Here is a 56,687-nt window from a genome sequence, read left to right on the forward strand (position 1 = left end):
TATACGCTTGCCAATTGGTGGTCTTGCAGGTCGGCTTCGGAGGTCTGCTCATGCAGCCCGGCTAGCATGCTGGGTTCACAAGATGAATCCCACCAGTTTTGCGCAACAACGCCGTCCCGCGACATCGGAGCAGCGACCGTGGCCCCAGTGGGGCCGCGAAAGCGCTGCGGAGCATCCCGCTCCACCACCAGCTGGCCGATCTTGGCGTGCGGCCTTTCCACCTCGGCGAGCGATTTCAGCGGCTCGGATGACGCCTGAGCGCCGAAGGCCGGTGCGTTCGGCAGGAAACGATCCCCCGGATCGTTTCCAGACTGCCTCACACTCGATCGCGGTGCGTTTCCTGCCGCTGATGATGGCGGGGGGGATATCGTGCTTCCTGCCTGGTCCAGCCGTCGTCAGGCCCCCCGGATCGCTTCGAGGGCCACCTTCTCCTTGAACTCCGCTGAATGGCGTTTCCGTTTCTTCGTCCCAGGTCAGTCTCCGTCAGCCGCTACAGCTTAACACCTGGTCCGAAATCCTGCGACCACCTCTGCCCGCCCCGGCCGGCCCGAGCGCGCCGCCGCCGGGGCGGCGTGCTGGCCCGATCCGGCTGCCCGCGGGACTTTCGCGCCGCGGGCAGCCGAGTCGGGCCCTGCTGTGCCCCTCCCGTCGCGCAGGACCCCGCGTCAGAGCGCCGTCCAGGCCGCGTCCTCTTCCGAGGAGCGCAGGCAGGCGGCGATGAAGCGCATCCCCGCGAGCCCTTCGCCGATCCCCGGCAGCGCCTCCGCCGCACCGCCCCGGATCAGCGCAGCCGCCTCGGCATAGAGCGTCGCGAAAGCTTCCAGATAGCCCTCGGGATGGCCGCCCGGCGTGCGCAGATGCGCCAGCCCCGCCGCCGTCGCCCCGGCCCCGCCGCGGGTCAGGATCTGCGTGGGCTCGCCGAAGCGGGCAAAGCGCATCTGGTTCGGATCCTCCTGCGCCCAGTCGAGCCCGGCCCTTGTGCCGTGGATCCGCAGCCTCAGCGCATTGCCGTTGCCGACCGCGACCTGGCTGGCCCAGAGCATGCCCTTGGCCCCGCCCTTGTAGCGCAGCATCACATGGACATTGTCATCCACCCGCCGCCCCGGCACGAAAGCGTCGAGATCGGCCGAGAGCCGGTCGATCTCCAGCCCGCTGACAAAGGCCGCCAGGTTGTGGGCATGGGTGCCGATATCGCCGATGCAGCCGCCCGCGCCCGAGCGCGCCGGATCGGTGCGCCAGTCGGCCTGCTTGCCGCTGGTCTCTTCGGCCAGCCAGTCCTGCACGTATTCGACATGCACCAGCCGGATCTCGCCCAAATCGCCCGCGGCCACCATCTCGCGCGCCTGGCGGATCAGCGGATAGGCGGAATAGTTGTGGGTCAGGATGAAGCGCTTGCCCGAGGCCGCCGCGGCGGCGGCGATCGCCTCGGCCTGCGCCATCGTCGCCGCCAGCGGCTTGTCGCAGATCACGTGGATCCCCGCCTCGAGGAAGGCGATCGCCGCCGGGGCATGCATGTGGTTCGGCGTGACGATGGCCACCGCGTCGATCCCGTCGGGCCGCGCCGCTTCGGCCTTCGCCATCTCGGCGAAATCCGCATAGCTGCGCGCCGGGTCGAGCCCCAGCTCGGCGGCGGAGGCATGCGCCCGCGCCGGATCCGAGCTCAGCGCGCCGGCGACCAGCTCCCACTGGCCGTCGATCCGCGCCGCGATGCGGTGCACGCCGCCGATCAGCGCGCCCTGCCCGCCGCCGACCATGCCCAGTTTCAGCTTCTGCATCACGCGACACCCAGCATCTTGCGGATCGCCTCGCGGTCGACGCCCGAGCCCGCGAAATCGTCGAAGGCCTTGCCGGTCACCTCGATGATCTTCGAGGCGATGAAGGGCGCGCCCTCGCGGGCGCCCTGCTCGGGCGATTTCAGGCAGCATTCCCATTCCATCACCGCCCAGCTGTCGAAGCCCGCGGCCGAGAGCCTGGCGAAGATCGCGCCGAAATCGACCTGGCCGTCGCCCAGGCTGCGGAAGCGCCCGGCGCGCTCCACCCAAGGCTGGTAGCCGGAATAGACGCCCTGCCGCCCGTCGGGATTGAACTCGGCATCCTTGACGTGGAAGGCCGCGATCCGGTCCTTGTAGAGGTCGATGAAGGCCAGGTAGTCGAGGCATTGCAGCACGTAATGCGACGGATCGTAGAGGATCTTCGCGCGGGCATGCCCGCCGACCGCGTCGAGGAACATCTCCCAGGTGGCGCCGTCGAAGATGTCCTCTCCGGGATGGATCTCGTAGGCGAGATCGACGCCCTCCTCCTCGTAATGGTCGAGGATCGGGCGCCAGCGGCGCCCGAGCTCGGCGAAGGCCTCCTCGATCAGGCCCGCGGGGCGCTGCGGCCAGGGATAGAGATAGGGGAAGGCGAGGCTCCCCGAGAAGGTGACGGCCGTCTTCAGCCCGAGCCGCCGCGAGGCGGTGGCGGCCTTCTTCACCTGGTCCACCGCCCAGGCGGTGCGCGCCTTCGGATCGCCATGGACCGCGGCCGGGGCGAAGCCGTCGAAGAGCGTGTCATAGGCCGGGTTCACCGCGACGAGCTGGCCCTGGATATGGGTCGAGAGCTCGGTGATCTCGACCCCCGCCTCGGCGCAGGTGCCCTTGATCTCGTCGCAGTAGTCCTGGCTCTGGGCGGCGGTGTCGAGATCGAAGAGCCGCGCGTCATTTGCCGGGATCTGCACGCCGCGATAGCCCAGATCCGCCGCCCAGCGGGTGATGCCGGGCAGCGTGTCGAAGGGTGCCGCATCGCCCGCGAACTGGGCGAGGAAGATGGCTGGACCCTTTATCGTGGTAGGCATGTCATTCCTTTCGTGATCATGCTGGGGGAGGGGCATAGCGGCAGAAGGCAAAGCGCCTTCCGCCCGGTGCCCAGCAGGGGGTGTTGATCGTGCCCTGGCCGCCGAAGAGCCCGAAGAGCTCTCGGTCGCGGCCGGTGCCGAGGTCGATCAGGCGCAGCGCGACATCGAGGTCGCGCGGATGCCCGTCCGTGCCTTCGGGATAGGCGAGATAGAGCAGGTGCCGCCCGTCGGGCGAGGGGTGCGGGAACCAGGCGTCGCGGGGGCCGCGGGTCATCTCCTCGGGATCGCCGCCCGCGGCGGGCACGCGCCAGAGCTGCATCGAGCCGCCGCGGTCGGAGTTGAACCAGATCCACTGGCCGTCCGGCGTGTAGTCCGGTCCGTCGTAATGGCCGGGCCCCCGGACCAGCAGCCGCTCGCCGCTGCCGTCGGCGGCGCAGGCGGCGATGGCGAACTGCCCGCCGCGGATCGCGGCATAGGCCAGCTCGGTGCCGTCGGGCGACCAGCCATGCCACCAGCTCGGCCCCAGCGCCGTCACACGGCGGGACGCGCCGCCCGCGGCCGGGACGGTGTAGATGATCGACTTGCCGGTCTCGGTCTTGTCGCAATAGGCGTAGACCCGGCCGTCGGGCGAGATGCCGTGGTCGTTGTTCAGCCCGTCATGCGGCCCGAGATCGACCGCCAGCAGTGCCGGCCGCTCGAAGGGCACGCGGTAGAGCCCGCCATCGGCATTGACCAGCAGATAGCCGCCGCCGGGCGCCCAGTTGGGCGCCTCGACCAGCCGGTCGGTGGCCAGCAGCACCCGGGTCTCGCCGCTGGCGATGTCATGGAGGCAGAGCTCGGTCCTCATGCGGCCTCCAGGCGGTCTTCGAACCATGCTGGCGGCCGCGCGATGCGGGGCTGTCCCGCCCCCGAGAGGGGCGGGACGGACGGGGCGGGAAGGCGGGCCATCGCGCCGCTCAGGCCAGCAGCGCCGCAGCCGCGGCCGGGCCGAGCGCCTCGGGACGGGTGCAGGAGGTCGCCAGGTCGAGCACCCTGCCCTCCTCGCCCGCGCGCAGGATCGTCGTCATCACGTCGACGACATGCAGCGAGAAATCCAGCGAGCAGCGATGCTCCCGCCCTTCGAGGATCGCCAGCGCCATGTCGGCGAGCCCGGCGGTGCGGTAGTTCGCCCGGCCCTGCGCGTCATTGGCGACGGAGAAAGGATGTTCCCAGGCGCGGGCGATATTGACGAAATTCGCCCCCGCGGTCATCCGCAGCTCGCCGCCGAAGAAGTTCGGGTCGGGCACATGCAGGGTGCCCTTGCGGCCGTAGAGCTCCATCGGCTCGTGGCCGTGCTGCCAGACATCCCAGGAGGCGACCATGGTCACCTGCGCGCCGGAGGCGAATTGCAGGATCGCGTGGATCGTCGTCGGGGTCTCCACCGGGATCTTCTCGCCATGGCGCGGCTGGCTGGTGATCGTGCGGAACTCCGAGGCCGAGGAGGAGATCGCCGCGACCTTGGCCACCGGGCCGAGCAGCTGGACCAGGTTCGAGATGTAGTAGGGCCCGACATCGAGCACCGGCCCCGCGCCGGGCTTGAAGAAGAAATCCGGGTTCGGATGCCACATCTCCATCCCCGGGCTCTGCACGAAGCAGGTGCCCGAGGTGACGTCGCCGATCGCGCCGCTATCGACCAGGTCGCGGGCCAGCTGGTGCGCCCCGCCGAGGAAGGTGTCGGGAGCCGAGCCGATGCGCAGCCCCTTCGCCTCGGCGATGTCGGCCAGCGCGCGGCCCTCCTCCAGGCTGAGGACGAAGGGCTTCTCCGACCAGACATGCTTGCCCGCCTCGAGCACCGCGCGCGACACGTCGTAATGCGCCGCCGGGATGGTCAGGTTGACGACCACGTCGACGTCCCCGGCGGCCAGCAGGTCCGGGACGGAGAGCGCGCGCAGGCCGAATTCCGCAGCCCGCGCCTCGGCGAGCTCCATGTTCAGGTCGGCGCAGGCGCGCATCTCGATGCCCTTGAAGAGCGGGGCGAGGCGCATGTAGGCGGCCGAGATGTTGCCGCAGCCGATGACGCCGATGCCAAGTGATTTGCTCATGGGGAACCTCAGTAGGTCTTGAAGGCTTCGATGGAGCGGGTGGCGAAGCGGGTCGCGTCCGAGGGCTTGTCATGCTCCATGACGAAGAGCTCGACGCCGATGGCGCGCAGCTTGGCCATGATCGCGGGCCAGTCCATCACCCCCTGGCCGACATCCGCCCAGCCATCCTCGTCGAGGCACTCGCCCTCGGGCGCGATGTCCTTCACATGGGCGGCGGCGATGCGGTCGCGGTAGCGCTCGATCCAGGCCAGCGGATCGGCGCCGCCGCGGGTGATCCAGGCGATATCCGCCTCCCAGGCGATCTCCGGCGCTTCGGCCAGGATGATCTCCATCGCGCAGGTGCCGCCGAGATCGGCGAATTCCCAGTTGTGGTTGTGCCAGCCGAAGCGGAAGCCCGCATCCTGCACGCGCTTGCCGGCCTCGGCCAGGCGCTTGGCGAAGACGGTCCAGGCGGCGGCGTCCATGCTGCGCATCTCGGGCGGCACGGCCGGGCAGTAGAGCTGCGACATGCCGAGCGCCTTCGCCGCGGCCAGCGTGGTGGCGAGCCCGCTCTCGAAGCTTTCCACCGGGAAGAAATGGCCCGAGGGCATGGCAAGCCCGCGCGCGTCGAGCAGGGCGCGGAAGGCGGCCGGGTCCTCGTAGACCCCGCCGAAGCCCTCGACCTGGGTATAGCCCAGATCGGCAAGCGTGCTCAGCACCTGGTCCCAGGGACCGGCATCGCGGGCGGAGTAGAGCTGGAAGGAAACGTTCATCGTATTGATCCTGAAACTTGGGACAGCGGTCAGAGGCGGATGTCGCCCTGGCGGTCGAAAAGATGGCCGCGGGCCGGGTCGAAGCCGATCCGCAGCGGCTGGCGCGGGCTGAGGTCGGGCTGGCCGTTGGCCCGCGCCCAGAGAAGCTGGCCGCCCGCGCGGACGCGCACCAGCGTGTCGGAGCCCAGCGGCTCGACCAGGTCGATCACCGTGTCGAGCTGCACCGGCATGGCCTCGGCGGCCTCGCCCGACTCCACATGCTCGGGGCGGATGCCGAACCAGGCCGGCCCCGAGACTGTGCCCGGGGCGAAGCCGTATTCGCCGAGCGCGAAGGTCGCGATATCGCAGGAGAAGCTGGGCGCGATCTCCATGTCGAGCGTCCCGTCGAGCATGTTCATGGTCGGCGAGCCGATGAATTCGGCGACATAGCGGTTGGCCGGGCGGTTGTAGATCTCCTTCGGCGTGCCGAGCTGCATGATCTTGCCGCCCTTCATGATCGCGATGCGGTCGGCGAGCGTCATCGCCTCCACCTGGTCATGGGTGACGTAGATCATCGTGTTCTCGAGCTGCTGGTGCAGCTGCTTGATCTCCACCCTGAGGTCGGCGCGCAGCTTGGCGTCGAGATTGGAGAGCGGCTCGTCGAAGAGGAAGACGTCGACATCCCTGACCAGCGCCCGGCCGATGGCGACGCGCTGCCGCTGCCCGCCCGAAAGCGCGGCCGGCTTCCGCTTCAGCAGCGGCTCGATCTGCAGCACCCTGGCCGCGCGGGCGACCCGCTCGGCGATCTCCGCCTTCGGCAGGCCCGCATTCTTCAGCCCGAAGGAGAGGTTCCCCTCGACGGTCATCTGCGGATAGAGCGCGTAGCTCTGGAACACCATGCCGATGCCGCGGTCCGAGGGCTCCTCCCAGGTGACGTTGCGGCCCTGGATGAAGATCTGCCCGTCGGTGATGTCGAGCAGCCCGGCGATGCAGTTGAGCAGGGTGGACTTGCCGCAGCCCGACGAGCCCAGGAGAACCAGGAACTCCCCCTGCCCCACATCGAGATTCAGGTCGTGGAGCACCTCGACGGCGCCGAAGGCCAGTTTCAGATCCTTGATGGCGATGCTTGGTTGCATGAGGTTACCCTTTCACCGCTCCGGCGGCGATGCCGCGCACGAAGAGCTTGCCGGAGGCGAAGTAGATGGCCAGCGGCACCAGCCCGGTCAGCAGCGTGGCGGCCATGTTGACGTTGTATTCCTTCACCCCCTGGACCGAGTTGACGATGTTGTTGAGCTGCACCGTCATCGGATAGAGGTTCGGCCGCGTGAACACGGTGCCGAAGAGGAAGTCGTTCCAGATGCCGGTGATCTGGATGATCATCGCCACCGTGAAGATCGGCAGCGACATGGGCAGCATGACGCGGAAGTAGATCCCCCAGAACCCGGCCCCGTCGACCCTTGCGGCCTTGAAGAGCTCCTCGGGCAGCGAGGTGAAGTAGTTCCGGAAGAGCAGCGTCACGATCGGCATGCCGAAGACCGTGTGGACCAGCACCAGCCCCGCAAGCGAGCCGTAGAGCCCGATTTCGCGCAGCAGGATCACCATCGGATAGAGCATCACCTGGTAGGGGACGAAGGCGCCGAAGATCAGGATGGTGAAGAAGGCCTCGCCGCCCTTGAAGCGCCAGTTGGCCAGCGCGTAGCCGTTCACCGAGGCGATGAAGATCGAGAACAGCGCCGAGGGCACCGTGATCCGCACCGAGTTCCAGAACCCGCGGCTGAGCCCGTCGCAGTTCAGCCCGGTGCAGGCCTCGGACCAGGCCTTGACCCAGGGCTCGAAGGTGATCTCCACCGGCGGGGCGAAGATGTTGCCCAGCCGGATCTCCGGCATCCCCTTCAGCGAGGTCACCACCATCACCCAGAGCGGCAGCAGGTAGTAGACCGAGACGACGAAGAGCGTCCCGTAGATCATGATGTTGCGCCCCGAGAGCCGCTTCTTCGGCTTGCGGCCGCGCGGTCCCGTCCCGTCGCGCGACTGCGCGGCATAGTCGGTCAGCACGGTCTCGGCCTGCGCGCGCAGGGGGGCGTGTTCGATGTCGCGGCATTTACCCACGGCGCTTCCCCCCGAATTCGAGCATCGCCCAGGGGATGACGACGATGGCGACAGCCAGCAGCATCATGGTCGAGGCGGCGAAGCCCTGGCCCAGGTTCTGCCCGCCGAACATGTAGTCGTAGACGTATTTCGCGGGCACCTCGGTCGCGATGCCCGGACCGCCCCCGGTCTGCGCCACGACGAGGTCGTAGAGCTTGACGATGCCCGAGGTGATCAGCACCAGCGCGGTGATGAAGACCGGCCGCATCATCGGCACGATGATGAAGATGTAGGTCTTCCAGGCCGGGATGCCGTCGACGCGCGACGCCTTCCAGATCTCGCCGTCTATGCCGCGCAGCCCCGCCAGCATCAGCACCATGATCAGCCCCGTCCCCTGCCAGAGCCCGGCGATCAGGATGCCGAAGATGGCGATGTCGGGATTGTAGAGCGGGTCGAAGGCGAAGCCCTCGAAGCCCATCGCCCGGATGATCGACTGGACGCCGAATTCGGGGTTGAGGATCCACTGCCAGACGAGGCCGGTGACGATGAAGCTCAGCGCGAAAGGATAGAGCAGGATCGTGCGGAAGGCGCTCTCGTAGCGGATCTTCTGGTCGAGGAGCGCGGCGAGGACGAAGCCGATCACCAGGCTGAAGACCAGCGAGCAGAGCCCGTAGATCGCCAGGTTCTCGATCGAGACCACCCAGCGGCGGGTCGCCCAGAGGCGTTCGTACTGGGCGAGCCCGACGAACTCCGCCCGCGGCAGGAGCTTCGAGTTGGTGAAGCTGTAGGTGACGGTCCAGACCGTGCCGCCGAGGAAGACGACCATGGCGGTCAGCACCATCGGGATGGCCGCGATCTTGGCGGTCAGGTTGCGCAGCAGCCGCCGCGGCCGCCGGGCGGCGGAGGGCGGCGCGGTGCCGCCCTGGCGGGCATGGACGGGGTCAGAGGGCATTGCCGATGATCCCGGCAAAGCGCTTCTGCGCGTCCTCGGGGGCATAGGACGGGTCGGCGAAGAACTCGACAAGCAGGTCCTCGATCTGCGTCCGCGTGTCGGAGTCGATCAGCTGGTTGGTGTCGGGCAGCGCCTCGCCGCTGGCGAGGATGGCAAGCCCCTTGCGCATGCAGGCATTGGCCGCGTCCAGGTCGACATCGCCGCGCACCGGCAGCGAGCCCTTCTTCAGCGAGAAGGCGACCTGCGCCTCGGGCGAGATGATGACCTCGGCCAGATCCGCCTGGGCGTCGGCCATGTCGTCGTCGCGCAGCTTGGGGAAGTAGAAGGCGTCGCCGCCGGTGGTCAGGATGTCCTTGTCGCCGAGCCCGGGCAGGCAGTGGTAGTCCTCGCCCGCGACCTGGCCCGCCATGGCGAATTCGCCCTGCGCCCAGTCGCCCATCACCTGGCCGCCGGCCTCGCCGGTGATGACCATGTTGGTCGCCTGGTTCCAGTCCTGCACGGTCGATTTCGCCGCCATCTTCCGCGCGGTGTCGAGCGCGGCGAAGATCCCCGCGACATCGGCCCCGGCGGCGATCTCCTCGTCCTTGTCGCGGTAGACGCCCAGGTAGATGTCGTCGGGCAGGAGCGAGATCATCAGCGTGGCGAAGAGCCCGCTCATCTGCCAGGCCTGCTGGCCGAGCGCCAGCGGCACCTTGCCCGCCGCTTCCAGCGCGGGTGCGGCGGCGACGAATTCCTCCCAGGTCGTCGGCACCGGCACGCCGGCATCGGCATAGGCCTTCTCCGACAGCCACAGCCACTGCCAGGAATGGATGTTCACCGGCACGCAGTAGATCCGCCCGTCCAGCGTGCAGCTGTCGAGCAGCGAGGGCGGGTTGACCACGTCGCGCCAGTGCCCGGCCTCGGCAATGTCGGTCAGGTCGCGCATCAGCCCGGCCTCGACCAGCTCCTCGGCCTGGCGGCCGTGGTTGAACTGCGTCGCCCCCATCGGATCGCCGCCGGTGATGCGCGAGATCATGATCGGCCGCGCGGTGTTGCCCGACCCGGCGATGGCGCCGTCGACCCAGGTATGCTCGGTCTTTTCCTCGAAGATGCGCGCGAATTCGGCGACGGCCGCCGCCTCGCCGCCCGAGGTCCACCAATGCGTGACTTCAAGATCGGCCGCCGCCGCGGGCAGCGCCGCGAGCGCGCCCAGGGCGGACGTCGCCGCGAGGATTCGCCGGATGTGATTCATGATGTTCTCCCTCCGGCCCTCCCCGGCCGGTCCATGTTGCTGTAATCGTTTACATTCCGCGTCATTTCTGCTTTGATCGCTTTGTAAACGATTACATGCATCATTAACGAAGATGGATTCGAGTCAAGACCGGGCTTAGACTCCGTTACGCAAACCGGCCGGGACAGGGTGATGACACAGCAGAAGCCAGTGAGGATCGTGGATGTGGCGCGGGCGGCCGGGGTGTCGGTCGCGACCGTCAGCCGGACGCTGAGCAATCCCGACGTGGTGACGGAAACCACCCGCGAGGCGGTGTTCGAGGCGATCCGCGTGACCGGCTACCGCGTCAACCGCGCGGCGCGGAACCTTCGTATGCAGCGGGCCGGCGCGGTGCTGGTCCTGGTGCCGAGCCTCGGCAATCCGTTCTTCTCGCAGATCCTCGCCGGGATCAGCGCGGGATTCGAGGGCAGCGACTATTCGGTGCTGATCGCCGACACCGCCAAGCATGACTGCAACGCCATCCTGGAGCGCTATTTCCTCGACGGCCGCATCGACGGGATGATCTCGCTCGATTCGCGCTGCGGCGGCGAGGAGCTGGCCAAGCTCAGCGCCCAGGGCGTCGGCGACCGCATCGTCTTCGCCTGCGAATGGATCGAGGACGCGGATTTCGCCTCGGTGCGCTGCGACAACGAGGGCGGCGCGCGGCTGGCGATCGACTATCTCCACGGGCTCGGCCACCGCGCCATCGCCCATCTGACCGGCCCCGCGGGCAATGTGCTGACCCATGCACGGCGCGAGGCTATGCAGGCGGAGCGGCGGCGGCTCGACCTGCCCGCGCGGCCCGAATGGATCATCCGCGGCGACTTTTCGCTGGCCTCCGGCCATGAGGCCGCGCGGCAGATCCTGGCGATGGAGCACCGGCCAACGGCGGTGTTCTGCGCCTCGGACATGGGCGCCTTCGGGCTGATCTCGGGGCTGGTCGCGGGCGGTCTCGACGTTCCGCGCGACATCTCGGTGATCGGCTTCGACGATATCGAGCTGTCGGAATACTACGTCCCTGCCCTGACCACGATCCGCCAGGACCGCCGCCGCATCGGCGAGACCGCGGCCGAGCTGCTGCGCGCGCAGCTCGAGGGCGCGGCCGGGACAGCGGCGCGGAGCCGCCGGCAGATCGGCGTGGAGCTGATGATCCGCCAGAGCACCGGTCCGGCATGAACATGCATTTCTGATCGCACTTAAAGCATTCGATCAGGAAACCTTATCGATCTGTTCAGAATTAACGATGTGATTCCGTCGCATGGCTTCGCTAGGCTGCTTGCGAAGGGGAGGTGTGGACGATGCCGGATCCGGCCCGCTGGACAGCGGACGGAGTCGGCACAGATCTCCCGTTGGCACGACCGCAGCACGATCCAGGAGGACATCATGGACGGCAACGACATCAAGATGACGGGCAAATGCCCGGTCATGCATGGCTCAAACACCGCCAGCGGCGCATCGGTCATGGACTGGTGGCCGAACGCGCTGAACCTCGACATCCTGCACCAGCATGACAAGAAGACCGACCCGATGGGCGAGGCCTTCGACTACCGCGAAGAGCTGAAATCCCTCGATATCGAGGCGCTGAAGGCCGATCTGCGCAAGCTGATGACGGAAAGCCAGGAATGGTGGCCGGCCGACTGGGGCTCCTATGTCGGCATGTTCGCCCGCGTCGCCTGGCACGCGGCAGGCTCCTACCGCCTGGCCGACGGCCGCGGCGGCGGCGGCACCGGCAACCAGCGCTTCGCCCCGCTGAACTCCTGGCCGGACAACGTCAACACCGACAAGGGCCGCCGCCTGCTGTGGCCGATCAAGAAGAAGTACGGCAACAAGATCTCCTGGGCCGACCTGATCATCCTGTCGGGCACCATCGCCTACGAGACCGCCGGGCTGAAGACCTTCGGCTTCGGCTTTGGCCGCGAGGACATCTGGCATCCCGAGAAGGACGTCTACTGGGGCGCCGAGAAGGAATGGCTGGCGCCGTCGGACAGCCGCTATGGCGATGTCTCGAAGCCCGAGACCATGGAGAACCCGCTGGCCGCGGTGCAGATGGGCCTGATCTACGTGAACCCCGAAGGGGTGAACGGCCAGCCCGACCCGGTGAAGACCGCCGCCCAGGTGCGCGAGACCTTCGCCCGGATGGCGATGGATGACGAGGAGACCGCGGCACTGACCGCCGGCGGGCACACGATCGGCAAGTGCCACGGCAATGGCGACGCCGCCAACCTGAGCCCCGATCCCGAGGCCGCGGGCCCCGAATACCAGGGCATCGGCTGGATGAACACCAAGGGCCGCTCGGTCGGGCGCGACACCGTCGTTTCCGGCATCGAGGGCGCCTGGACCTCCAACCCGACCCAGTGGGACATGGGCTGGTTCGACATGCTCTTCGGCCACGAGTGGGAGCTGAAGAAGTCTCCGGCAGGCGCCTGGCAGTGGATGCCGGTCGACATCGCCGAGGCCGATATGCCCGCCGATGTGGAAGACCCGTCGATCAAGACCATGCCGATCATGACCGATGCCGACATGGCGATGAAGGTCGACCCGGCCTATAACGCGATCTGCCAGAAGTTCCGCGCCGATCCCGCCTATTTCGCCGACACCTTCGCCCGCGCCTGGTTCAAGCTGACCCACCGCGACATGGGGCCGAAGGCCCGCTATGTCGGTCCCGACGTCCCCGCCGAGGACCTGATCTGGCAGGATCCGATCCCGGCCGGCCCGACCGGCTACGATGTCGCCGCGCTGAAGGCAAAGATCGCGGCCTCGGGGCTGAGCCTGTCGGACATGGTCTCCACCGCCTGGGACAGCGCCCGCACCTATCGCGGGTCGGACATGCGCGGCGGCGCCAATGGCGCGCGCATCCGGCTGGCCCCGCAGAAGGACTGGGAAGGCAACGAGCCCGAGCGGCTGGCCCGCGTCCTGTCCGTGCTGGAGCCGATCGCGGCCGAGGCCGGCGCCTCGATCGCCGACACGATCGTGCTGGCGGGCAACCTGGGCGTCGAGATGGCAGCGAAAGCGGCCGGCCAGGCGCTGGAGCTGCCCTTCGCGCCGGGCCGCGGCGACGCGACCGACGAGATGACCGATGCCGGCAGCTTCGACGTGCTCGAGCCCAAGGCCGACGGCTTCCGCAACTTCCAGAAGGCGGAATACGTCGTCTCCCCCGAGGAGATGATGCTCGACCGCGCGCAGCTGATGGGCCTCACCGCCCGCGAGATGGTGGTGCTGGTCGGCGGCATGCGCGTCATGGGCACCAACTACGCCGGCAGCGCGCATGGCGTCTTCACCGCGGCCCCGGGCACGCTCAGCCAGGACTTCTTCACCGTCCTGACCGACATGGCCTACCAGTGGGTCCCGGCAGCCGAGGGCACCTACGAGATCCGCGACCGCAAGACCGGCGCCGTGGCCTACACCGCCACCCGCGCCGACCTGGTCTTCGGCTCGAACTCGATCCTGCGCAGCTATGCCGAGCTCTACGCCCAGGACGACAATGCCGCGAAATTCGTCGCCGATTTCGCCGCCGCCTGGACCAAGGTCATGATGGCCGACCGCTTCGACCTGAAGGCCTGACGATCCCCCTCCCCGCGGCGCCGCCGCGGGGAGACCCCACCAAGGCATGGTTGACATTCCCCTCCGATTCCGGCCCTTGCAGGTGCCGTGAGGACAACAACCGCCGCCCGCATCGAGATCAGCGATCTGACCTGCCGCCTGGGAGACCGAGAGGTGCTCGCCGGGCTGTCGCTCGTGCTCGACACGCCCCGCATCGCCATCCTCGGCCGCAACGGCTCGGGCAAGTCGACCCTCGCCCGCGCCATGGCCGGGCTGATCGACGGCGCCGGGGGACGCGTCGCCATCGACGGCGCCGACATCCTGAAGGACCGCAAGGCCGCGCTCTCGGCCGTGGGCATCCTGTTCCAGAACCCCGAACACCAGATCATCTTCCCCAGCGCGCTGGAGGAGGTCCGCTTCGGCCTCCTGCAGATGGGGCACGCCAAGCCCGAGGCGACCCGGCTGGCCGAGGCCGCGCTGGCCCGCTTCGGCCGGGCGGACTGGGCCGGGCGCAGCACCGCGACGCTCAGCCAGGGGCAGAAGCACCTGCTCTGCGTGATCTCGATCCTGGCGATGGCGCCGAGGGTGCTGATCCTCGACGAGCCCTTCTCGGGCCTCGACATCCCGACCGAGCGGGCGCTGCGCCGGGTGCTGGAATCCTATCCCGGCACGCTCGTGCAGATCACCCATGACCCGCAGGTGGTCGCCGGCTATGACCGCGTGCTGTGGATCGAGGCCGGGCGCCTGCACGCCGACGGGCCGCCCGCCGAAGTGCTGCCCGGCTATCTTGCCGAGATGGAGGCGGAGGGCGCAGATGCTTTCGCTGACCTCTGAGATCCGCACGCCGCTGCACGCCATCGGCCCGGGACCGAAGCTCGCCGCGCTGGCGATCGCCTCGGTGGCGATCTTCTCCATCGCCTCCCCTGCCCTGATGCTGCTGCCGGTCGCCGTGAGCGCCGCGCTCTACCTCTCCTGCGGGCGGCGCTTCGCCCGGGCCGGCCTGCGCTCGCTGCGGCCGCTCTGGCCCTTCCTGCTGCTGCTCGGGCTCTGGCACGGGCTGACGCAGGACTGGGCCAATGGCGCGACGCTGGCCGGGCGGCTGCTCTCGACCGTGGCGCTGGCCAATCTGGTGACGATGACCACGCGGCTCGAGGACATGATCGCGCTCTGCACCCGCGCACTCGCGCCGCTGCGCGTCCTCGGGCTGAAGCCCGGCCGCATCGCCTTCGCCATCGGGCTGGTGCTGCGGCTGACGCCGACGCTCCTCGACCGCGGACGGCAGCTGGGCCTCGCCTGGCGCGCCCGCGCCCGGCGGCGCCGGCCGGGCTGGCAGATCGTGCTGCCGCTCTGCCTGACGGCGCTGGACGATGCCGACCATATCGCCGACGCGGTGAAGGCCCGCGGCGGCATCCCCGACTGAGACCCCAACCAAGAGGACCCAGAATGGACCGCGACCTCATCATGATCGCCCTCTTCGCCGCACTGATCGCGGCGCTCGGGCTGATCCCCTCCGTCACGCTGATCTCCGGCGTGCCGATCTCGGCGCAGAGCCTTGGCGTGATGCTCTCGGGCGTCATCCTCGGCGCAAGGCGCGGCGCGCTGGCGGCGGCGCTGATCGTCTTCATGGTGGCGCTCGGCCTGCCGCTCCTGGCCGGCGGGCGCGGCGGCATCGGCGTCTTCGCCGGGCCTTCGGTCGGCTTCCTGCTGGGCTGGATCCCCGCCGCCTTCGCCGCGGGCTGGGTGATGGAACGCACCCGCCGCCTGCCGGTCTTCGCGGCCGGCGCGCTGGCGGCCTTCCTCGGCGGGATCGTCGTGCTCTACATTCCGGGCATCATCGGCATGGCGCTGATCCTGAAGAAATCCCTGCTGGAGGCGACGGGCTTCGCCCTGCCCTTCATCCCCGGCGATATCCTGAAGGCGGTCGTCGCGGGCGCGCTGGCCACCGCACTGCACAAGGCGCGCGCCGATGTGCTGATGTCGCGCGCCTGAAGACAGTCCCCGCGAATGCGAAGGGGCGGCCCGGAGGCCGCCCCTTTTTTCGTGTCCGCTCTGCGACCGCAGGTCAGAGCCAGGTCAGCCCGATCGAGATCACGATGCCCGACAGGATCAGGTGCAGCGTGCAGAAGCCCATGATGTCCTTGGCCCGCAGCCCCGCGATCCCGAGGATCGGCAGCGCCCAGAAGGGCTGCACCATGTTCGTCCAGGCATCCCCCCAGGCAATCGACATCGCCGCCCGCGCCGGATCGACGCCAAGCGCCTGCGCGGCTGGCAGGATGACCGGCGCCTGCACCGCCCATTGCCCGCCGCCCGAAGGCACGAAGAAGTTCACGATGCCCGCGCTGATGAAGGACCAGAAGGGCAGGCTCGCCGGCGTGGCCAGCGACACCAGCGCGTCCGAGATCGTCGCGGCGAGGCCCGAGCTCACCATGATCGCCATGATGCCCGCATAGAAGGGGAACTGGATCACGATCCCCGCCCCGCCCTTCACGCCTTCGGACAGGCTGGAAAGCAGGTTGCGCGCGCTGCCATGCAGGACGATGGCGACCATCAGGAAGAGGAAGTTGACGACATTCAGCGTCAGCGTCCCGGACCGGATGAAGTAGTCGAGCAGATAGGCCAGGCCCGAGATGCCGACGATCAGCGACAGGATGCGGCTGTCCATCATCCGCTCCGACGGCGTGTCCGACTGCGCGGCCCGCGGCGCGGCCTCCTTCAGGAGCTCCGGGTCGACATAGACGCTCTCGCTCTCGGGCGGCATCATCATCCGGTTGACCAGCGGCACGACGATCAGCAGAGCGACGACGATGGCCAGGTTGAAGAAGGAGAAGATCGTCTGCCCGGTGCCGATCACGCCGATCTGGCCGGCGAAGGTATGGCCCTCGGTGGCGATGGCCAGCGGGATCGAGCCGGCCAGGCCGCCATGCCAGATCAGGAAGCCGGAATAGGCCGAGGCCACCAGCAGCCGGTAGTCGACGCGGACCTTGCGGGCGATCTCCTTGGCGAAGAGCGCGCCGACGACGAGGCCGAAGCCCCAGTTGAGCCAGCTCGCCACCAGCGAGACATAGCTGACCATCAGGATGGCCGTCCCCGGCGAGCCCGCCATCTCGGCCAGCCGAGACAGCAGCCGGCGCACCAGCGGGGTCGAGGCCATCATGTAGCCGGTGACCAGCACCAGGAGCATCTGCATCGAGAACTGCAGCAGCGTCCAGAACCCGTCCCCCCACATGCGCACTACGGCCAAGGGCGACTGGGCCTCGATCCCCATCGCGGCGATGGCGACAAGGACGGTCAGGATCAGGACGAATAGATAGGGATCAGGCAGATACCGATCCATCAGCCGCACAAGCGGCCGGGAAATGACATTTAGCAAGTGTGCCTCCCATTCTGGCAACTGTCCGGAGTCCGGACTTGCCGCCACTGGTCGCACGCAATCCCGTGCCTGTCGCCGGGACGATATGTCAGACCGCACTCACCCTTGCGTGAACCCGCCCTCCGTCTCGCGCGCGAGACGGGCCGTCAGGCGTCGCCGCGTCCGGGCAGTCCCTCGGGGATCAGCCCCGACCAGAAGGCATGGACCTTGGGAAAGACGCCCCGCGCCTGCCAGCCGTAGCGGCGGAACTGGCCGCGTTCGAAATCATCGGCCAGCCCCAGCTCGAACCGGTCGCGGATCGCCTTGCGGCTGACCGAACTGCGCTTTTCCAGATTGGCCTCGATCACCTCGAGGCAGGCCCGGCGCCAGCGCGCCTCGGCCGCCTGTTCCTCGTCGCGCCGCGCCTCTTCCAGCTCTTCTTCCGTCGGTTCCTTCGGCGCAGGCACCGGTGCGGGCGCGGCTGCCTGCGCGGCCTCTTCCGCGCGGCGGTAGTCGCCGTTGATCGCCGCGGTCAGGTAGCCCGCCGGGGTCTTGCGCACCCTGCCCTTGCGGCGCTCCTCCTCGACGAAATCCAGCTTCTCGGCGACATAGGCCTCGCCATGCTCGGCGATCCAGCGCTGCGCGAGCCGGGCGGAGATGCCGTTCTCCACCAGCCGGCGGAAGGCGCCGGACTTGCGCACCGCATCATCGTCGCCCAGATCGAACAGCGTCTCCTGGCCGTTGCGGGTGATCAGGAAGCGGATGAATTTCACCTTGCGGCTCTCGCGCCGGGTCTCGGCCACCAGCGAAATGTCGGAGACGGCATTCACCTCCTTCACCGCGGGCTTGACGATCTTGGCGTTGAGCTTCGAGAAATCCTCGTAATAGGCGCTGTCATCGACCCCCATCAGGCGGCGGAAGACGTCGATCTCCCACCAGCCGGTGGAACCGGTGCGCACGAAGCGGAAGCAGTTCTCGTAAAGCGCCAGCGCATGGCCCGAGGTGAAGTTCCTCTGGATGCGCATGTTGATCATCGAGAAGACCGACGGATCGTAGAGCTTGGCCGCCAGCGGCGCGGCATAGGCGTATTCGCAGACCCCGCCGGTGAGCTTGGCATAGGAGATCAGCGAGGAGACCCCCCATTCCTCTTCGCCGTCATCGCCCAGCATGTTCCATTCGGCTGTGGTTTCCGCCAGCGCGCGCAGCGCCGCCTTCAGCGTCTCGCGGTCGCGACTGGCATAGCCCGACATGGCGCAGAGCGTCTCGGCATCGATCCGGTGCGAGGACTTGGTCGTCAGCTCGTCATAGGCGTGCAGCAGGAGGCAATTCGACAGCTTCCGCTGCAAAAGCGTGAGCTTGCCGCCGATATGGATCGCGGCCACGTGTTTGCGCAGGCTCTCGCGCTCGGTGATCTGGCGGAATTCGGTCACGACTCGACTCGGGGCTCTGGGGTTTTGGCAGGATTTTCCCAGACCGACCCGCGTGTCAAGCTTCATGGGTCGGTTCCGAATCGGCACAACGAAAGAGATGGCACGCAGACGGGTCGATTTGGGGAGGGATCCATCACGCAGACGGGTAGGTTTCGCAGGTCCGAGTCGGAAAGCAGGGCGAATTTGGGGCTTATAGCGACCCCTTCCCCGCGCTGCGAGTCGAAATCCGTCCCGTCACGGGCGATTTTTCCGCCGTCACGCCAAGGGGTAGGTTTCATCACGCAGATGGGTTGGTTTCGGCACGTATCCGGGTAGGTTTGCGCATGTAGACGGGTAGGGTTCGACATGCATCCGGGTCCCCTATCTCCGTTAAAATACGATAATTAATTGCTTTTTCGGATTACAAAGACTCCAAAGATCTAGAAACAGATTCATAGTTTGATGCTGCGTTCAGGCATTTTCGGGATCCGGATACCGCCTCTGGCAGGCGTCTCGCACGCGTGACACGGCCTTTCTCTTGGGATATGAGTCACGCAAAGGCACGTGTTCGCGCTTTCCGCGGATAATCAGCCAAATCAGGAACATCGAGGCGGATCGGAAATGAGCAGTCAAACCCCGTCCATCAGTCTTCAGCATATCGACCCGGCCGAGGCGCTGGCCGAGGTGCCCGAGCGCGTGACCACCGACCGGTTCACCGTCGCGGCCGAGATCTGCATGCGGGCGCGGGACGATCTGGCCCGGCGCGGCTACAAGCCTGATGGCGAGAAGCAGCTCCGCCTCTTCGGCATCTGGGAAATCACGACCTACATGATCCCGGTCTCGGCGCAGCATTTCCGGCGCGTGCTCAAGGCCAATCCCGACCTGCCGCAGGGAGTCTCCGAAAAGCAGGGCGGCGCCAAGATGTTCACGCTGGACGAGGTGAACACGATCCGCGCCTTTCTGGAGCACGAGGGCCAGCAGGGCAAGGGATACCGCCCCTACCGGCCGCAGAACAGCCCGGCCAAGATCGTCTCGGTCTGCAATTTCAAGGGCGGCGTCGCCAAGACTACGACGGGCGCGCATCTGGCCATGGCCTCCGCGCTCGACGGCTACCGCGTGCTGGTCATCGATCTCGACAGCCAGGCGAGCATGTCGACCATGTTCGGCACGCTCGCCGAGGACGAGGCCCAGACCGCCTATGCGGTGATCGCCCGCCACCGCGCCCGCCATGTCGCCGCCTCGATGGGGATCGACGACTATGACAGTCCCGAGCTTGACGAGGACGTGCGCGACGCCGCCAAGGTGACGGCGGATGACGTCATCATCGGCACGCACTGGCCGACGATCGACATCCTGCCCGCGCAGCTCAACCTCTACTGGGCCGAGTTCCAGGTGCCGGTCTGGATGCAGACCCATCGCAGCTGGCAGTTCTGGGACGCGCTCGAGGGTTTCCTGCGCGACGAGGGGCTGCTGGAAGACTACGACATCATCCTGATCGACACGCCCCCTGCCCTCGGCTACCTGACGATCAACGCGCTCTCGGCGGCCGATATCCTGCTGATCCCTGTCGGCGCCAGCTTCATCGAGTTCGACTCGACCGGCCGCTTCTTCGATATGCTCTACACCACCTTCGCCTCGATCGAGGACAGCATGGCGCGGATTTCGGACCAGGCGCCGAAATTCTCCTGGGATGCGGTGCAGGTACTGCTGACGCGCTACGACGATGCCCAGCAGGGCGAGCTGGCCAATGTCATCCAGGTCTATCTCGACGATTTCGTCGCCCAGCACCGGCAGGAATTCACCGCGCTGGTCGGCCAGGCGGGCGAGCGTGTCTCGGGGATCTACGAGGCCAGCCATACCGATTTCAACCGCGACACCTACCGTCGCGGGCGCGAGACATTCGACCGCTGCTACCATGAATTCAAGAAGCTGCTGATCGGCTGCTGGGAACGCGACCGCATCGAGGCAGAGGAACGGGAGGCCGCAGAATGAGCCGCAAGCGCCTGGGATCCATCGACCGCGACTCGATCCGCGACATCCGCGCGGGGGCCGAGAAGACCGCCGCCGAACGCCGCGAGCTGGCGCTGGGAAAGGCGCCGCCGATCGGCAAGATGGCGGGCTCCGCCGCCTCGAACGTCGAAGAGGAGCTGCTGCGGCTGCGCCGCGAGAATACCGGCCTGCAGGCCGACCGCACCGCGCTGGCCGAGGCGCGCGAGGATGGCCGCGTGGTCGAGCTGGTGCCGATCCAGGAGATCGACCTGCACGCGCTGGCGCGGGACCGCCGCATGCTCGACCGCGACGGCGAGGCCTGGGCGGAGCTGAAGGCCTCCATCGCCGCGCGCGGGCAGCAGGTGCCGGTGGAGCTTGGCCCGCGCGAGCGCTCGGACGGGAAATGGCGACTGATCAGCGGCTATCGCCGTGTCAGCGTCCTGCGCGAGCTCTTCGAGGAGACCGGCGATCCGCAATATGCCGAGGTCCGCGCGCTGATCCGTCTTCCGCGCGCGACGCTCGAGGACATGGTGGCGATGATCGAGGAGAACGAGATCCGCCAGGATGTCAGCTTCTACGAGCGCGGCCGGATCTGCTGCCTGGCGGCAGAGCAGGGCATCTGCGAGACGGTCGATGACGCGATCCTGGCGCTCTTCCCGAATTCCAGCCGCAACCGCCGCTACAAGATCCGCAACTTCACCGTCGTCCACAATGTCTTCGGTCCCTACCTGGACTATCCCGAAGCCATCGGCGAACGGCTGGGCGCGCGGCTGGCGCAGGCGGTCAAGGACGGGCGCGAGCGCGAGCTGACCGCCTTCCTGTCCGACCGCGACACGAAATTCGCCGACCCGGCAGAGGAGCTGGCGCTGCTCGACGCCTTCGTTGCGGGCAAGGGCGCGTTCAGCGGCCCGGCGCCGGAACCGGTCGCGGCCATCTCGGCAGGCTGGGACGGGCCGGGGCTGCGCATCCGCGCCAGCGCGAAGAACGGCAAGGTGACGCTGAAGCTCGACGGCGTCGAAGCGGAGGACGCCGCAGCGCTGGAACGGCTGGTCGCGCAGGTCGCCGAAAGCCTGCGGGACGGCTGAGCCGCGTCTCGCGCGCGAGACGGGCAGGGCGGGGGCAGATGCCGCATTCCCCCGCCGGGTTTGGGCGCTAACATGGGCCCGGGGGGACGATGTCAGCCCCGGAAAGCCCCGCCGCGCCATGAGCGGGGACCGTTCACGCTTAACGAGGGTCCGACATGGAAAACGTCACTGCTGCCCAGTCACTCAATACGCTTGTCTCCGACCTCGGCGACCTCCTCGGCGAAATCATCCGCGAACAGGAAGGCGACCGGACCTTCTCGCTGGTCGAGACGCTGCGCCGCCGCTCGATCAGCCATTACCGCTCGGGGCTCGTCGAGCTGCGCGCCGAACTGCGCAACCTGATCGGCGAGAACGACCCCGAGGAAATCGGCAAGGTGCTGCGCGCCTTCACGCTCTTCCTCCATCTGGCGAATATCGCGCAGGGCGTGGTCAATGCGGATTCCGGCGGCGCGCGTCTCGCACTCGACCGGGCGCTGGCCAAGCTCGACGGCAAGACCCGCGAGCGGCTGTCGGTCGGCATCGTGCTGACCGCGCATCCGACCGAAATCCGTCGCCAGAGCGTCATCGACATCGAGGGGCGGATCGCCGGGCTGATGGGGCAGGACGGCTCGATCAAGGACCGCCGGGCGCTCAAGCGCGAGGTGCTGACTGTCTGGCTGACCGAGCTTGCCCGCCGCGAGAAGCTGCGCGTCCAGAACGAAATCGACAACGGCGTCTCGGTCGCGTCACGCTCGATCCTGCCCGCGATGATGCGGGTGCAGGGCGAGGTGGAGCGGTTCTTCGGCGGCGATCCGGCACGGCCGAAGCCGATGTTCTCCCTGGGCACCTGGATCGGCGGCGACCGGGACGGCAATCCCTTCGTGACCCGCGACGTCTTCGACTATGCCGTCTCGCAGCAGCAGAGCGCGCTGTTCGGCTACTACCTGGCGGAGCTGCACCTGCTGGCGATGGAGCTGCCGGTCTCGGACCGCTATCTCGATCTCTCACCCGCGCTCGAGGCGCTGCTGGAGCAGGAGCCGAAGCTGACCGATCCCTATCGCGACGGCGAGCCGTTCCGGCGCGCGATCTACCATATCCGCACGCGGCTGGAGCAGACCGAGACCGGCGGCGCGCATGCCTATTCCGGGGCCGAGGCCTTCATTGCCGATCTGGAGACCCTGTCGGAGTCGCTCGAGGCGTCGCAGGCGGGCGTCATCGCCGAGGGCCGCCTGGCCGAGCTGCGTGCCACCGTCGCGATGGTCGGCTTCCATTTCTTCACCATCGACCTGCGGCAGAACTCGCGCATCCATGAACGCACGGTCGCCGAGATCCTGTCCGCGGCAGGCATCACCGACGGCTATCCTGACATGGACGAGACCGCGCGCGCGGCCTTCCTGTCGGAGATGCTGCTGAAGCCGGTCCCGGAGTTCGACGCGACGGGGCTCTCCGAAGAGGCGCAGCGCGAGCTCGGCATCTTCGCCACTGTCGCGGCCGCCCGCAAGCGGCTGGGCGCGGGGCTGGTGCGCTACTCGATCGTCTCGAACACCGAAAGCGTCGCCGACATCCTGGAGATCTCTTGGCTGCTGCGGCTCCATGGCTGCTTCGGCGAGGACGTGGCGGAGCCGATCCTGCCGGTGCCGCTCTTCGAGACGATCGAGGATCTGCGCGTCTCCGTGGCGATCATGGAGGAGCTTTACGCCGTGCCCGCCTATGCCGCCGCGATGAAGGCGACCCGGGCCGAGATCATGCTGGGCTATTCGGACAGCAACAAGGATGGCGGTATCGTCACCGCGCGCTGGGAGGTCTGGAAGGCCGAGGCCGCGCTGACCGAGCTGTTCGAGGGGGTCGGCCAGGGCGTCGCCTTCTTCCACGGCCGCGGCGGCTCTGTCGGGCGCGGCGGCGGCGCGACCCGCGACGCGATCCTCGCCCAGCCGCGCGGCAAGCTCGCCCGCGGCTTCCGCCTGACCGAGCAGGGCGAGGTGATCTCGAAGCGCTACGAGACGACCGACCAGGCGATCATGCGCTTCTGCGAGCTGGGGGAGGGCCTGGCCGAGGCCGAGGCGGCCGGCGAGTTCGCACGGCCCGCGACCCATTTCGTCAATGTCATGGAGGCGATGTCCGAGGCCGCCTTCCAGCGCTACCGCTCGCTGACCACCGGCGAGAGGTTCCTGACCTATTTCCGCGAGGCGACGGTGATCGACCATATCGCCTCGCTCAACATGGGCTCGCGGCCGGTTTCGCGCTCGACCCTCGACAAGCTCTCGGACCTGCGCGCGATCCCCTGGGTCTTCTCCTGGGCGCAGACGCGCCACAACCTGCCGGGCTGGTTCGGCTTCGGCACCGCGATCCGCCAAGCGGGCGGCTCGATGGCGCAGCTCGAGGAGATGTACCGCAGCTGGACGACCTTCCGCAGCCTCGTCGACAGCGTACTGATGGTGCTCGCCAAGGCGGATATCGAGATCGCCGGCGCCTATGCCGAGCTGGTCGAGGACAAGGCGCTTAAGGCGCGGATCTTCGGCCTCATCCGCGAGGAATGGCAGATCACCATGGAGATGGCCGAGGCGATCACCGGCCGCAAGCCAGCCGAGACCGATCCGGATTTCATGCTGCGCAAGGCCTATCTCGACCCGCTGCATTTCGGCCAGATCGATCTTCTCGGGCGGATCCGGCGCGATCCGGAGAATGCAGAGCTGCAGGATGCGCTGAAGATCTCGATCAACGGCATCGCGTCCGGCCTGCAAGGCACCGGCTGAGCCAGGGCAGGGCGGCCTGATCCATTACCGGACATGGCGCCGCCCGGCAAAGGGCGGCGCTATTCTCGCAAAAAGTTCAAAAAAGCGCCGTCGCGATGTGCGGGTCAGAGTTCGTCCAGCCCGATATCGACACAGGGCGCCGACTGGGTGATCCGCCCGACGGAGATGAAATCGACGCCGGTCTCCGCCTTGCCGCGGATCGTGTCGAGCCGGACCCCGCCGGAGCATTCCAGCGGCACCCGCCCGGCGACAAGCGCCACGGCCTCGCGCATATCGGCATTCGTCATGTTGTCGAGCATGATGACATCGGCGCCCGCCCCGAGCGCCTCGGCCACCTGGTCCAGCCGGTCGCATTCGACCTCGATCTTGGTCAGGACCGGCGCCTTCGCCTTGGCCTTTGCCACAGCGGCCGCGATGGAGCCCGCGACGGCGATGTGGTTGTCCTTCAGCATGATCCCGTTATCGAGCCCCAGCCGGTGGTTGCGGCCGCCGCCGCAGGTGACGGCGTATTTCTCCAGCATGCGCAATCCGGGCGTGGTCTTGCGGGTGTCGACCAGGAAGGCGCCCGTGCCCTCGATCGCGCGGACATACTCGGCGGTCAGTCCGGCGATGCCGCAGAGCCGCTGCAGCAGGTTCAGCGCGACGCGTTCGGCGGTCAGCAGCGCCTGGGCGTCGCCCTCGACCGTGGCGAAGGTCGCCCCGGCCTCGATCCGGTCGCCATCCGCGGCGCGTGCATTGAAATGGCAGCCGGGATCGAGCGTGCGGAAGATGCGCTCGGCCACGGGCAGCCCGGCCAGCACCAGCGGCTCGCGCGCGTTCAGGCCGAAGGCGGCCCTGGCGCCGTCGTCGACCATGATCTTCGCGGTCAGGTCGAAATAGTTGCAGTCCTCGTCGAGCCAGAGCCCGATCAGCTTGTCGAGTTTGCGCGGGTCGATCAGCATGGTCCTCCGTGCGGCGCGGCTAGCGGGCGCGCCTGGCGGCGGCTTAGGCAAAAATCCGGCGCGGGGCCACCGCCAAACCGCCGCGGCCCCGCAATCAAGGCCGGTCAGGCCCGCCGTTCGGCGGCGACGAGCCCGGCGACCGATGCGCCGCGGACGGCATCCATGCCGCGGAAGACCGAGCAGCGCAGGAACGCCTCGCGGTCCGGCGGCAGCGATTTCTGGCTGCAGAATTTCGCCACCAGCTTCGCCAGCCCCTTGATGTCGCGGCCGCTGGCGGCCGGGAAGAGATCGGCGAGCTCACCGGTCAGGCCGGGGGCGAGCTCCAGGCCGAACTGCGCGGCCATCACCTCCCAGATGCGGATGCGCCCGGCGCGGTCCGGCGCCTCGTAGCGGATCATCGCGATGCAGCGCGACACGATCGCCTCGTCGATATCGTCGACCCGGTTGGTGGTCAGGAAGAGGAGCCCGTTGAAGTATTCAAGCACCCGCAGGAAGACGCCGACCACCGCATTCATGGTCATGTCGTCGTTGCGCCGCTTGATGTAGACATCCGCCTCGTCGATCAGCATCACCGCGCCCCAGCGCTGCGCCCGGGTCAGCACGTCCTTCAGCGCCGCCTCCATCTGCGCGACGTTCAGCCCGAGCTGGCCGGAATGCACGCGGTAGAGCGGCCGCCCGATGATCTCGGAATAGACCTCCGCCGTCAGCGTCTTGCCGACGCCGGGCGGGCCCGCGCAGAGCACCGTCGTGCCGCCCGACTTGCCCTCGACGATGTCGTCCATCAGCACGTCCATCTCGGCTGTGAGGATGTCGATCAGGTCGGTCTGCTCTTCCGGCAGCACCAGCTTGTCCTTCAGGCCGGGGGCGTAGGCATAGGGCTCCATGTCGTCGACATGCACCCAGACATAGTGGTGCAGGTCGAGATGGAACATCAGCACGAAGCCATGCACCGGCACCTGGGTGAAGAGCCCCTCGGGCACGGCCTCCGCGATGGCGCGCATCTCCTCCTCGCAGTCGAACTGGCTCGACTTGCCCGCGCGGCGCAGGAAGGCGGCGAAGAGCGCGCCCGGCACGTCCATGGTCAGCGCGCGGCCCTCGAGGATGCCCTCGTCATTGACCAGCCGCGCCTTGCCGCCCGAGGCCGACAGGACCACCACGTCCTTGCGCGTCCAGTCGGTGTCGCGCCGCGACGAGCTGGGGTCCTCGGCATAGAAGGCCCGGCCCTGCGCCGCGAACTGTTCGCCATAGCGGCCGCGCCAGTCGAAATAGCGCGCCGAGCTCTCGTCATGCGCGGCCAGCAGCGCGGGCGTCTCCTTCATGTAGCCCTTGCGGAAGAGCACCTCGCCCAGCGTGTGCCCGTCGATATCCGCCGCCATGATGCGGATGGTGGCGGAGGCCAGCGCGCCTTTTGCATTGGCCTTCATCTCGACGATGATCCGGCCGCTCTCGTCGCTATTGGCGGGGGTGTAGTCGAGCCGGGTCACGACATAGGGCAGGGGGCGGCGCGAGATGTCGGCGCTGAACATCCAGCCGCGGAGCGCCCCGTCGAGCAGGTAGCGCGAGAGGTCGAGGAGGAAGGGCTCCAGGTCGTCCTGGCCATAGCGCTTCGCTCCCGCGCCGAGCGCGCCGCGCAGCGTGGCCAGCTGGGCCGCGCGCGTGCGGTAGCCGGGACCGGCCGCGGCGTAGAGCCCGATGAGGAAGTCGCAATGCGCGCCCGACAGCCGCTCCACCGGGATGGCCGCCTTCTCGCCCAGCTTCAGCTGCGCGCGCAGCCCCTCGAGCTCGGGGAAGCGGTCGGCGAGCGCGCCCAGGTGCCGGGCCTCGATGGTCAGGTTCATGCCGCGCATCCTTCCGCGATCTCGGCGACGACCGGCCAGCCGGTGGCGCCCTGCGGGTCGAGCACCCGGAGCCGCGCGAGCTTCTCCGCCGCGTCGGCGGGGCGGCCGTCGCGCAGCGCGATGAAGGCCAGCGCCTTGAGCGTGTAGAGCGCGAAGCGCCCGGCATCGGCGGCGCCGGTTTCCTCTGGGCGCCAGTCGCGCCAGTCGGCGGGCCATCCCGCCTGCGCGGCGGCCTCGGCCAGCCCGTCCATCGCCGCGTTGCGGGCCGCGTCGAGCCGGCCGGAATAGGTGTGGATCTTGTAGAGGCAGAAATAGGTCGGCAGCGCCTGCGGGTCGAGCGCCAGCGCCTCGCGGAACAGCGCATCCGCCTCCGCCCGGTCGCTGCGATAGGCCAGCACCCCGGCCTGGAGAAGGGCGTCGACCCCCTCCGGGACAGTGCCGAAATCGATGCCTTCGAAAGGTGTGTCTGTGCGCATGGATCGTCTCCTTCGTCCGTGTGGAAACAAGTTCCGCGCCAAGCCTGCCGGGGCAGGGGGCCGGGCCGCCCTGGGCGGCGAAAGCCGACATTCCGCGCCCGGGCCTGTCCGGATCGCGACAGGCGCGAAGCGCTTTCCCCTTGGGCGGCAACCTCCTAGGATAGCGGACGCGCGACAGGGAGGGCCGGGCTTGAAACCGACGAAACGCGACATGCGCCAGACCCGCATCCTGGCGACGCTGGCCGACGCGCCGACCATGCGGGTCAAGGCGCTGGCCTCGACGCTGGAGGTGACGACCGAGACGATCCGCCGGGATCTCGAGGATCTGGCCGAGCGCGGCCTGATCAGCCGGACCTATGGCGGCGCGATGCTGCGCGCGCCCGCCGAGCCGGTCCTGTCCCAGCGCGAGCGCCAGCTGGTGGCCGAGCGCGAGGCGATCGCCCGGGCCGCGCAGCCGCGGCTGAAGCGGGCCAAGACGCTGATGATCGGCTCGGGCGCGACCACCGCGATCCTCGCGAAGCGCATCGCCTTCGAGATGAACCATGTCACCGTGATCGCGCACAGCTTCGCCGTGGCCACCGCGCTGTCGCAGAACCCGACGATCCGGGTGCTGATGGTGCCGGGCGAGTACCATGCCGGCGAGGGCGCGATGCATGGCAGCGCCGCGATCCGCTTCCTGCAGGACTACACCGCCGACTGGACGATCCTCGGCGCTTCGGCGCTGTCGCCCGACGGGCCGAGCGACGCGCTGATCGAGGCGGGCGACGTCTATGCCACCATGCTGCGGCGCAGCGCGCGCAACCTGATCGTCGCGGACCACACGAAATTCGACCGCATGGCCTCGGCCCGCTACGCGAGCTGGAGCGAGATCGAGCTGGTGGTCAGCGACCGCGCGCCCGAGGGCCCGCTCGCCCAGGCGCTGGAGCGCGGCGAGGTGGAGCTGCAGGTCGCGCCGCTGCGCTAGCAGCGCTGCCGGGCCAAGGCCGGGCGGGGTCAGGGGCGCGCACCCGGCCCCGGATTCCGGCCGCAACTCGCCGCTTGCCGCGCCGGGATCGCGGGCTCCGGTCCGCCGAAGGCGATCAGGTGCCGCGCGGGGGGATCAGGCCAGGGCGGCCTCGAAGGCCTCGGCGAAGAGCGCCGCTTCGTCCTCGCCGAGGCAGAGCGGCGGACGCACCTTCAGCGTGTTGCCATAGCGCCCGGCCGCGCCGATCAGCACGCCCCGGTCGCGCATCGCGTCGATCACCCGCACGGTCAGCGCCGGATCCGGCCGGCCGCTGCCATCGGCGAGGTCGATGCCGATGAAGAGCCCGGCGCCGCGGATATCCGAGACCCTTCCGTCGCGCGCGGCGGTCTCGCGCAGCCGCGCGCGCAGGAGCCCGCCGATCCGCTGGGCATTCGCCTGCAGCCCCTCTTCGGCGATCACCCTGAGCACCGCGGCCCCGGCCGCGGCGGCCACCGGATTGCCGCCGAAGGTGTTGAAATAGCCGGTATCGGCGCAGAAGGCGGCGAGGTCGTCGGGCCGCGCGGCCACCGCGGCCATCGGGAAGCCGTTGCCCATCGGCTTGCCCATCGTGACCATGTCCGGCGTGACGCCGTGGCGCGCGAAGCCCCAGAAGGCGTCGCCGGTCCGCGCGAAGCCCGGCTGCACCTCGTCGGCGATGAAGAGCCCGCCGGCCGCGCGCACGGCCTCCACCGCCGGGGCGAGGAAGCCCGCCGGATCGGCGAAGATCCCGTCCGAGGAGAAGATCGAGTCGACCAGCAGCGCCGCCGGACGGATGCCGCGGGCGGCGAATTCGGCCAGCGCCGCCTCGATGCTGGCGCGGAAGCCCGCCGCGATGTCGTTGCCGTGATGCGCCGCCGAGGGCGGCGGTACCGCGATCACCCAGTCGGGCAGGCTGCCGCGCTTCAGCGCCGAGGGCGAGACCTCGGTGACCAGCGCGGTGTTGCCGTGATAGGCGGTCTCGGTGACGATCACCCCGGTGCCGCCGGTGGCGGCGCGGGCGATGCGGATCGCCAGGTCGTTCGCCTCCGAGCCCGAGCAGGTCATGACCACATTGCCCAGCGGCGCGGGCAGGGCGGCCTTCAGCGCCTCCAGATAGTCGTCGACCACCTCGACCACATAGCGGGTATGGACGTTCAGCCGCGCGATCTGGCGGCTGACCGCGGCGACCACCTCCGGATGGCAATGTCCGACCGAGGGGACGTTGTTGTAGAAGTCGAGATAGCGCGTGCCGTCCGTCGCCGTCATCCAGGCGCCCTTCGCCTCGGCCATCTCGATCGGGCGGCGGTAGAACAGGACCGAGGCCGCGCCGAGATTGGCCAGCCGCCGGTCCACCGCGGCCGCGGCGCTGTCGCCGGGGCGGTAGGCGTTCATGTCGAGGATCTGGCGCACTTCCGCGGTGTCGCTGGTCATTCTGCGGCCTCCAGATAGCGGCGCGCGATCTCCAGCGTGCCATCGGTATAGGCGCCGAGCCCGGCATCGGCGGCGGTTTCGGTCTCGGCGTGGCTGGCGATCCAGGCGGTCAGCAGCAGCCGGCGGAACATGACGAAATCGGGAATCATCGCCGCGTGTTCCCCGCCGAGCGGCCGGACGGCGCGGTAGCCTTCCAGCCAGGCGGCCTGCAGCTCGGGCACGATCGGGTTCAGCTCGTGGAAGGAGATCGCGGCGGCGAAGTCGTAGATGAACCAGGAGAAGCCGCAATCGTCGAAATCGATCACCCCGAGCCCGTCCTCGCGCGCCAGCAGGTTCGCCAGCCGCAGATCGGCATGGACCAGCCCGAAGCGGTCCGGCCCCTTGCCATAGGCGGCGAGCCGCGCCTCGAGCCTGGCGCAGACCTGCTCCAGCAGCGCCTTGCCATCGGCATCGAGCCCGAGCGCCGCGCGCCAGTCGCCCCAGAGCGGCGCCGCGCCGAAGGCGCTGTCGAAATCCCAGGTCTTGCGGGTGAAGCCCGCGGGCGGGGTCCAGGCCTCGACATGGCCGTGCAGCCGCGCCGAGATCGCGCCGAGCAGGCGGAAGCCCGGCACCAGCCCCGCGTCGGCATCCGGCTCGCTGCCCTCCATGAACTCGAAGGCGGCGACATGGCGGGTCTCGTCGCCGTCCCGGAAGCTGGCCAGATGGCCGCCCGAAACAAGCGGAACCAGCGCCGGGGTCTCGACCGCGCCGGATTGCCGCAAGGCCGTGATCCAGGCCAGCTCGGACTCGATTTCGGCCACCGTGTGGTAGTCGGGCCTGTGAACTCGCAGAATTACCGGCGCCGCGCGGGCCGGGTCGCGGGCGATGAAGGTCGCGTTCTCCGACACGGTCAGCAGCTCGATTTTTGTGTCTTCGCTGAGATTCCATACAGGAAGCAGGCTGTTGAGCCCGGATGTCAGGCGGTCGATGAACGCATCCTGGTAGAGCAAGGCGGCAGATCTCCGGTTTGGCGGTTCCGTCTTCATTGCTAGCCATCGAAATTGGAAGTTGCAACATTTTGTCTTGCGAGAGGCAGAAACTTTTGCCAGCCTTCTGGCAGGGCGCCGAGACAGGCGCCGGGTTGCAGGGCTCCGCCCGCCGGAGCAGCATCCGTCCAGAAAAAACCGCAGCGCCGCTGCGGGTCCGACAGAGATGGAGACCTAGATGACGATTTCCCGCCGGTCCTTCACCCTTGGGATGGGCGCGCTCGGCGCCGCCCCCCTCCTGCGTCCCGGCCTCGCGCGCGCGGCCCGCACCGACGAGCTGAACATCCTGTGCTGGGAAGGCTACAATACCGATGACGTGCTCGGCCCGTTCCGCGACCTGAACCCCGGCGCCACGGTGCGCGCGGAATCCGGCACCTCGGATCCGGATATGATCAACAAGCTGCGCGCGGGCGAGGTCAAGGTCTGGGACCTGATCAACCTCAACCAGCCCTGGGCGCGCGGCATGCTCTATCCCGAGGGGCTGATCAAGCCGCTCGACAAGGAGCGCTTCATGCCCTTCTTCGAGAAGATGACCCCGGAATACGGCAGCCCGCCCTATCCGCTGGCCTTCGCCGAAGATGGCGAGCTGATCGGCATGCCGCAGCGCTACGGGCCCTTCTCCTTCGTGGTGAATACCGACAAGATCAGCCGCGCGACCGCCGAGGAGCAGGGCTGGAAGCTGTTCCTCGATCCGGCGATGGCGGGGCGCTACGGCATCCTGACCTATGACAACTGGAACCTGATCCACATGTGCCTGACGGCGGATCTGAACCCGTTCAAGCCGCTGGACGAGGCGGGCTTCGCCGCCTTCGGCGATGTCGCCGCGCAGATCTTCGCGGGCTCCAAGCTGATGAGCGACGACCTGGTCGCGATGAACACCGCGCTGATCAACGGCGAGATCGACGCCTATTTCACCGGCGGCACCTATACCGCCTCGCCCGCGCGGCTCGACGGGCTGACCAATATCCGCGGCATCACCCCGGCCTCGGGCCCGATCGACGGCAAGGGCGGCGTGGTCTGGGCCGAGCTGACCTCGCTGGTCAACAACCCCGACCCCTCGCCGCTGGCGCCGGATTTCCTGGAATTCGTCCAGCAGCCCGAGATCTGCAAGGCGGTGGGCTTTGCCGAGGGCACCTACAACCCGGTCGCGCAGATGGGCGATCCGGAGGTCTTCGCGCAATGGGACGAGGACGAGCTCGACGCGATCCAGTGGGACACGCTGGAGGAGGAATCCGCCAATTCCGTCGAATACGACTCCGTCGCCGACTATGACAAGCTGATGGAAATCTACACCTCCGCCCGCCGCGGCTGACCGGTTCCGGGCCGCCCCGCCGGGCGGCCCCCTTGCAAAGTGCTGCCATGTCCGACCTATCCCCGATCCTGCGCATCTCCGCGCTGACCAAGACCTTCGACGAGTTCACCGCGCTGCACGGCATCGACCTCGATGTCGCCGAGGGCGAGTTCCTGGCCATTGTCGGTCCTTCCGGATCGGGCAAGACCACGCTCATCCGGCTGCTGGTCGGCATGGACGACCCGACCGGGGGCGCGATCTGGCTGCGCGACCAGCGGATCGACGTGATCCCGGCCAACAAGCGGCCGACCTGCATGGTGTTCCAGTCGCTGGCGCTCTTCCCGCACCGCACGGTCGGGCAGAATATCGAATTCCCGCTGAAGCTGCGCGGCGTGAAGCCGGGCGCCAGGAAGGAACGCGCGCTGGAGCTCCTGGACCTCCTGCGGCTGCCGCGCGACTACTATTCCAAGCGCATCCAGCAATGCTCGGGCGGCGAGAAGCAGCGCGTGGCGCTGGCCCGCGCGCTGGCCTTCGACCCCGAGATCCTGTTCTTCGACGAGCCGCTCTCGGCGCTCGACTACCGGCTGCGAAAGACGCTGGAGAAGGAGCTGAAGGATCTCCACCGGCGCACCGGCAAGACCTTCATCTACATCACCCACAGCCTGGAAGAGGCGATGGTCATGTCCGACCGCATCGCCATCATGCGCGCGGGCCGGTTCGAGCAGATCGCCCCGGCCGAGGAGATCTACGCCCGCCCGGTCTCGCCCTTCGTCGCCGAATTCATGGGGGAGGTGAACTTCCTGTCGCTTTCGGCGGGCACGGTCGCGGGCGCGGCGCTGTCCCCGGCCGCGCAGGCCGCCTTTGCCGGGCAGTCGGGCACGCTGGTCATCCGCCCCGAGAGCCTGCGGCTCGCCCCGGCTTCGGCGGACCTGACGCTGACCGGCACGGTCGCGGCGGAGTACCTGCTGGGCTCGCGCGTGCAGTACCGCTTCGACAGCCCGGCCGGCGAGCTGACCGTCGAGGTGCTGCGCGAGGATGCCGTCGCGGGCGGGACCGGCGCGCAGGTGGCGCTCGGCTGCGACATCGCCGCGGTGCATGTCATCCCGGAGGCCGAAGATGCGGCAGCGTGAGCGCCAGCTCGGGGCGCTCTACGCCCTGCCGCTCGGCCTGTTCCTCGGCCTGACCTTCCTGGCGCCGATCCTGCTGGTCGCTCTCTTCTCGATCATGCCGGAGAAGGTCTTCGAGCTGACCCATATGCCGGATTTCTCCGCCTATCGCGTGGTGCTGGCGCAGGGCTACTGGAAGTCGGTCGCCTGGTCGCTCTTCCTCGCCGCGCTGGCGACGGCGATCCTGCTGGTGGTCTGCTGGCCGCTCGCCTACGCGATGGCGAAGGTGTTCAAACGCTTCACGCTGGTCCTGACCATCGGCGTGGTGATGACGCTTTTCGTGTCGGAGAACATCCGCCTCTTCGGCTGGGTGCTGACCCTGATGAAGGGCGGTCTGATCGAGGGCTATTTCCGCCACTGGACCGGCATCGGCTTCGACGCGCCCTTGTACAACGTGCCGGTGATCGTCTTCGGGCTGGTCTATGTCTACCTGCCATTCATGCTCTTCCCGCTGGCGCAGGGCATCTCGATGGTCCCCGACGACGCGCGGCAGGCGGCCTTCGACCTGGGCGCCACCCGCTGGCAGATCCTGCGCGAGATCGAGCTGCCGCTCGCCATGCCCGGGATCATGGTCGGCTCGCTCCTGACCTTCGTCCTCGCGGCGGGGGCGATGGCCGAGTCGAAGCTCCTGGGCGGCCGCGCCGTCATCACCATCGCCGACGAGGTGCAGACCGCCTTCACCTACGGGCAGAACTGGCCGCTGGGCTCGGCGCTTGCCATGGTGCTGATCGCGATCATCGGCTCGCTCGCGATCTGGGCGATCTCCAAGGCCGATCTCGACGCGATGATGGGGCGGAAATCATGAAGACCTCGCGGCTCTCCTCCTTCCTGCTGCTGGGCTACGGGATCTTCATCCTCGCCTTCCTCTACCTGCCGCTGGTCTCGGTCGGGCTCGCCTCGGTGTCGAAGGCGCGCTATCTCAGCTTCCCGATCCGCAAGTATAATACCGGCTGGTACGGCGAGGCGCTGGCCTCGGACACGGTGCAGAGCCTCCTGTGGATCTCGCTGAAGGTCGCGGGCATCGTCACGGTGTCCTCGATGGTGATCGGCTTTCTCGGCGCGCTGGCCTTCGCACGCTATTCCTGGCGCTTCCGCAAGGGGTTCCAGAAGCTGATCCTGCTGCCGATCTTCTTCCCGCAGACGGTTCTGGGGCTGGCGCTGCTGATGTGGTTCAACGCGCTCGGGATCGTGCCCAGCTGGAAGACCGCGATCATCGCGCATCTCGTGTGGATCGCGCCGATCGCCACGCTGATCGTCTCGATCCGCGCCTTCAGCTTCGACCCCTCGCTGGAGGAGGCGGCGCGCGACATGGGCGCCTCGCAATGGCAGGTGCTGCGCGAGGTCACCATTCCGCTCCTGATGCCGGGCGTGGTCTCGGCCGGGCTCTTCGCCTTCCTGCTGAGCTGGGGCAACTTCCCGCTCTCGCTCTTCACCACGGGCGCCGACAGCACGCTGCCCGAATGGCTCTTCGCCAAGATGATTTCCGGCTACTCGCCGCTGGTGCCGACCGTGGGGATGCTCACCGTCGCGGGCTCCGCGGTGCTGGTGGCGGCGGGGCTGATCCTCGCCTGGGCGCTGAAGCGCCTGCGGCCAACGACGTAAAGGACAGGGAATACCGACATGCTGACCTCCATCGCAGGCAAATCCGTCATCGTCACCGGCGGGTCGAAAGGCATCGGCAAGGGCATCGCCAAGGTCTTCGCCGCGCAGGGCGCCAAGGTGATGATCGCCGCGCGGGGCGCCGCCGCCGCCGAGGCCGCCGTGGCCGAGATCGCCGCCGCCGGCGGCAGCGCCGACTGGGTGCAATGCGACGTGGCCGACTGGGACAGCGTCCAGGCCATGGTCGCGAAGACGGCGGAGGTCTTCGGCGGCGTCGACATCCTGTGTGCCAATGCCGGGATCTTCCCGCAGGTGAAGCTGCTCGACATGTCGCCCGAGGACTGGGACGGGGTGATGGCGACCAACCTGAAATCGACCTTCCTCTGCGTGAAGGCCTGCATCCCCGCCTTCGAGAAGGCCGGAAAGGGCCGCGTCGTCGTCACCTCCTCGATCACCGGCCCGGTCACCGGCTTCCCCGGCTGGGCGCATTACGGCGCCTCGAAGGCCGGGCAGCTGGGCTTCCTGAAGACGGCGGCGATGGAGCTTTCCCGATACAACACCACGATCAACGCGGTGATGCCGGGCAATATCTACACCGAGGGGCTGCAGGACCTGGGCGAGGACTACCTGAAGACCATGGCCGCCTCGATCCCGCTGAAGCGGCTCGGCGCGGTCGAGGATATCGGCAATGCGGCGCTGTTCTTCGCCTCCGACGAGGCGGCCTATATCACCGGCCAGCAGATCGTCGTCGATGGCGGCCAGATCCTGCCCGAGAGCCTGGAGGCCATCGAGGAGATCTGATGGGCTGGAAGACGGACTGGCGCAGCTTCTACTACGAAACCGCCGAGGAACCCGCGGATATCGCGCTTGATGCCGGCCGCACGGCGCTCCTGTGCATCGACCTGCAGAACACCTATCTGGAGGTCCCGGACGACCCGGCGGAGGCCGCCCGCTGGGCGCCCTTCCACGCGCGGATGCAGGGCACCGTGCTGCCGAACACGCGCCGCCTGCAGGACTGGGCGCGGGGGCAGGGGATCGAGGTCCTCCATGCCCGCATCGCCTGCCTGAAGGAGGACGGGCGCGACCGCTCGCTTTCCCAGAAGAAGCCGGGCTTCAACTACCTGCTCCTGCCGAAGGACCGCGAGGACAGCCAGATTGCCGATCCGGTCGGCCCGCTGGCGGACGAGATCGTGGTGACCAAGACCACGGACTCGGCGCTGACGGGGACGAACCTGCGGATGGTCCTGTCGAATATGGGGATCGAGCGGGTGATCTGCGCGGGCATCTTCACCGATCAATGCGTGTCCTCCACCGTGCGCAGCCTGGCCGACGAGAGCTTCGACGTGCTGGTGGTCGAGGATTGCTGCGCCGCCGCCACGGCCGAGCTGCACGAGCACGAGCTGCGGGTCATCAACATGATCTACTGCCAGGTCATGTCGCTGGCGGAGCTCCAGGCGCTGCCCCGCGCCTGAAGCGGCCGCGGCGGGGGCTAGCCCCGCTGCGCCAGCCAGGCGGCCAGTCGCCCGACGGTCAGCCCCTGCACGATGATCGAGACCACCACGATCACATAGGTCGAGGCCAGGATCACCGGGCGCCATTCGCTGTCCGGCAGCGACAGGGCGAGGGCGACGGAAAGGCCGCCCTTGATCCCGCCCCAGGTCATGATCGGCACCATGTCGCTCTGCATCCGGCGGAACGGGTGCAGGAGGATCAGCGGCACCGCCACGGCGACGAGCCGTGCCGCAAGCGCCAGCACCAGCGACAGCGCGATGGTCGTGCCCATGTCCGCATCCAGCGTGATCGCCAGGATCTCGAAGCCGATCAGGCAGAAGAGCGCCGCGTTCAGCCCCTCGTCGACCAGCGCCCAGAAGGCGTCGACATGGCCGCGGGTCTCGTCGCTCATGCCGCGGGCGCGGCCGACATCGCCGGTCAGCAGCCCCGCGACGACCGCCATGATCGGCGCCGAGACGCCCAGCCGCTCGGCCAGCGCATAGCCGCCGAAGGCCAGCGCCAGGGTGATCAGCACCTCGAGCTGCCAGTCGTCGATCCGCCGCATCAGCCGGTAGGTCAGCCAGCCCAGCACCGCGCCGAGCGCCAGCCCGCCCACCGCCTCGCGCAGGAACAGGACCGCCGCGCCCGAGGCGGTGACCTCCTCGCTGCCGGTGCCGAAGGCCAGCGCCACCAGGATCAGGTAGGCGACATAGCCCACCCCGTCGTTGAACAGGCTCTCGCCCGCGATCTGGATCTCCAGGTCCTTGCGGATGCCCGCGGTGCGCAGCACCCCCAGAACGGCGACCGGATCAGTCGGCGAGATCAGCGCGCCGAAGGTCAGCGCGACGAGAAGCGGCATGCCGGTCAGCCAGCTCAGCCCCGCGCCCATCACCGCCGCCGAAAGCGCGACGCCCAGCGTGGCCATGACGAAGATCACCGGCGCCTGGCGCTTCAGCTCCGCCATCGGCACATGCAGCGCGCCGGCGAAGAGCAGGAGCCCGAGCATCCCGTCGAGCAGCGTGTCCGAGAATTCCACCTGCCCGACGATGTCCGAGGCATGGGCGGCGATGCCGAGCCCGGGGATCAGCCGGTCGAGGACCAGCAGCACCAGCGAGCTGGCCAGCGCGATCACCATGATGCCGATGGAATTGGGCAGGCGGAGGAAGAAGTAGTTCAGCGCGCCGAAGCCGGCGGCGACGACAAGCAGGAGGGCCGCGATGTCGAGGAGGGTCATGTCAGGTCCGGGTGTTTCCAGCGCGCCGGGCCGGAAGCGCCCGGCGCTGTCTGCTCTTCACCTAGCGCGCCGGGCGCGGATTTGCACGCGGCTCCTTGCAGGGATCACGGCCGCGGGAGGATCGCCTCCTGCGGCACGACGGGCGGCACCTCGCCCTCCCAGCGCTCCACCGAGACCAGCGAGAGCTGTCCGGCGCAGCCCTGGCTGAGCCGCGAGGCGCCACTGTCGGAGGTCACGGCGTTCGGATTGCCGTTGACGCAGGTGGTGCCGGCGCCCGGCAGCTCGGCCGGGGCGTACCAGGCGCCGGTCGAGAGCTGCACGACCGAGGCGCGGATGCCCGCGGCGGGCTCGGCCACCGCCAGCAGGCTGCCGCGGCCGTTCCACAGCCGGATCACGTCGCCATCGGCGATGCCGAGCCTTGCGGCGTCGGCCGGGTTCATCCGTGCCACGTCGCGCCCCTGCCGCTTGGTCGCCATCGAGGCCGCGCCGAAATCGAGCTGGCTATGCAGCTTGCCGCGCGGCTGGTTGGCCACCAGCTGAAAGGGATGGTCGGCGGCCAGATCCGCGCCCAGCCATTCCGCGGGGGGCAGCCAGGCGGGATGCCCGGGCAGGCCCGCGGCCTCGACCGCCTCGCAGAAGATCTCCATCCGGCCGCTCGGCGTCTCCAGCGGATGCGCCTCCGGATCGGCATGGAAAAGCGCGATCCGAGAGGGCGCGTCGCTGGTCGGCAGCTCGAGGATGCCGCCCGCCATGAACGCCTCGAACTCCGGCGCGGGAAGCTGCTGCTCGGCCAGCGCGTCGCGGGTGCGGGCATACATCCAGGCCTGCCACTCCGCCGCGTCGCGCCCCTCGGTGAAATCGGCGCCGCAGCCCAGCCGCCCGGCCAGCGCGGCGAAGACGTCGTAGTCGTGGCGCGGCCCTTCGAGCGGCTCGGCGAGCTTCTGCATCGGGATCAGGAACGGGTCGTTGGCCGAGGCGCCGATATCGTCGCGCTCCGCCGTGACCGTCACCGGAAAGACGATATCGGCATGGCGCGTGGTGGCGGTGCCGACGCTGTCATGCACGATCACCGTGTCGGGGCGGGTGAAGGCCTCGCGCATGTTGTCCAGGTCCTGGTGGTGGTGGAACGGGTTGCCGCCCGCCCAGTAGACCAGCCGGATATCGGCATAGCTGCGGGTCTCGCCCTTGTAGGTATAGCTCTCGCCCGGCTTCAGCAGCAGCTCGGCGATCCGCGCGACGGGAATGAAGTCGTCCGCGCGGTTCCGGCCCTGGGGCAGGGTCGGCAGCGGCACGGCCAGCTTCTTCTTGCCGACATTGCCGATCGAGGCCAGCCCGTAGGAGAAGCCGCCCCCCGACAGCCCGCCCTGGCCCAGCATCGCCGCCAGCACCATCGCCATCCAGACTGGCTGCTCGCCGTTCTGCGCGCGCTGCAGCGCATAGGCGACCGAGATATGGGTGCGGCTCTGCGCGGCCTTCCGCGCCAGGTCCCGGATCGTCGCGGCCGGGATGCCGGTGATCTCCGCCGCCCAGTCCGGCGTCTTCGGCGTGCCGTCGGCTTCGCCCGCCAGATAGGCGCGGAACCGGTCATAGCCGGTGGTGTAGCGCGCCAGATAGGCCCGGTCGGCGAGCTCCTCGGTCTCCAGCACATGGGCCATCGCGATCATCAGCGCGGCGTCGGTTCCGGGGCGCGGCGCGAGCCGCGTCAGCCCGGGCAGGTCGTCCATGTCGTCCGCCAGCGGGCTGACCGAGACGAAGGCGCAGCCGCGCGCGGCGGCCGCCTTCAGAGAGGGGCGCGCCACGTGCTGGCTGTTGCCGCCCGGGCTGACTGCGAGGTTCCTGACCGGCATGCCGCCGAAAGCGAGGAGCAGCTCGGTCTCCCCGGCGATCTCGGACCAGAAGGGCCGCTCCATCATCATCGAGATCGGATGGCCGAAGGTCATCGACAGGATCACCGAGCCCGCGGCCGAGGAATAGGTGTCGACCGAGGCGACATAGCCGCCGAAGGCGGTGTTGAGGAAGCGGTGGACCTGGCTCTGCGCATGGTGGAACCGCCCCGCCGAGGACCAGCCGTAGGAGCCGCCGAAGACATGGGCCCCGGGCACCTCCGCGGGCAGGTCCGGCCCGGCGCCGAGGCGCTTCAGCTCGGCCGCGGCGATGTCCAGCGCCTCGTCCCAGGGCAGCGCGACGAAGTCCTCGCGGCCGCGCATCGGATCGGGGCCGGGACCGCGCTCCAGCCAGCCGCGGCGGATCAGCGGCCGCGAGAGCCGGGCGGGATGGGTCAGGGCGGCGGGGATGTTGCCGAGGATCGGCGAGGGATCGGGATCGCCCTCGAAGGGCCGGATCTCCAGCCCCGCCGGCGTGCGGCGGGCGCTGAACGTGCCCCAGTGGCTGCTATGGGGACGGAAGGGGTGCTCGGTCATGGTCGGGATCCTGTCTGCGCCCGACAGCCCTCCCACTGCCGGGCGGGGCGGTCAAGCGCCCGCGCCTGCTCAGAGCGCCAGCACCAGCCCCAGCCCGGCCAGGGAGATGAAGATCCAGGCGATCGCGCCGAGGGCCAGCGGCCGCAGCCCCTCGCGGCGGAGCTTGGCGATGTCGGTCTCGAGCCCCATCGCCGCCAGTGCCATGGCCAGCAGGAAGCTGGTGGCAAGTCCCAGATCGGCGCGCAGCGCGTCGGGCAGCGAGACCAGCGAGTTGACGAGGACGAGCGCCAGGAAGCCGAAGACGAACCACGGCACCGGCACCTTGGCCGCGCCGGCGCCGTCGCTGCGGCGCCGGGCCATCATGCCCAGCGACAGGATCACCGGCGCCAGCAGGATCACCCGGCTGAGCTTGGCGATGGTCCCGGCCTGGCCCGCCGCCTCGCCCTGGGCGAAGGAGGCGCCGACCACCTGCGCGACCTCGTGGATCGTCGCCCCGGTCCAGAGCCCGTAATCCTGCGGCCCCAGCCCCAGCGGCCCCGCCAGCAGCGGGAAGAGGATCATCGAGAGCGAGCCGAAGACGGTGACGCAGGCGATGGCATAGGCGACATCCTCGTCGCGCCCGCGGGTGACGGTGTTGCAGGCGATCACCGCGGAGGCGCCGCAGATCGAGGTGCCCGCGGCGATCAGCTCGGCCAGGCGGCGCTCCACCCCCAGCACGCGGCCCATCGCCTTGGTGAAGACCAGCGTCGCGCCGAGCGTCAGGGCGACGATGGCGACGCCGCGCAGCCCGATCTCGCCGATCTGCGCCAGGGTAAGCTGGAAGCCCATCAGCACGATGGCAAAGCGCAGGATCTTCTTCAGCGACAGCGCGATCCCCGGGGCAAGCGCGGGATGCACCCCGGTGGTGTTGCGGATGGCCATGCCGATCACCATCGCCACCATCAGCGGACTGAGCGCGCCGATCCCGCTGAGCCTCTGCACGGCGATCGCCAGCGCGGCGATCAGCGCGGCGAGGCCGAGCCCGGGCAGGGCGGGGGCGAGCATGGCGGACAGGCGGGAGAGCGGGCGGGCCGCGACCTGCGGCGGGGAGACATCGGACATGGGGAGGCACCTTTGCTGACGCCGCCCATCCTGCTGGATCACGACCGTTCCGTACAACGGATTGTATTTGTCGAAATGATCGACTGAGCTTATGAATGGGCCATGACGCTCGACCAGCTCCGCATCTTCCTTGCCGTGGCGCGCGAAAGCCATGTCACCCGCGCCGCGCGGCAGCTGAACCTGACGCAGTCGGCGGTCTCCTCGGCGATTGCCGCGCTGGAGGCGCAGCACGGGGTGAAGCTCTTCGACCGGATCGGCCGCGGCATCCGGCTGACCGAGGCGGGGGCGCGTTTCACCGGCGCGGCGCGGGCGGTGCTGGCCCAGGCGGATTCCGCCGAGCTGATGCTCAACGACCTGTCGCAGAAGACGCTGGGCAAGCTTGCCATCCATGCCAGCCAGACCGTCGCCAGCTACTGGCTGCCGCGCTACCTGATGGCCTATCACGAGGCGCATCCGCTGGTGGAGCTGAGCCTGGAAACCGGCAATACCGCGCAGGTCGCCGCCGCGGTGATGGAGGGGCGCGCCGATCTGGGCCTGGTCGAGGGCGACGTCCCCCAGAGCGACCTGACCCGCCAGGTGGTGGCCCGCGACGAGCTGGTGCTGGTCTTCGCCGCCTCCCATCCGCTGGCCGGGCGGACGGTTTCGGCGACGGACTACCTGGCCTTCGGCTGGGTGCTGCGCGAGCCGGGCTCGGGCACCCGCTCGGAATTCGAGCACCATCTCGACGAGCTCGGCCTCTCGGTCGGCGATCTGTCGGTGGCGCTGGAGCTGCCCTCGAACGAGGCGATCCTCTCGGCCGTGGCCGCGGGCGAGAGCCTGGCGATGCTGTCGCGCCGCGCGGTCGATTTCGCCGATGCGCGGGGGGCGGTCGCGGTCCGGCCCGTCACCTGGGCGCCGCGCCCCGAGCGGGCCTTCGCGCTCTTGACCCATCCCGGCCGCTACCGCACCCGCGCCGCCGCCGCGCTGATCGCCGGACTGGCCGCGCCGGTCGGCTGATTCGGAGCGGCGGCCCGGATTTTCCGTATCTATGCAAACAAAAACGGTCATTTAGCGCAAGAAAATGTCCAATACGTGATATCCGGGCGGCAGAACGAACTTGTTCCGCGAACCGCCCATGTTGTAGACGACGGCGCACTTTCAGCGTGCACAGGCAATTGCAAGGGAACCGGTCCGGGCCTCCTCCAGCGGGAGAACCGGCCGAATGGGGATGACCGAGATGCAGCAACTGACCGTCGACCGGGACGAGCTCGCCCGGCATTACGACCTGGCGCCCTCGATGGAGAAGGCCGAGGCGATGGGGGCGATCTATGCCCGCATGGGCCGGGTGGTGACGCCGTTCGACTGGGCGGTGCATGCCCCCTATGTCGAGGCGATCAACCGCCTGAAGGCAGAGCGCAACGCCGTCATCCTGGCGCATAACTACATGACCCCGCAGATCTACCACGGCATTGCCGACGTGGTGGGCGACAGCCTGCAGCTTGCCGTCGAGGCGACGCGGGTCGAGGCCGAGGTGATCGTGCAGTGCGGCGTGCATTTCATGGCCGAGACCTCGAAGATCCTGAACCCGTCGAAGACCGTGCTGATCCCCGACATGGAGGCCGGCTGCTCGCTGGCCGAGAGCATCACCCCTGAAGGCATCGCCGAGATGCGCCGCCGCTATCCCGGCGCGCCGGTGGTGACCTACGTGAACACCACCGCCGAGGTGAAGGCCGCCTCGGACATCTGCTGCACCTCCTCGAACGCGGCGCAGATCGTCGCCGGGCTCGACGCGCAGACCGTCATCATGACGCCGGACCAGTACCTGGCCAAGAACGTCGCCGCGCAGGTGCCGCACAAGAACATCGTCTGGTGGGAGGGCTCCTGCATCGTGCACGAGCAGTACACCGCCAAGGATCTGCGCGACTTCCGCGAGTGGAACCCCGGCACGCGGATCATCGCCCATCCCGAATGCCCGCCCGATGTCGTGGCCGAGGCCGATTTCTCCGGCTCGACCTCGGGGATCATCGACTATGTCCATCGCGAGAAGCCGCAGAAGGCGATGCTGGTCACCGAATGCTCGATGGCCTCGAACATTTCCGACGAGCTGCCCGGCGTGGATTTCGTCGGCCCCTGCAACATGTGCCCCTACATGAAGATGATCACGCTGGAGAAGGTGCTGTGGTCGCTGCACACGATGCAGGGCGCGGTCGAGGTCGATCCGCAGGTGGCGGCGAAGGCGCGGGTGGCGGTCGAGCGGATGATCGATCTCAGCCGCAAGATGGCCGCCTGAGACCGGCGCGGATGCAGGCGCTCTCCACCGACCGGGTCATCATCATCGGCGCGGGGCTGGGCGCGCTCTACGCCGCGCTGGCGCTGGCGCCGCATCCGGTGCTGATGATCTCGCCCGATCCGCTGGGCGAGGGGGCCAGTTCCGCATGGGCGCAGGGCGGGGTCGCCGCCGCGATGGCGCAGCATGACAGCGCCGCCGCCCATGCCGCCGACACGATCCGCGCGGGGGCGGGCACGGTCGATCCGCGGGTCGCCGCCGCCGTCACCGCCGAGGCGCGCCGCCATATCCTTGACCTGACCGATTTGGGCACGCCCTTCGACCGCACGGCGGAGGGCGGCTATGTCCTGTCGCGCGAGGCGGCGCATTCGGTGGCCCGCGTCGTGCGGGTCAAGGGCGACCAAGCCGGGGCCGAGATCATGCGCGCCCTGGCGCTGCAGGTCCGCGCCACGCCGTCGATCCAGGTCATGGAAGGCGTGCTGGCCAGCGCGCTGCTGCGCGCGGGCGGCCGCGTCACCGGGGTGGAGCTGATGCGCGCCGCGACCGGCGCTTCCGAGCCGGTGCGGCTCTCGGGGCCCGCGGTGCTGCTGGCCGGGGGCGGTTCGGGCGGGCTCTTCGAGGTGACGACCAACCCGCCGCGGATCTGCGGCCAGGCGATCGGGCTGGCCGCGCGGGCGGGCGCGGTGATCCGCGACGCGGAATTCGTGCAGTTCCATCCGACCGCGATCGATGTCGGCCACGACCCGGCGCCGCTGGCGACCGAGGCGCTGCGCGGCGAGGGCGCGGTGCTGCGGAACGCCGCCGGAACGCGCTTCATGACCGGGGTGCATCCCGATGCCGAGCTGGCGCCGCGGGACGTGGTGGCGCGCGCGGTCTTCGCCGAATGGCAGGCCGGGCGGCGTCCGGTGCTCGACACCCGCGAGGTTCTGGGCGCGGCGATCTTGGACAGCTTTCCGGCGGTGGCGCAGGCCTGCCTCTCGGCCGGGGTCGATCCGGTCCGCCAGCCGATCCCGGTGGCGGCGGCGGCGCATTACCATATCGGCGGGGCCGAAACCGATGCCGCGGGCGGCGCCTCGCTGCCGGGGCTCTGGGTCTGCGGCGAGGCGGCCTCGACCGGGCTCCATGGCGCCAACCGGCTTGCCTCGAACGGGCTGCTGGAGGCGCTGGTCTATGCCCGCCGCTGCGCCGGCGCGATTGCCGCCGGGCTGGCCCCGCCCGCGGTTTCCGAAGAGGTGGTGCTGCCCGATCTGGCGCCGGCGCCCGCGCCCGATCCGGCACTGGTGGCGCGGCTGCGCCGGGCGATGACCGCGGGGGCGGGGGTGATCCGCACGGCCGAGGCGCTGCGCCGCACCCTGGCCGAGATCGCCGCGCTGGAGGCCGCCCAGCCCGATTGCGCGCCCTTCGCCAACATGACTGCCACCGCGACGCTGATCGTCGCCGGGGCGCTCCTGCGCGAGGAGAGCCGCGGCGCGCATTTCCGTTCGGATTTCCCGCAGGCCGCGGGCGAGACCGGGCAGAGCAGCCGGCTGACCCTGGTCGAGGCGCTGGAGATTCGCGCCCGCGCGGTGCGCGCCCCGGCCTGATCCTCAGGCCAGCTCCATCCCCGCCACCACGCAGAGATAGAGCGAAACGACGAACAGAAGCGCGCGGATCGTGCCGGAATAGACCGGCTGCGGCAGGCGCCCGACCAGGTAGCGCCCGGCGAAGGCGCCCACCACGGCGACGGCGATCAGCGGTGCCAGCTGGCGCATCGACAGCCCGCCGGTCAGGCCGATCTCGTGATAGGCCGGCAGCTTCGCCAGGTTGATGACCGCGAAGACGATGGTGGCCGTGCCCGCGAAGGCCAGGTTCGGCAGCTTCTGCGGCAGCATGTAGGCATGGAAGGGCGGCGCGCCGTTATGCGAGATGAAGCTGGTGATGCCGGTCATCATCCCCCAGAAGAAGCCGCGGACCGGGCGCGCGCGATGCGGCACCTCGGCCGGGCGGACCAGCACCGACTGGATGCAGTAGGCCAGCCCGATCATTCCGGTGACCAGCGTCACCGCCGCCACGGGCACATGCGGCGCGACCAGCGTCGCCAGCACCACGCCGACCATCGAGGCCGGGACCAGGATGCGGATATTCGGCCAGGAGGGCGCCTTGCGGTAGATCGCGACCGCGACGATGTCCGAGGCGATGAAGATCGGCAGCAGCGTGCTTGCCGCCTCCAGCGGATCCATCCAGATCGACATCAGCGGCACGGCCAGCGCGCCGGCGGCGGACAGGCCGCCCTTGGACATGCCGACCACGAAAGCGGCCAGCACCATGAGCAGCAGTTCGGGCGTCATCGGGATCCTCCGCTTCTGGCGCGCCGTTGCAGGATTAGCGCTACCATTGCCGGGCCTGCAACGTTCGTTGCGGTCGCACCCGGCTCAGGCGTGAAGGTAGCGGTCGCGGATCGCCGGATCGGCCATCAGCATGGCGCTGTCGCCGGTCCAGACGGTGCGGCCCTTCTCGATCACCACATGGCGGTCGGCGAAGCGCGACAGCGCCTCGACATTCTTGTCGACCACCAGGATCGCCTCGCCCTCGGATTTCAGCTGCGCGAGGCAGGCCCAGATCTCCTCGCGGATCAGCGGCGCCAGCCCTTCGGTCGCCTCGTCGAGCACCAGGAGCCGCGGATTGGTCATCAGCGCGCGGCCCACGGCCAGCATCTGCTGCTCGCCGCCCGACAGCTCGTCGCCCATGTGGCGGCGGCGCTCGGCGAGGCGGGGGAAGAGCCCGTAGACGCGCGGCAGATCCCAGCGCGCGGCGCGGCCGCCGCGGGCGGTGGCGACGAGGTTCTCCTCCACCGTCAGGGTCGGGAAGATCTGGCGCCCCTCGGGCACCAGCCCCAGCCCGGCCCGGGCGATCCGGTGCGGCGGGGCGTTCGCCATCTCCTGCCCGCCGATCCGGACATGCCCGCCACGCGCGGGCAGCAGCCCGAAGAGCGTGCGGATCGTCGTCGTCTTGCCCATGCCGTTGCGTCCCAGGAGCGTCACCGCCTCGCCCTCGGCGACGGCGAGATCGACGCCGAACAGCACCTGCGCCGAGCCATAGCCGGCCTCCAGCCCCTCGATCGACAGCATCAGCCCGCCTCCTCGCCCAGATAGGCGGCGCGGACCTTCGGGTCCTGCCGGATCGCCTCCGGCGCGCCCGAGGCCAGGATGCGGCCATAGACCAGCACCGAGACCCGGTCGGCGAGGGCGAAGACCGCCTCCATGTCATGCTCGATCAGCAGCATGGTGATCCGCCCCTTCAGCCGGGCCAGCAGCGCGACCAGCACCTCGGCCTCCTGCGGGCCCGTTCCGGCCAGCGGCTCGTCGAGCAGCAGCAGCCGCGGCTCGCAGGCCAGCGCGACGGCCAGCTCGAGCTGGCGCTTCTCGCCATGGCTCATCGCGCCCGCGGGCCGGCCGGCGCGGCCGGCCATGCCAACCTCCTCGAGGCAGGCCATCGCCGCCTCGTTCAGCGCGCGCTCCGCCGCGACCGGGCGCCAGAAGCGGAAGGAGCTGCCCGAGCGGCCCTGCACCGCCAGCGCGACATTCTCCAGCGCGGTCATGGCGGGCATCAGCGTGGTGATCTGGAAGCTGCGCGCCAGCCCCAGCCGCAGCCTGGCCGGCATGTCGAGCCGGGTGACATCCCGCCCGCCGAAGCGGATGCTGCCCCGGTCCGGGGCGAGCTGGCCGGAGAGCTGGGCGATCAGCGTCGTCTTGCCCGCGCCGTTCGGCCCGATCACGGCATGCAGCTCGCCCGCCGCGACCTGCATCGACAGATCGTCGGTGACGCTCAGCGCGCCATAGGCCTTGCAGAGCCCGCGGGCTTCGAGCAGCGCGGTCATCGGCCCTCCTCCGGCAGCAGGCGGCGGATCAGCCCGGTCAGCCCGGCCGGCGACCAGAGCACGACGCCGAGCAGGATCAGCCCGAAGCCCAGCCGCCAGTGCTCGGACCAGCCGGCCAGCAGTTCCTCGAGCGCGACGGTCGCCAGCGCCCCGGCCATGGCGCCCGCAAGCGTGCCGATCCCGCCGAGCAGCAGCATGACGATCAGCTCGCCGGAGCGGGTCCAGGCCATGTAGGCCGGGGAGACATACTCGGTCTGGTTGGCCAGCAGCACGCCCGCGACCGAGCAGATCATGCCCGAGATCACATAGGCCGCCAGCCGGTAGCGGAACGGGCGGAAGCCGATCGCCTGCATCCGCAGCTCGCTTTCGCGCGTGCCGGCCAGCGCCCGGCCGAAGCGCGAGCCCGCCAGCCGGTGGAGCAGCCCGAAGGCCGTCGCCAGGCAGGCCAGCACGACGTAGAAGAAGACCGTGTCGTTCTCCAGCAGCGGCCGGCCGAAGACGGTGGAGCGCGCCGCCAGCGTGGTGCCGTCATCGCCGCCATAGGCGGAGAGCGAGACGAAGAAGAAATAGGCCATCTGCCCGAAAGCCAGCGTGATCATGATGAAGTAGATGCCGCGGGTCCGCAGCGAGATCGCCCCCGAGACCAGCGCGAAGAGGGCGGAGGCCGCCGCCCCGGCCGCGATCTGCACGAAGAGGTCGGTGATGCCGTGGCGCGCGCAGACCGCCACCGCATAGGCGCCGAGCCCCAGATAGGCGGCATGGCCGAAGCTGACCAGCGCGCCGAAGCCGAGGATCAGGTCCAGCGACAGCGCGGCGATGGCGAAGACTGCCATGCGGCTGGCCACGACCGTCAGGAAGGGATCGCCCGCCAGCGCCGCGAGCGGCGGCACCAGCGCCATGAGCGCGATCAGCGCCAGCGCGGCCTTCGCGCGGCCGCTCATGCCGCGCTGCGCAGGGCGGCTCATCGCGTGCTCCTCCCGAAGAGGCCGTTCGGCCGCCAGGACAGGATTGCCGCCATCAGGAGGTAGATCAGCATCGGCGCTAGCACGCGGCCCGCCTGGGCGGCGGCGGCCGGGTCCATCACCATCTTCAGCCAGATCGGCCCGAAGATGCGCCCCACCGTGTCGGTGATCCCGACGAGCAGCGCGCCGGCGAAGGCGCCCTTCACCGAGCCGACCCCGCCGATCACGATGACGACGAAGGTCAGGATCAGGATCTGGTCGCCCATGCCGGGATCGACCGACAGCACCGGCGAGACCAGCGCCCCGGCAAAGCCTGCCAGCATCGCGCCGAGCGCGAAGACCAGCATGAAGAACTTCGAGATGTCGGTGCCGAGCGCCGCCACCATGGGCCGGTTCGAGGCGCCCGCGCGCAGCAGCATGCCGACGCGCGTGCGGGTGATCATCGCCCAGAGCCCGAGCGCCGTCGCCAGCCCCGCCACGATGATCGCGATGCGGTAGACCGGATAGCGCAGCGGCCCGGCCAGCGGCACGGAGCCTGACAGGAGCTCGGGCATGGCGACATTCAGCGGCGCCGAGCCCCAGAGGATCTTCACGCCTTCGGAGAGGATCATCATCAGCGCGAAGGTCGCCAGCACCTGGTCGAGATGCGGCCGGTCATAGAGCCTTCGGAAGACCAGCCATTCCAGCACCAGCCCGACGACCAGCGTCGCGCCGAGCGCCAGCGCGAGCCCCAGCCAGAAGCTGCCCGTGGAGAGCGCGAACATCGCCATCAGGTAGGCGCCCAGCATGTAGAGCACGCCATGGGCGAGGTTGATGAAATCCATGATCCCGAAGACCAGCGTCAGCCCGGCGGCGACGAGGAACAGCAGGATGCCGAATTGCGCCCCGTTGAGGAGCTGGAGGAGGAAGAGATTGGCCATGGCTGAAGCGGGCGGGCCGGTCGGGGCCCGCCCCCGGGATCACTCGGCGGCGCAGGCGCCGGCATAGGCATCGACATAGTCGGCCACGACCAGCTCCTTCGCGGAGGTGGCATAGGCGCCGTCCTCGCGCTGGACCACCTCGGTCAGGTAGAAGTCCTGCACCGGGAACTGGTTCTGGCCGAAGGCGAACTTGCCGCGCACGGTCGGGAAGTCGACGGTCTTCAGCGCGTCGCGCAGGGCGTCGCGGTCCTCCGTTCCGGCCTCGGCGATGGCGGCATCCATCAGCATCACCGCGTCATAGGCATAGGCGGCGTAGCTGGCCGGCACCCGGCCGTATTCGGCGACGAAGGCCTCGACGAATTCGGCATTGCCCGGCGCGTCCAGATCCGGCGCCCAGGAGCCCGAGGAGAACATCCCCAGCGCCGCGTCCTGCATGGCCGGCAGCGTGGTCTCGTCGGTGGTGAAGCTCGACATCATCGGAATGCCCGAAAGCCCGGCCTGTGCGTACTGCTTGACGAAATTCACCCCCATGCCGCCGGGCAGGAAGGCATAGACCGCATCCGGCTGGAAGGCGGCGATCTGCGCCAGTTCCGCGGAATAGTCGAGCTGGCCGAGCTGGGTCAGCAGCTCGGTCGTGACGGTGCCCTCGTAGGTGCGCTTGAACCCGCCCAGATGGTCCATCCCGGCCTGGTAGTTCGGCGCGATCAGCACGACCGAGCCGTAGCCCGCGGAATTGGCGTATTCGCCCATCACCTGGTCGGGCTGGTCGTTCTGGTAGGAGACGACGAAGATGTCGGGGTTGCAGCCCTCGCCGGCGAAGACCGATGGGCCGGCATTGGGCGACATCAGGAAGGCGCCGCCCTCGGTCACCGGCCCGGCGATCGCGGCCATCACGTTGGAGAAGATCGGGCCGATCACGAACGCCGCGCCGTCGCTTTCCACCAGGCGGCGGGCCTTCTGCGCGGCGATGTCGGGCTTGCCCTCGGCATCGGCGATGATGAATTCCGCCTCCTGCCCGCCGAGCGTGCCGCCCAGCGTCTTCAGTGCCAGCAGCGCGCCGTCGCGGGCATGCTCGCCCAGCACGGCGGGCGGGCCCGAAAGCGTCATCAGCACCCCGACCTTGACCGGTTCGGCCAGGGCGGAGAGGGGCGCGAGGGCGGTCGCCCCGAGCGCGAGGGCGGTCATCGTCGATTTCATCATGTCTTTTCCCCGTCGGTCGATCTGCCGGGCGTCTTGCGGCCCGTCTCATCTGCATTTGTCGCGTGGCGCGGCCGGAATGGCGAGGTGCCAACCGGCCGCAGGGCGGCAGCTTCGCAAGGCCGCGCTTCCCCCGCGGTGCCGGGCGCGCTAGGCAGGGGCATGAAACTCGCGCTTCTCCAGATCTCCGCCGCGACGGCCTCCGCCGAGGAGCGGCTCGACGCGGTCGAGGCCGCGCTGGCCGCTGCCGCCGCGCAGGAGGCCGCGCTCCTCCTCGTGCCGGAGCTGCTGCTGCCCGGCTACAACTGTCCCGACCTGCATGCCACCCTGGCCGAGCCCGCGGGCGGGCCCTGGCAGCTGGCGCTGGCGGAGATGGCGCGCGTCCACGGGGTCGGGCTGGCCTATGGCTGGGCCGAGCGGGCCGAGGGCGCCGTCTGGAATGCCGCGACGGTCCTGGGGCCGGAGGGGGTGCAGCTGGCGCATTACCGCAAGATCCAGCTTTTCGGCGAGATGGAGCGCGCGAGCTTCCGCGCCGGGACCGGGGCGCCGCCGGTCTTCGAGATCGCCGGGCGCCGCTGCGGGCTCCTGATCTGCTACGACATCGAGTTTCCCGAACATGCCCGCGGGCTGGCGCGGCGCGGGGCGGAGGCGATCCTGGTGCCGACCGCCAATCCGGCGGGGTTCGAGCATGTCCAGCGGCTCCTCGTTCCGGCGCGGGCCTGCGAGAACGGCATTTTCGTGGCCTATGCGAATTACTGCGGCACGGATCGCGGGCTGGATTTCGGCGGCGGCTCGGTGATTGCCGGGCCGGATGGCGCGGCGCTGGCCGCGGCCGGGACGGGCCCCGCGCTGATCGTCGCCGAGCTGCCGGAGCTCTCGGCCTATCCGGCGGAGGCGGTCTCCGCCCAGCTCGCCGATCTGCGCCTGCCCGGGGACGGCTGACGCGTCTGGCCCTCTGCGGGCGCGCCATTGAGATGTCCCCCGGGTGTTCCGGTCCGGGCGGCGGGCTCTGGCAGGCGGATGACGGGTCGGGTCGCGCCGGGAAGCGCTCGGACCGGTCCGGCAGCCAGCCGGGAGGGGGCCTTTGCGATGCGAGCTGGTCGGGTCAGGTCCTCCCGGTCCGGGCCGCCGCATCCTGAACGCCGCGTCTTGCGGCCGGACCTGTCCGACCATCGCTGCAAGTGGAGGATTACCCGGACCGGCGGCACCGGCTGCCAGCCGGAAGAGCCCGTGCGGTGGCCGTTGGTTCAAGTGACGACGCTCGACCGGGGACGGGACATCCCGAAATGCGTACCGCGGAGCAGGACCGGCCCGGCGCGCGACACGGGGCATCCGCCGCCCTCGGTTGGCAGGCTCGCTGCCGGAACGGCAGGCGCCGCGCCATGGGTCGGCAGATGCCGATGGGCGAGACCTCCCGAGGGGCAGGCGCGCGGCGCGTCGACCGCGGCGCCGCTCGTTCGGAGAAATGGTGCCCAGTCGGGGTCGGGAGATCCTGAAACATATGTCGGGAGCAGGCCGGCGCGGGGGGCGGGGCATCTGCCGCCTTCGGTTGGCAGGCTCCCTGCCGGAACGTCAGGCGCCGCGCCATAGGTCGGCAGATGCCGATGGGCGAGACCTCCCGAGGGGCAAGCGCGCGGCGCGTCGACGGCGGCGCGGCGCGGCTCGTTCGGAGAAATGGTGCCCAGTCGGGGTCGGGAGATCCTGAAACATATGTCGGGAGCAGGCCGGCGCGCGGGGCGGGGCATCTGCCGCCCTCGGTTGCAAGGCTCTTCGCCGGGACGGCAGCCTTGCGTCATCGGCCAGGCATCTGCCGATGGGCGGGAGCTCTGGCGGCGCGGGCGCGCGGCGCGGCGGCGAAGGACGAAGGACCCGTCCGGCGCAGATGCCGGAGAGCGGGCAGCCAGTCCGCCCGCGGACGGGGCGCTGCCCTCCGGCGGCGGCCCGGCCGTTCCGGCGGACCGGGCATCGCCCCGCCCGCCGGAGAGACCGGGCGGGCGGGGCAGGGATCAGGCGAGGGTCGTCAGCATCCCGGCCATGATCCGGGTGCGGGGGACGATGAAATCCTCGTCGATATGCTCGGTCAGCGTGTGCAGCCCGTCGCCCTTGACGCCGAGCGAGCAGAGCGAGGGGATGCCGAGCGCGCCGGTGAAATTCGCGTCCGAGCCGCCGCCCTGGCTGCGATGGGGCATGTCGAGGCCCAGCTCGGCGGACAGGGCCTTTGCCTGCTCGTAGAGGAACATGGTCCCGGACTGCCCCGGCTCCCACACGGGGCGGGTGACGCCGCGGGTGACGGTGAAGCGCACGCCGTTGCGCTCGCCGGTCAGGGCCAGCATCCGCTCGATCCCGGCATCCAGGTCGGCCTGCTCCTTGGCCATGGACAGGCATTCCGCCGAGGCGAAGGAGGGCACGCAGTTCACCCATTGCCCCGAGGCGATGTTGTTGCACGAGAAGGTGCAGTCCTCGGTCGTCATCTCCTCGATCTCGATGATCCGCTTGGCCAGCTCGCGCACCGCCGAGATGCCGCCCTTGACGTTGGCCCCGGCATGCGAGGGCTTGCCCTCGGCCGCCAGGTTGAACCGCGCGATCGCGTAGCGCCCGGTGCAGACGCCGTTATCGGGATGGGCGGGCTCGGGGCAGAGCACGTATTTGGCGCGCTTCGCCTCGGTCTCGATCAGCATCCGCGTGGCGGGGGTGCCGATCTCCTCGTCGGGGGTGAAGAGCGCGACGATCGGCAGGGGCGTCTCGATCCCGGCCTCCTGGATCTTGCGGATCGCCTCCAGCGTGATGAAGTTGCCGCCCTTCATGTCCTGGATGCCCGGCCCGTAGACCTTGCCGCCCTCGCGGCGGAACGGGTTCTTGGCCAGCGTGCCGACCGGGTGGACGGTGTCGAGATGGCCGGTGATCATGATCCCCGGCTCGCCCATCTTCGGATGCGGGAAGCGCGCGCGGACCGAGCCGCCGAGCCCCATGATGCCGGGGATGCGTTCCACAGTGGCGCCGAGCTCGGCGCATTTCATCTCCGCCAGATCCATCATCCGGTCGACGGCGGCGCCGTCCCAGGTCGGGCTTTCGCACTCGATCCAGGGCTTCATGCCGGCGATGATCTCGTCGGTGTCGAAGGCGAGGTCCTTCCAGATGGTCATGCCGCGGCTCCGCGCTGGGTCACCAGGTTGGCGTAGATCGAGGCGCCGACCGGCAGGATCGCGTCGTCGAGGGTGAAGCCCGGATTGTGCACCGGCACGCCGCCGGAATGGCCGACGGTGCAATAGGCGCCCGGCACCACGCGCAGCATGTCGGCGAAATCCTCGGAGCCCATGACCAGCTCGGTCGTCAGGCCGGATTTCTCCGCGCCCACGACCGGCGAGGAGGCGGCGAGCACCGCTTCGGACAGGCTGTCGTCATTGACCAGAACGTCGAAGACATTGCGGATGTCGACCTCGATCTCGCAGTCATGCGCCAGCGCCACGCCCGCGCAGATCGCCCGCATCCGCGCCGAGATCAGCTCGCCCACGGCGGTGTCGAAGAAGCGGATCGTGCCGCCGAGCTCGGCAGTGTTCGGCACGACGTTATAGGCGTCGCCCGCGTGGATCTTGGTTACCGAGACCACGGCCGGGCTCGTCGGGGACACATTGCGCGAGACGATCGACTGCAGCTGCTGGACCAGCGCGGTGGCGATCACCACCGGGTCCTTGGAATCCTCGGGGCGGGCGCCGTGGCTGCCGCGGCCGGTGATCTTGATGTCGAAGAAGTCCGAGCCCGCCATCGCCGCGCCCTTCTTCACCCGGACATTGTCCGGCGTGTCGTAGGGGGCGTTGTGCATGCCGTAGATCTCGTCGCAGGGGAACTGCTCGAAGAGCCCGTCGGCCAGCATAGCGCGCGCGCCGCCCAGCCCTTCTTCGGCCGGCTGGAAGATGAAGACGGCGGTGCCGGCGAAATCGGGGTTCGCGGCGAGGTAGCGCGCCGCGCCGAGCAGCATCGTGGTGTGGCCGTCATGGCCGCAGGCATGCATCACGCCGGGGGTCTTCGAGGCCCAGGGCAGGTTGGTTTCCTCGTGGATCGGCAGCGCGTCCATGTCGGCGCGCAGCCCGATCGTCCTGCCGGGCTTCGCGCCCTTCAGCACGCCGACCACGCCGGTCCTGCCCAGGCCGGTCGTGACCTCGATGCCCCAGCTCGTCAGCTTCTCGGCGACGATGGCGGAGGTGCGGACCTCCTCGAAGCCGAGCTCGGGGTGCTCGTGGATATCGCGGCGGATCGCGGTCAGCTCGTCGGCAAAGGCGGCGATTTCCTCAATGACCGGCATCTGCGGTCTCCTTCGTTGCGTGGTCTTCTGGTTGGAATGCGGGGCCCATGGCGCCCATGCGGATCCCCGGGCGCAGCCGTTCCCAGGGCAGGTCCCCGGGGTCGACGGCCATCGGGCCGGGCGCGGCGCAGGTCAGCAGCGCCGCGGCGATCGGCTCGAAATCGGCGCGGAAATGGACGGAGCTCTTCACGATCAGGATCGGCTCTTCCTCGGGGATGATGCCGACCTGGCGGAACATCCCGCGGTCGGCCATCTGCGCCTTGGCCGAGACCAGCGCGATCCTGAGATCGCCGAGGCGCAGGCAGGCCGAGGGGCCCATGCTCATCGTCTTGCCGCGGTAATAGGGGCCCTGGGCGGTGAATTCCCCGTCCGAGAGCGCCTCGACCAGGAACTCCGCCTCGAAGGGCGCGTCGCCGGGGATGCCGGCCTGGCCGCCGATGGCGAGGGTCACGGTCGCGCCGGTCCCGGCCTCATGCGCCGCGAGCGCCGCCGCCGGGTCGTAGAGATTTCCGATGGCGCCCTTCGCGCCGGCCTCGGCCATGGCGCGGATCATGCCGGTCGTGTTGCTGTCGGCGCCCGCGCCCGGATTGTCCTGGGTGTCGGCGATCACCACCGGCGAGGTCGCCGTCTGCGCCAGGCGCAGCGCCTCGGCCACGCCTTCGCCCGGGGGGTAGACCTTGCCGCGGAACTGCGGCTCCGCCGCCTCGATCGCCGCCATCAGCGCATCGGCGGCCGCGTCGGCGCCCTCGCCATAGGCCAGCACGGTCATCTGGCATTCCGGGAAATCCGCCGCCGGGAAGCCCATGTTGAAGCTCATCTCGCGGGCCTCTCCGGCCAGCGCCTCCATCTGTGCATAGAGCCCCTTGGCGGGCTCGGCCGAGGTGCATTGCCAGGCGATGGCCGAGAGATAGGGCGCGGTGCGCATCGCCTTGGCCGGGCGCGGGCCGGCCAGCATCTTCGACAGGGCGCGGGCGCCGCGCAGCCCGGTCTCGGCCATGTCGACATGCGGATAGGTGCGGTAGCTTTCCAGCACGTCGGCGCGGTCGAACATCTTCTCCGTCACGTTGGCATGCAGGTCGAGGCAGACGACGACGGGGATGTCCGGGCCGATCCGGTCGCGCAGGCGGCACAGCAATTCGCCCTCGCCGTCGTCGAGATGCTCGGTCACCATCGCGCCGTGCAGGTCCAGGAACACCCCGTCCAGCGGCATGGCCGCGGCGATGCGGTCGATCATGTCGCCGGCGATCCGCTCGAAGGCGTCGCAGGTGACATGGGCCGAGGGCGAGGTCGCGGCGAAGATCGTCGGGATCAGGTCCCAGCCCTCGGCGCGGCCGTGGCGGATCGCGCCGGAGATGGCGGCATTGACGTCGGCGAGGGTCTCGGTGATGTCCTCGCCATGCAGCATGCGCCCGGCGCCGCCGCCATGGACGAAGTCCTGATAGGTCGCCTTCGACGGAGCGAAGGTATTGGTTTCGTGCAGGAAACCGCCAATGGCGATACGGGGCACGGGGGTTCTCCTAGTTGCTCAGGCGGCGACGGGGCGGAAATTGGGGAAGTCCCAGTCCCGGCCCGGCGCGGCGGCCAGAAGCGATTTCGTGTAATCGTGCTGCGGCGCGCCGAGCACGGTGGCGGTGGGGCCGTACTCGACCACCTCGCCGCGCTTCATCACCGCCACCTCGTCGCAGATCTGGGCGGCGACGCGCAGGTCGTGGGTGATGAAGAGGATGGCGATCTGGGTCCGCTCCTGGATCTCGGTCAGCAGGTCCAGCACCTGCGCCTGCACCGAGACGTCGAGCGCCGAGACCGCCTCGTCCGCGACCAGCAGCTCGGGCTCCATGGCCAGCGCCCGGGCGATGGCGATGCGCTGGCGCTGCCCGCCCGAGAACATGTGCGGATAGCGCTTGGCCGATCCCGCGGGCATGCCGACCAGTTCCAGCAGCTCGGCCGCCTTTGCCGCGGCCTCGGCGCGGGGCATGCCGTAGTTCATCGGCCCCTCGATGATCGACTCCTCGATCGTCAGCCGCGGGTTGAGCGAGCGGTAGGGGTCCTGGAACACCATCTGCAGCTTCTTGCGGAACGGGTGCAGCCCGCGCGGGGTCAGCCCGGCGATCTCCTGCCCGCCGACGCGGATGCCGCCCGAGGAGGGATCGATC

At 69.3% G+C, this 56,687-nt stretch carries 49 protein-coding genes (1 of these 49 running past the window's edge); 19 read left to right on the forward strand and 30 right to left on the reverse strand.

Translation table 11 applies throughout. The annotated features are described in order from the left end of the window. The 10 genes from FGX59_RS38210 to FGX59_RS25835 form a co-directional block, all read right to left on the reverse strand. Positions 1-320 (reverse strand): hypothetical protein (locus tag FGX59_RS38210; RefSeq protein WP_206078435.1); only part of this gene is annotated, 320 nt, incomplete at its 3' end. Positions 321-665: 345 nt separating this feature from the next. Continuing rightward, the gene (locus FGX59_RS25795) at positions 666-1,775 is read right to left on the reverse strand and encodes a Gfo/Idh/MocA family protein (protein ID WP_138470006.1); all 1,110 of its coding nucleotides are present in this window, start codon (positions 1,773-1,775) and stop codon (positions 666-668) included. Beyond that, positions 1,775-2,833, reverse strand: coding sequence for a sugar phosphate isomerase/epimerase (locus FGX59_RS25800; protein ID WP_138470007.1), 1,059 nt, complete (start codon positions 2,831-2,833; stop codon positions 1,775-1,777). Before FGX59_RS25800 ends, FGX59_RS25795 begins: the two co-directional genes overlap by 1 nt. A gap of 16 nt (positions 2,834-2,849) precedes the next feature. After that, the gene (locus tag FGX59_RS25805; RefSeq protein WP_138470008.1) at positions 2,850-3,680 is read right to left on the reverse strand and encodes a TolB family protein; all 831 of its coding nucleotides are present in this window, start codon (positions 3,678-3,680) and stop codon (positions 2,850-2,852) included. 109 nt (positions 3,681-3,789) lie between these two features. Next, positions 3,790-4,914 (reverse strand): Gfo/Idh/MocA family protein, encoded by a 1,125-nt coding sequence (locus tag FGX59_RS25810; protein WP_138470009.1) that lies wholly within the window; start codon positions 4,912-4,914, stop codon positions 3,790-3,792. 8 nt (positions 4,915-4,922) lie between these two features. After that, positions 4,923-5,666 carry a sugar phosphate isomerase/epimerase gene (locus FGX59_RS25815; RefSeq protein WP_138470010.1) on the reverse strand — a complete coding sequence of 248 codons (744 nt, stop codon included), beginning with the start codon at positions 5,664-5,666 and terminating at the stop codon, positions 4,923-4,925. A 29-nt stretch (positions 5,667-5,695) separates the two neighbouring features. Continuing rightward, positions 5,696-6,781: an ABC transporter ATP-binding protein gene (locus tag FGX59_RS25820; RefSeq protein ID WP_138470011.1), complete on the reverse strand. Its 1,086-nt coding sequence runs from the start codon at positions 6,779-6,781 to the stop codon at positions 5,696-5,698. A 4-nt stretch (positions 6,782-6,785) separates the two neighbouring features. After that, the gene (locus FGX59_RS25825) at positions 6,786-7,700 is read right to left on the reverse strand and encodes a carbohydrate ABC transporter permease (protein ID WP_240722718.1); all 915 of its coding nucleotides are present in this window, start codon (positions 7,698-7,700) and stop codon (positions 6,786-6,788) included. Between the two features lie 46 nt (positions 7,701-7,746). Then, complete coding sequence (locus FGX59_RS25830) at positions 7,747-8,685, reverse strand: carbohydrate ABC transporter permease (protein WP_138470012.1); 939 nt, start codon at positions 8,683-8,685, stop codon at positions 7,747-7,749. Next, positions 8,675-9,916, reverse strand: coding sequence for an ABC transporter substrate-binding protein (locus tag FGX59_RS25835; protein WP_138470013.1), 1,242 nt, complete (start codon positions 9,914-9,916; stop codon positions 8,675-8,677). The genes FGX59_RS25830 and FGX59_RS25835 overlap by 11 nt, the downstream gene beginning before the upstream one ends. A gap of 171 nt (positions 9,917-10,087) precedes the next feature. Between FGX59_RS25835 and FGX59_RS25840 the strand changes: the two genes are divergently transcribed. The 5 genes from FGX59_RS25840 to FGX59_RS25860 all read left to right on the forward strand — a co-directional run bounded on the left by FGX59_RS25840 (position 10,088) and on the right by FGX59_RS25860 (position 15,463). Continuing rightward, positions 10,088-11,110: a LacI family DNA-binding transcriptional regulator gene (locus tag FGX59_RS25840; RefSeq protein ID WP_138470014.1), complete on the forward strand. Its 1,023-nt coding sequence runs from the start codon at positions 10,088-10,090 to the stop codon at positions 11,108-11,110. Between the two features lie 207 nt (positions 11,111-11,317). Continuing rightward, the gene (gene katG, locus FGX59_RS25845; protein WP_171060833.1) at positions 11,318-13,495 is read left to right on the forward strand and encodes a catalase/peroxidase HPI; all 2,178 of its coding nucleotides are present in this window, start codon (positions 11,318-11,320) and stop codon (positions 13,493-13,495) included. 87 nt (positions 13,496-13,582) lie between these two features. After that, on the forward strand, positions 13,583-14,308 hold the full coding sequence (locus FGX59_RS25850; protein ID WP_138470015.1) for an energy-coupling factor ABC transporter ATP-binding protein: 726 nt from the start codon (positions 13,583-13,585) through the stop codon (positions 14,306-14,308). Further along, entirely contained in the window at positions 14,289-14,894 is a 606-nt protein-coding gene (locus FGX59_RS25855) for a CbiQ family ECF transporter T component (RefSeq protein ID WP_138470016.1), read from the forward strand. The genes FGX59_RS25850 and FGX59_RS25855 overlap by 20 nt, the downstream gene beginning before the upstream one ends. Positions 14,895-14,917: 23 nt before the next feature. Then, on the forward strand, positions 14,918-15,463 hold the full coding sequence (locus tag FGX59_RS25860; RefSeq protein ID WP_138470017.1) for a biotin transporter BioY: 546 nt from the start codon (positions 14,918-14,920) through the stop codon (positions 15,461-15,463). Between the two features lie 73 nt (positions 15,464-15,536). Here FGX59_RS25860 and FGX59_RS25865 read toward each other — a convergent pair whose 3' ends face one another. Next, entirely contained in the window at positions 15,537-16,844 is a 1,308-nt protein-coding gene (locus FGX59_RS25865; protein WP_138470018.1) for a short-chain fatty acid transporter, read from the reverse strand. Positions 16,845-16,990: 146 nt separating this feature from the next. Next, positions 16,991-18,253 (reverse strand): replication initiation protein, encoded by a 1,263-nt coding sequence (locus tag FGX59_RS25870; protein ID WP_240722712.1) that lies wholly within the window; start codon positions 18,251-18,253, stop codon positions 16,991-16,993. A 600-nt stretch (positions 18,254-18,853) separates the two neighbouring features. Here FGX59_RS25870 and FGX59_RS25875 point away from each other — a divergent pair. The 3 genes from FGX59_RS25875 to FGX59_RS25885 all read left to right on the forward strand — a co-directional run bounded on the left by FGX59_RS25875 (position 18,854) and on the right by FGX59_RS25885 (position 24,038). Next, complete coding sequence (locus FGX59_RS25875; RefSeq protein WP_138470020.1) at positions 18,854-20,224, forward strand: AAA family ATPase; 1,371 nt, start codon at positions 18,854-18,856, stop codon at positions 20,222-20,224. Then, positions 20,221-21,306 carry a ParB N-terminal domain-containing protein gene (locus FGX59_RS25880; RefSeq protein ID WP_138470021.1) on the forward strand — a complete coding sequence of 362 codons (1,086 nt, stop codon included), beginning with the start codon at positions 20,221-20,223 and terminating at the stop codon, positions 21,304-21,306. Before FGX59_RS25875 ends, FGX59_RS25880 begins: the two co-directional genes overlap by 4 nt. A 155-nt stretch (positions 21,307-21,461) precedes the next feature. Further along, positions 21,462-24,038, forward strand: coding sequence for a phosphoenolpyruvate carboxylase (locus tag FGX59_RS25885; RefSeq protein WP_138470022.1), 2,577 nt, complete (start codon positions 21,462-21,464; stop codon positions 24,036-24,038). Positions 24,039-24,142: 104 nt separating this feature from the next. Here FGX59_RS25885 and nadC read toward each other — a convergent pair whose 3' ends face one another. From nadC to FGX59_RS25900, 3 genes are all read right to left on the reverse strand, one after another. Further along, the gene (nadC, locus tag FGX59_RS25890) at positions 24,143-24,979 is read right to left on the reverse strand and encodes a carboxylating nicotinate-nucleotide diphosphorylase (RefSeq protein ID WP_138470023.1); all 837 of its coding nucleotides are present in this window, start codon (positions 24,977-24,979) and stop codon (positions 24,143-24,145) included. A 104-nt stretch (positions 24,980-25,083) separates the two neighbouring features. Continuing rightward, positions 25,084-26,817 carry an ATP-binding protein gene (locus tag FGX59_RS25895; protein WP_138470024.1) on the reverse strand — a complete coding sequence of 578 codons (1,734 nt, stop codon included), beginning with the start codon at positions 26,815-26,817 and terminating at the stop codon, positions 25,084-25,086. Then, positions 26,814-27,293: a hypothetical protein gene (locus FGX59_RS25900; RefSeq protein ID WP_138470025.1), complete on the reverse strand. Its 480-nt coding sequence runs from the start codon at positions 27,291-27,293 to the stop codon at positions 26,814-26,816. Before FGX59_RS25900 ends, FGX59_RS25895 begins: the two co-directional genes overlap by 4 nt. A 190-nt stretch (positions 27,294-27,483) precedes the next feature. Between FGX59_RS25900 and FGX59_RS25905 the strand changes: the two genes are divergently transcribed. Continuing rightward, positions 27,484-28,257 carry a DeoR/GlpR family DNA-binding transcription regulator gene (locus FGX59_RS25905; protein ID WP_240722714.1) on the forward strand — a complete coding sequence of 258 codons (774 nt, stop codon included), beginning with the start codon at positions 27,484-27,486 and terminating at the stop codon, positions 28,255-28,257. A gap of 135 nt (positions 28,258-28,392) precedes the next feature. On the opposite strand, the gene FGX59_RS25910 is transcribed toward FGX59_RS25905, so the two are convergent. Both FGX59_RS25910 and FGX59_RS25915 read right to left on the reverse strand, forming a co-directional pair. Then, complete coding sequence (locus tag FGX59_RS25910) at positions 28,393-29,706, reverse strand: aspartate aminotransferase family protein (RefSeq protein ID WP_138470026.1); 1,314 nt, start codon at positions 29,704-29,706, stop codon at positions 28,393-28,395. Beyond that, positions 29,703-30,695 carry a phosphotransferase enzyme family protein gene (locus FGX59_RS25915; protein WP_240722716.1) on the reverse strand — a complete coding sequence of 331 codons (993 nt, stop codon included), beginning with the start codon at positions 30,693-30,695 and terminating at the stop codon, positions 29,703-29,705. Before FGX59_RS25915 ends, FGX59_RS25910 begins: the two co-directional genes overlap by 4 nt. 214 nt (positions 30,696-30,909) lie before the next feature. Here FGX59_RS25915 and FGX59_RS25920 point away from each other — a divergent pair, with 214 nt between their 5' ends. Genes FGX59_RS25920 through FGX59_RS25945 form a run of 6 tightly spaced genes read left to right on the forward strand, consistent with a single transcriptional unit; the run spans position 30,910 to position 36,259 of the window. Further along, positions 30,910-32,043: a PotD/PotF family extracellular solute-binding protein gene (locus tag FGX59_RS25920; RefSeq protein ID WP_138470028.1), complete on the forward strand. Its 1,134-nt coding sequence runs from the start codon at positions 30,910-30,912 to the stop codon at positions 32,041-32,043. Between the two features lie 47 nt (positions 32,044-32,090). Beyond that, positions 32,091-33,152 (forward strand): ABC transporter ATP-binding protein, encoded by a 1,062-nt coding sequence (locus tag FGX59_RS25925; RefSeq protein ID WP_138470029.1) that lies wholly within the window; start codon positions 32,091-32,093, stop codon positions 33,150-33,152. Next, the gene (locus FGX59_RS25930) at positions 33,139-33,993 is read left to right on the forward strand and encodes an ABC transporter permease (RefSeq protein ID WP_138470030.1); all 855 of its coding nucleotides are present in this window, start codon (positions 33,139-33,141) and stop codon (positions 33,991-33,993) included. The genes FGX59_RS25925 and FGX59_RS25930 overlap by 14 nt, the downstream gene beginning before the upstream one ends. Further along, complete coding sequence (locus tag FGX59_RS25935; RefSeq protein ID WP_138470031.1) at positions 33,990-34,790, forward strand: ABC transporter permease; 801 nt, start codon at positions 33,990-33,992, stop codon at positions 34,788-34,790. Before FGX59_RS25930 ends, FGX59_RS25935 begins: the two co-directional genes overlap by 4 nt. A gap of 18 nt (positions 34,791-34,808) precedes the next feature. Further along, positions 34,809-35,588, forward strand: a complete 780-nt coding sequence (fabG, locus tag FGX59_RS25940) for a 3-oxoacyl-ACP reductase FabG (RefSeq protein WP_138470032.1) — start codon at positions 34,809-34,811, stop codon at positions 35,586-35,588. Continuing rightward, a complete protein-coding gene (locus FGX59_RS25945) occupies positions 35,588-36,259 on the forward strand; it encodes a cysteine hydrolase family protein (protein ID WP_138470033.1) in 672 nt (223 codons plus the stop codon). The genes fabG and FGX59_RS25945 overlap by 1 nt, the downstream gene beginning before the upstream one ends. 17 nt (positions 36,260-36,276) lie before the next feature. Here the strand turns inward: FGX59_RS25945 and FGX59_RS25950 are convergent, their stop codons facing one another. The 3 genes from FGX59_RS25950 to FGX59_RS25960 all read right to left on the reverse strand — a co-directional run bounded on the left by FGX59_RS25950 (position 36,277) and on the right by FGX59_RS25960 (position 41,033). Then, positions 36,277-37,512 carry a sodium:proton antiporter gene (locus FGX59_RS25950; protein ID WP_138470034.1) on the reverse strand — a complete coding sequence of 412 codons (1,236 nt, stop codon included), beginning with the start codon at positions 37,510-37,512 and terminating at the stop codon, positions 36,277-36,279. A 104-nt stretch (positions 37,513-37,616) separates the two neighbouring features. After that, on the reverse strand, positions 37,617-39,932 hold the full coding sequence (locus tag FGX59_RS25955) for a molybdopterin-dependent oxidoreductase (protein WP_138470035.1): 2,316 nt from the start codon (positions 39,930-39,932) through the stop codon (positions 37,617-37,619). A gap of 69 nt (positions 39,933-40,001) precedes the next feature. Beyond that, a complete protein-coding gene (locus FGX59_RS25960; protein ID WP_171060834.1) occupies positions 40,002-41,033 on the reverse strand; it encodes a YeiH family protein in 1,032 nt (343 codons plus the stop codon). 102 nt (positions 41,034-41,135) lie between these two features. Between FGX59_RS25960 and FGX59_RS25965 the strand changes: the two genes are divergently transcribed. From FGX59_RS25965 to FGX59_RS25975, 3 genes are all read left to right on the forward strand, one after another. Beyond that, the gene (locus FGX59_RS25965) at positions 41,136-42,029 is read left to right on the forward strand and encodes a LysR family transcriptional regulator (protein ID WP_138470036.1); all 894 of its coding nucleotides are present in this window, start codon (positions 41,136-41,138) and stop codon (positions 42,027-42,029) included. 220 nt (positions 42,030-42,249) lie between these two features. Beyond that, on the forward strand, positions 42,250-43,302 hold the full coding sequence (gene nadA, locus FGX59_RS25970; protein ID WP_138470037.1) for a quinolinate synthase NadA: 1,053 nt from the start codon (positions 42,250-42,252) through the stop codon (positions 43,300-43,302). 11 nt (positions 43,303-43,313) lie between these two features. Beyond that, on the forward strand, positions 43,314-44,882 hold the full coding sequence (locus FGX59_RS25975) for an L-aspartate oxidase (RefSeq protein WP_138470038.1): 1,569 nt from the start codon (positions 43,314-43,316) through the stop codon (positions 44,880-44,882). A gap of 3 nt (positions 44,883-44,885) precedes the next feature. Here the strand turns inward: FGX59_RS25975 and FGX59_RS25980 are convergent, their stop codons facing one another. From FGX59_RS25980 to FGX59_RS26005, 6 genes are all read right to left on the reverse strand, one after another. Continuing rightward, positions 44,886-45,626 carry a sulfite exporter TauE/SafE family protein gene (locus tag FGX59_RS25980; protein WP_138470039.1) on the reverse strand — a complete coding sequence of 247 codons (741 nt, stop codon included), beginning with the start codon at positions 45,624-45,626 and terminating at the stop codon, positions 44,886-44,888. A gap of 84 nt (positions 45,627-45,710) precedes the next feature. After that, entirely contained in the window at positions 45,711-46,406 is a 696-nt protein-coding gene (locus tag FGX59_RS25985; protein WP_138470040.1) for an ABC transporter ATP-binding protein, read from the reverse strand. Then, positions 46,406-47,155, reverse strand: a complete 750-nt coding sequence (locus FGX59_RS25990) for an ABC transporter ATP-binding protein (RefSeq protein WP_138470041.1) — start codon at positions 47,153-47,155, stop codon at positions 46,406-46,408. Before FGX59_RS25990 ends, FGX59_RS25985 begins: the two co-directional genes overlap by 1 nt. Beyond that, positions 47,152-48,120 carry a branched-chain amino acid ABC transporter permease gene (locus FGX59_RS25995; protein WP_138470042.1) on the reverse strand — a complete coding sequence of 323 codons (969 nt, stop codon included), beginning with the start codon at positions 48,118-48,120 and terminating at the stop codon, positions 47,152-47,154. The genes FGX59_RS25990 and FGX59_RS25995 overlap by 4 nt, the downstream gene beginning before the upstream one ends. Further along, entirely contained in the window at positions 48,117-49,037 is a 921-nt protein-coding gene (locus tag FGX59_RS26000; RefSeq protein WP_138470043.1) for a branched-chain amino acid ABC transporter permease, read from the reverse strand. The genes FGX59_RS25995 and FGX59_RS26000 overlap by 4 nt, the downstream gene beginning before the upstream one ends. Before the next feature lie 39 nt (positions 49,038-49,076). Next, complete coding sequence (locus FGX59_RS26005; RefSeq protein WP_138470044.1) at positions 49,077-50,237, reverse strand: ABC transporter substrate-binding protein; 1,161 nt, start codon at positions 50,235-50,237, stop codon at positions 49,077-49,079. A gap of 159 nt (positions 50,238-50,396) precedes the next feature. Here FGX59_RS26005 and FGX59_RS26010 point away from each other — a divergent pair, with 159 nt between their 5' ends. Beyond that, positions 50,397-51,176 (forward strand): nitrilase-related carbon-nitrogen hydrolase, encoded by a 780-nt coding sequence (locus FGX59_RS26010; RefSeq protein ID WP_138470045.1) that lies wholly within the window; start codon positions 50,397-50,399, stop codon positions 51,174-51,176. A gap of 1,064 nt (positions 51,177-52,240) precedes the next feature. Here the strand turns inward: FGX59_RS26010 and FGX59_RS26015 are convergent. The 4 genes in view from FGX59_RS26015 to FGX59_RS26030 are tightly spaced (at most 18 nt apart) and all read right to left on the reverse strand, a layout consistent with a single transcriptional unit that may run on beyond the window. Next, positions 52,241-53,377: a M20/M25/M40 family metallo-hydrolase gene (locus FGX59_RS26015; RefSeq protein WP_138470046.1), complete on the reverse strand. Its 1,137-nt coding sequence runs from the start codon at positions 53,375-53,377 to the stop codon at positions 52,241-52,243. Continuing rightward, entirely contained in the window at positions 53,374-54,534 is a 1,161-nt protein-coding gene (locus tag FGX59_RS26020; RefSeq protein ID WP_138470047.1) for a M20 aminoacylase family protein, read from the reverse strand. The genes FGX59_RS26015 and FGX59_RS26020 overlap by 4 nt, the downstream gene beginning before the upstream one ends. After that, positions 54,521-56,041 (reverse strand): M81 family metallopeptidase, encoded by a 1,521-nt coding sequence (locus FGX59_RS26025; RefSeq protein WP_138470048.1) that lies wholly within the window; start codon positions 56,039-56,041, stop codon positions 54,521-54,523. The genes FGX59_RS26020 and FGX59_RS26025 overlap by 14 nt, the downstream gene beginning before the upstream one ends. A gap of 18 nt (positions 56,042-56,059) precedes the next feature. Further along, a protein-coding gene (locus FGX59_RS26030) for an ABC transporter ATP-binding protein (protein WP_138470049.1) crosses the window boundary here: on the reverse strand, positions 56,060-56,687 show its final stretch. It continues 995 nt past the right edge of the window; only the last 628 of its 1,623 coding nucleotides appear in the window; the start codon falls outside the window, past its right edge; it ends in the stop codon at positions 56,060-56,062.

The organism is Poseidonocella sp. HB161398, from assembly GCF_005870025.1.
GTDB lineage: Bacteria > Pseudomonadota > Alphaproteobacteria > Rhodobacterales > Rhodobacteraceae > Mangrovicoccus.

Excerpts from the sequence above, each read along its gene's own strand:
- FGX59_RS26020 (WP_138470047.1), bottom strand. The coding sequence starts at position 54,534 with ATGCCGGTCATTGAGGAAATCGCCGCCTTTGCCGACGAGCTGACCGCG.
- nadA (WP_138470037.1), top strand. The coding sequence starts at position 42,250 with ATGCAGCAACTGACCGTCGACCGGGACGAGCTCGCCCGGCATTACGAC.
- FGX59_RS25955 (WP_138470035.1), bottom strand. The coding sequence starts at position 39,932 with ATGACCGAGCACCCCTTCCGTCCCCATAGCAGCCACTGGGGCACGTTC.
- FGX59_RS25925 (WP_138470029.1), top strand. The coding sequence starts at position 32,091 with ATGTCCGACCTATCCCCGATCCTGCGCATCTCCGCGCTGACCAAGACC.
- FGX59_RS25965 (WP_138470036.1), top strand. The coding sequence starts at position 41,136 with ATGACGCTCGACCAGCTCCGCATCTTCCTTGCCGTGGCGCGCGAAAGC.
- FGX59_RS25810 (WP_138470009.1), bottom strand. The coding sequence starts at position 4,914 with ATGAGCAAATCACTTGGCATCGGCGTCATCGGCTGCGGCAACATCTCG.
- FGX59_RS25960 (WP_171060834.1), bottom strand. The coding sequence starts at position 41,033 with ATGTCCGATGTCTCCCCGCCGCAGGTCGCGGCCCGCCCGCTCTCCCGC.
- FGX59_RS25990 (WP_138470041.1), bottom strand. The coding sequence starts at position 47,155 with ATGACCGCGCTGCTCGAAGCCCGCGGGCTCTGCAAGGCCTATGGCGCG.
- nadC (WP_138470023.1), bottom strand. The coding sequence starts at position 24,979 with ATGCTGATCGACCCGCGCAAACTCGACAAGCTGATCGGGCTCTGGCTC.
- FGX59_RS25875 (WP_138470020.1), top strand. The coding sequence starts at position 18,854 with ATGAGCAGTCAAACCCCGTCCATCAGTCTTCAGCATATCGACCCGGCC.
- FGX59_RS25795 (WP_138470006.1), bottom strand. The coding sequence starts at position 1,775 with ATGCAGAAGCTGAAACTGGGCATGGTCGGCGGCGGGCAGGGCGCGCTG.
- FGX59_RS25945 (WP_138470033.1), top strand. The coding sequence starts at position 35,588 with ATGGGCTGGAAGACGGACTGGCGCAGCTTCTACTACGAAACCGCCGAG.
- FGX59_RS25950 (WP_138470034.1), bottom strand. The coding sequence starts at position 37,512 with ATGACCCTCCTCGACATCGCGGCCCTCCTGCTTGTCGTCGCCGCCGGC.
- FGX59_RS25885 (WP_138470022.1), top strand. The coding sequence starts at position 21,462 with ATGGAAAACGTCACTGCTGCCCAGTCACTCAATACGCTTGTCTCCGAC.
- FGX59_RS26000 (WP_138470043.1), bottom strand. The coding sequence starts at position 49,037 with ATGGCCAATCTCTTCCTCCTCCAGCTCCTCAACGGGGCGCAATTCGGC.
- FGX59_RS25995 (WP_138470042.1), bottom strand. The coding sequence starts at position 48,120 with ATGAGCCGCCCTGCGCAGCGCGGCATGAGCGGCCGCGCGAAGGCCGCG.
- FGX59_RS25830 (WP_138470012.1), bottom strand. The coding sequence starts at position 8,685 with ATGCCCTCTGACCCCGTCCATGCCCGCCAGGGCGGCACCGCGCCGCCC.
- FGX59_RS25900 (WP_138470025.1), bottom strand. The coding sequence starts at position 27,293 with ATGCGCACAGACACACCTTTCGAAGGCATCGATTTCGGCACTGTCCCG.
- FGX59_RS25815 (WP_138470010.1), bottom strand. The coding sequence starts at position 5,666 with ATGAACGTTTCCTTCCAGCTCTACTCCGCCCGCGATGCCGGTCCCTGG.
- FGX59_RS25840 (WP_138470014.1), top strand. The coding sequence starts at position 10,088 with ATGACACAGCAGAAGCCAGTGAGGATCGTGGATGTGGCGCGGGCGGCC.
- FGX59_RS25820 (WP_138470011.1), bottom strand. The coding sequence starts at position 6,781 with ATGCAACCAAGCATCGCCATCAAGGATCTGAAACTGGCCTTCGGCGCC.
- FGX59_RS25895 (WP_138470024.1), bottom strand. The coding sequence starts at position 26,817 with ATGAACCTGACCATCGAGGCCCGGCACCTGGGCGCGCTCGCCGACCGC.
- FGX59_RS25860 (WP_138470017.1), top strand. The coding sequence starts at position 14,918 with ATGGACCGCGACCTCATCATGATCGCCCTCTTCGCCGCACTGATCGCG.
- FGX59_RS25910 (WP_138470026.1), bottom strand. The coding sequence starts at position 29,706 with ATGACCAGCGACACCGCGGAAGTGCGCCAGATCCTCGACATGAACGCC.
- katG (WP_171060833.1), top strand. The coding sequence starts at position 11,318 with ATGGACGGCAACGACATCAAGATGACGGGCAAATGCCCGGTCATGCAT.
- FGX59_RS25930 (WP_138470030.1), top strand. The coding sequence starts at position 33,139 with ATGCGGCAGCGTGAGCGCCAGCTCGGGGCGCTCTACGCCCTGCCGCTC.
- FGX59_RS25975 (WP_138470038.1), top strand. The coding sequence starts at position 43,314 with ATGCAGGCGCTCTCCACCGACCGGGTCATCATCATCGGCGCGGGGCTG.
- FGX59_RS25985 (WP_138470040.1), bottom strand. The coding sequence starts at position 46,406 with ATGCTGTCGATCGAGGGGCTGGAGGCCGGCTATGGCTCGGCGCAGGTG.
- FGX59_RS25920 (WP_138470028.1), top strand. The coding sequence starts at position 30,910 with ATGACGATTTCCCGCCGGTCCTTCACCCTTGGGATGGGCGCGCTCGGC.
- FGX59_RS25935 (WP_138470031.1), top strand. The coding sequence starts at position 33,990 with ATGAAGACCTCGCGGCTCTCCTCCTTCCTGCTGCTGGGCTACGGGATC.
- FGX59_RS25800 (WP_138470007.1), bottom strand. The coding sequence starts at position 2,833 with ATGCCTACCACGATAAAGGGTCCAGCCATCTTCCTCGCCCAGTTCGCG.
- FGX59_RS25805 (WP_138470008.1), bottom strand. The coding sequence starts at position 3,680 with ATGAGGACCGAGCTCTGCCTCCATGACATCGCCAGCGGCGAGACCCGG.
- FGX59_RS26005 (WP_138470044.1), bottom strand. The coding sequence starts at position 50,237 with ATGATGAAATCGACGATGACCGCCCTCGCGCTCGGGGCGACCGCCCTC.
- FGX59_RS26015 (WP_138470046.1), bottom strand. The coding sequence starts at position 53,377 with ATGACCATCTGGAAGGACCTCGCCTTCGACACCGACGAGATCATCGCC.
- FGX59_RS25835 (WP_138470013.1), bottom strand. The coding sequence starts at position 9,916 with ATGAATCACATCCGGCGAATCCTCGCGGCGACGTCCGCCCTGGGCGCG.
- FGX59_RS25880 (WP_138470021.1), top strand. The coding sequence starts at position 20,221 with ATGAGCCGCAAGCGCCTGGGATCCATCGACCGCGACTCGATCCGCGAC.
- FGX59_RS25980 (WP_138470039.1), bottom strand. The coding sequence starts at position 45,626 with ATGACGCCCGAACTGCTGCTCATGGTGCTGGCCGCTTTCGTGGTCGGC.
- fabG (WP_138470032.1), top strand. The coding sequence starts at position 34,809 with ATGCTGACCTCCATCGCAGGCAAATCCGTCATCGTCACCGGCGGGTCG.
- FGX59_RS26010 (WP_138470045.1), top strand. The coding sequence starts at position 50,397 with ATGAAACTCGCGCTTCTCCAGATCTCCGCCGCGACGGCCTCCGCCGAG.
- FGX59_RS25855 (WP_138470016.1), top strand. The coding sequence starts at position 14,289 with ATGCTTTCGCTGACCTCTGAGATCCGCACGCCGCTGCACGCCATCGGC.